This is a genomic window from Parabacteroides sp. AF21-43 (genome assembly GCF_003635435.1).
GTDB lineage: Bacteria > Bacteroidota > Bacteroidia > Bacteroidales > Tannerellaceae > Parabacteroides > Parabacteroides distasonis.
Genome location: NZ_QTMG01000002.1, coordinates 173,015 through 230,685 on the forward strand (window position 1 = coordinate 173,015; position 57,671 = coordinate 230,685).

The window sequence follows — 57,671 nt, forward strand, 5'->3', positions numbered from 1 at the left end:
AAATCCTCCTCCGTGAAGTCTTTCGGGCTGATATTCTTGAATACGACACCGGTATAGGCGAGTATCGCTTGCAAGGGCTGGTTGTCTTCCGCATGAAAATCTTGGTATCTGCGGTAACATTCCGCCGCCAGTTTCGGGCTGAGCTTGAGGATACGACTTAATTCGTCAATGGGAAATTGGGTCATATGCAGGGCGATCTCGTTCGCCTCTTGCTGGAAACGTGGAGTCGTGCCTTGCGGCGCTTTTATCTTGGATGTCCCGGTCATTGTCTTAGCCGGAGATAATAATATCAACATATCTATATTGGATTTGGATTGATCGCATAAAGGTAATCCATATTAAGATTCAAATAGGGTATAAGCATCCCAATAAATCTTAAAGTATCTCGACTCGAATGGGGGATTTAATGGAGGAATGAGTCTTGGTGATAGAAATGTAATGAGGATTATGAAGATGAGAGACGTGAAGATGCGACCTATATTCCTTTTGATAGTATTCATCCTACCTACGATGGCCCATGCGCAGTGGACGGAACAGGATTCTTTGCGCCTGCAAGAATTTTTATCCGGCAAGGAGGAGATACGTTTGAATCCTGAGTTTCAGAAGGCGATAGAAAGCGGGACTTTTCTACGACCCGATCAACCGGGAACCCATATGTTATCCTCACCAAGTGAGTTGCCGATTACGAAAGACTTCTCGGAATATGTACAGTTAGATACTTTACGTAGGTTGACCAATTATGATTCGATTACCCCAGTCCTATTCATGCTGCTGAATTTTAAGTCACCTTCCCGTTCATTGGCCATACAGAAGCAAGCGCACACGATTAGGCTCCCTAAGAATCAGGATTGGAAAGAGTTTAAGGTAGGTAAGGTTCCTATGGCTGCCAACGTAAAACTGACTAATATATACTCGGATGTCGTGAAGGATGGCCAGCGAAGGGGAGGGGTACTTGCTACCATAAGAGTCTATTTCGACGCAGAGGATTTACTAGAGACTATTTTCTGGAAAAGTGCCCGTGACAAGAAGAGAAACAGGAAACGGGAGAATACGTGGAAGTATTATAATGACTATCCGTAAATTGTTGGATTTATAGGATATAACCACTCGAAAAAAACACGTACGTGAATTTCAAAAAACATGTACGTGTTTCCGGAAAAACTCGTACGTGTTTTTTTTTGAGAACATTGACTGTTTTTACCTAGATACTGTGCGTTTACTATCAAAACCTTTTTCTCTCTCTTTTGTTCTTTCTGAAAAGATACGTCCTAATGACATCCGAAATGGACGGTTTGACGGGGAGTTCTCTATTCTGTTTTATAATATTAAGACAAAATGTCATATTTTCGTTTTGGTATTTCTTTTGTAAGGATATAAGTGTAAAATAAATTAGAAAAGAATATAAGAAAGGAGCTTAAATATATGAATTTAAACAATTTTACAATCAAGGCGCAGGAAGCTGTTCAACAAGCCGTACAGTTGGTTACCAAAAATAACCAACAGGTTATCGAACCTGTTCACTTGTTGAAAGCTGTCATTATGACGGGTGAGAGTGTTACTAATTTTATCTTTCAGAAATTAGGGGTAAACGCTCAAAACCTGAATATGGTACTGGATCGCCAAATCGAATCTTATCCTAAGGTTTCGGGAGGCGAACCCTATCTCTCTAGCGAGTCGAACGCTGTCTTACAGAAGGCGATCGATTATTCCTCTAAAATGGGGGATCAATATGTATCGTTGGAGCCGATCATCTTGGCGTTGTTCACGGAAAAGAGCACCGCTTCACAGATATTGAAAGACGCCGGCGTGACAGAGAAAGAGTTACGTCAAGCAATCGAGGAATTGCGTAAAGGGAATAAGGTGACAAGCCAATCCGCCGAGGATACGTACGATGCCTTAGGAAAATACGCCATCAATTTGAACGAGCGTGCCCGTAGCGGTAAACTGGACCCCGTGATCGGACGTGACGAGGAGATCCGCCGTGTCTTGCAGATCTTGAGCCGCCGTACGAAGAACAATCCGATCTTGATCGGTGAGCCGGGTGTAGGTAAGACTGCTATCGCTGAGGGGTTGGCCCATCGTATCGTTCGGGGTGACGTTCCCGAGAACTTGAAGTCTAAACAGATCTTCTCGTTGGATATGGGCGCATTGATCGCCGGAGCTAAATATAAAGGCGAGTTCGAGGAACGTTTGAAAGCGGTGGTGAACGAGGTTACGAAATCCGAGGGTGAGATCATCCTCTTTATCGATGAGATCCATACCTTGGTAGGAGCCGGTAAAGGCGAAGGCGCCATGGATGCAGCTAACATCTTGAAACCGGCCTTGGCTCGTGGTGAGCTACGTTCGATCGGTGCCACGACGTTGGATGAGTATCAGAAGTATTTTGAGAAGGATAAGGCGCTTGAGCGTCGGTTCCAGACCGTTATCGTAGATGAGCCGAGTGAGTTGGATACGATCTCCATCCTTCGTGGTTTGAAGGAGAAATACGAGAATCACCATAAGGTACGTATCAAGGATGATGCGATTATCTCTTCCGTGCAGTTGTCTACCCGTTATATCACGGATCGTTTCTTGCCGGATAAGGCGATCGATTTGATGGATGAAGCCGCCGCCCGTCTGCGTTTGCAGATCGATTCCGTACCGGAGTCGTTGGATGAGGTTTCCCGGCGTATCAAACAGTTAGAGATCGAGCGTGAGGCGATCAAGCGTGAGAACGACAAGTCGAAATTAGAGCTACTGAATAAGGAGATCGCCGACTTGAAGGAGGAGGAGACTAAGCAAAAGGCTCAGTGGCAGAGCGAGAAGGAGCAGATCAATAAGATCCAGCAAAATAAGATCGATATCGAGAACCTAAAGTTTGAGGCTGACAAGGCGGAGCGTGAGGGTGATTACGGCAAGGTCGCTGAGATCCGTTACGGTAAGATCAAGCAAAAGGAAGAGGAGATCAAGGAGGTACAGGCTAAGTTGAAGACGATGCAAGGTGCCGCAGCTATGATCAAGGAGGAAGTGGATAGCGACGATATCGCCGATGTGGTATCCCGTTGGACTGGAATTCCGGTCAGCAAGATGATGCAGAGCGAGAAAGATAAGTTATTACGTCTGGAGTCCGAGCTTCATACCCGTGTGATTGGTCAGGAAGAGGCGATCAACGCTATCGCCGATGCGGTTCGTCGTAGTCGTGTCGGCTTACAGGATCCGAAACGACCGATCGGTTCTTTCATCTTCCTCGGTACTACCGGTGTGGGTAAGACGGAGTTGGCCAAGGCGTTGGCCGAGTATTTGTTCGATGACGAGAATATGATGACCCGTATCGATATGAGTGAGTATCAAGAGAAATTCAGCGCGACTCGTTTGATCGGTGCGCCTCCGGGATATGTGGGTTACGATGAGGGTGGACAGTTGACGGAGGCGATTCGCCGGAAACCTTACTCGGTTGTCTTGTTCGATGAGATCGAAAAGGCGCATCCGGATGTATTCAACATCTTGTTGCAAGTCTTGGATGATGGAAGGCTGACGGATAACAAAGGCCGCGTTGTCAACTTCAAGAACACGATCATTATCATGACAAGTAACCTAGGTTCTTCCTTGATTCGTGAGAACTTCGAGAAGATGACACCCGCCACGCATGACAAGGTGGTAGACGAGACGAAGATCCAAGTACTGGAACTGTTGAAGAAGACGATCCGTCCGGAGTTCTTGAACCGTATCGACGATATCATCATGTTTACTCCGCTGAACGAGGAGGAGATTCGCAAGATCGTATCCTTGCAGTTGAACAGCGTGAAGAAGATGTTGGCTACGAACGGTGTCGCCTTGGACTTCACGAACGAGGCCGTGGACTTTATCGCCGACAAGGGCTTCGATCCTCAATTCGGTGCCCGTCCGGTAAAACGTGTCATTCAGAAGTATGTCTTGAACGAGTTGTCAAAGGCTTTGCTGGGTGGAACGGTAGACCGTAACCGCCCGATCGTGATCGATAGGAAAGACGATGGTCTGGAATTTAAGAACTAAAGTAGACTTGAACGCTTGACGTTAAGCGTGGTGTTTCTATAAAATAATGAAGGTGGAATGATCCTATGTGAATCATTCCGCCTTTTTATTTTTCACTAATAGGTAGATACGGCTTGGTGCGATTATTTCCGGGTGGGAACCGTGCACCAAAATGTAGATCCTTTTCCAACGCTTGACTCCACGCCGATCTCTCCACCTAAATGTTTAATGATTAATTCACAGATAGACAGCCCGAGCCCCGTACCTTGGGTGAAGGAATCTAATTTAGCGAATCGATCGAAAACACGGGAGATATTTTCTTCCGCTATCCCTTTTCCCGTATCGGTAACAAAGAAATAAATATCGTCTTTCCTTATTTCATATCCGATCGTTATCATTCCCTCGAAAGTGTATTTGCAAGCATTATTGATGAAATTAGCCAGTACTTGGGATAAACGGTTTCTCTCAGTATGGATAATGTAGCTTTCCGCAGGCAGTTCCGTGCGGAATTCTACTCCTTCCTTTATCTTGAATCGGTAACTCCGCCATAGGGTTTGTATAAGCTCGTTAATCTCTACTTCCGTATAAAGGAAATCCAATATACCGGCTTCTATTTTTGACATATCGAGTATGTCATTGATTAAATTAAGGAGTAGCTCATTGTTTGCGTGAATGATTTTAGCGAATTCTTTGATCTCCTCTTTATCCTCACTTTCGCTGATAAGGGTCGAGAAACCTACGATCGCATTCAATGGGGTCCGTATCTCATGGCTCATATTGGCGAGGAAAGCACTTGTCAACCGGTTTGATTCTTCCGCCTTCTCACGTAAACGGATCACTTCTTCGGCCATATTTCGTTCGGTGTCAAGAATGTCTTTCTTATGCCGATGTTCCCTCATCGAAAGGAGGATAAGTAGAAAGGCGATAAGGGCTATCGCCACTATCTCGAATGGGGATTCTATCATGAAACTCGGGACTACTACGAGGCTCATTTGCTTAAAGGTAGAAATAGGGTAAAGTTTGGGGTTGATTGTTGACGTGGAATGGCCGTATGCTTGATCGGTTTTAGACAGGAATGATTTGTAGGCACCTTTCATGGAATGTTTAAGATCGCTTGGCGTGATTGGACTGATTACATATGAGGTCTTGAATAAGTAAGCCTTGATAGGCCCGATTTTGCTCCGGAGAGCTCGGGTACTTGTGGTACTTTGTATTTTAGGTTCCATTGTAATCATAATTTAATACATTTACTGAGTTCTAAAAGAACTTGAGTATCAAATGACTATATGTAAATAAATGATGGGGTGTATTTTGATTTTAACACAAATAAGACTGGCTTTAGTGTTTTTTGTGATCCATAAAGATATTGGAAGTCTCTTTGGGGTACTCGGTTGGAAATATATTCTTTCAAAGAAAATATCATGCGGAACAGTAAATTGCCCGGAAGCTATAAAAAATAATAGGTCTATATGATAATCAAGTATTTTTATTACCTTTGCTTCCTATAAAACCTAAGCTCTTTTAGAACTATGTTCAAGTAAGGGCATTTGCTTTTGTTAAGTCACGTCCGTAAATAAGCTTAATTGTTTTTGGGATATAAAATCAAAATATTTCCGTACATTTGCCGCTATTCAAACCAATTAAACAAGATTAATTATGAGCACGAACAATGACGAGCTACTTTATGACGAGGATGATTCCGTAAAATTTATCCAGAATTATCTTCCCCAAGAACTGAAAGGAAAGTTCAGTAATGACGATATCAACTATATCGTAGACTTGATCTACGACTTCTATGAATCTAATGGCATGCTAGATGATGATGGTGACGATGAGATCGAGATCGATGAGGAAGAGGTTGTAAATTATGTAATTAAGAACGCCCAGAAAGACGGCGTAGGCAAATTCGAACCGGAGGAAATCACTTTTATAGTACAAGGAGAACTTGAATATTGCGATTCGATCAACATGTTTGATTGATATTTGTTATATATATAAAGTTGTTTAAGTGAAATTGTAGAAGATGATGAGGAACATTAAATTATTATCTGTTTTACTGCTATGTATGGCAGTGGTGTTTACGAGTTGCGGAACGTGGAATAACACGGCGAAAGGTACGGCGATCGGTGTAGGCGGTGGTGCCGCTGTCGGAGCTGGTGTTGGTGCCTTGGCCGGAAATACCGCATTGGGTGCCGTGATCGGTGCGGCCGTAGGTGGTACAGCCGGTGCGTTAATCGGTAAGAAAATGGATAAGCAGAAGAAGGAGCTGGAAGCTACCCTGCCTGAGGACACGAAGATCGAGAGCGTGAACAATGGTGAGGCCTTGAAGGTTACTTTTGACTCCGGTATCTTGTTTGCCACGAACTCGAGTACGTTGAGCGACGCTTCCAAGAGTGCCTTGCGTAACTTCGCTACCAGTTTGAAGGCCAATCCGGATACGGATATCCGAATCATCGGCTTTACGGATAACACCGGTAAGGTGGATTATAACCAGACCTTGTCCGAGAAACGTGCGAAGAGCGTTTACGATTACCTGATGATGCAGGGGGTAAGTACGGATCGTATGGTTTATGAAGGCAAAGGTATACATGATCCTGTGGCTAGCAATGACACTCCCGAGGGTCGTTCGTTGAACCGTCGTGTTGAGATCGTGATCTTGGCTAATCAGAAGATGATCCAAGAGGCTCAACAAGGAACGCTTCGATAAGTTTTTTAAGCTATCCCTGCCGGAAGCGGACAGGTTATAGTGTATGAATTGGGGGACTGTCTTTTCCGGATAGTCCCTTTTTTGTTTAAATCGCAGGATAGGAAGGATGAAGAAGTTGATATATATTTTATTTGTGTTGATTACGATCGCTTTTGCCGTGGCGGCCATAGCCGGATTCGCTACCGGACGTATGAATCCGGAAGGGAAGGAGTGGATCTCGTTTCCCGGATTGGTGTTATTACCGGTATTGGCGGTCAATCTATGTCTTTTCTTGATGTGGTGTGTCTTTAGGAGCCATTGGTGCTGGGTACCTTTGGCGGCGTTATTGTTGAACTGGGAGTTTTTGATATCGATGTTCCAGATACGGGTCTTCCCTAAAGAGATTCCGATAGGGAAAGAAGCGGTTAAGGTGATTACCTATAACGTGAATAATTTCAATACGGACGGAAAGAAACAGCTTCCTAATATAGCGGATTGGCTGAGAAAGGAGGACCCGGATATCGTTTGCCTCCAAGAATGCCCTGTTGAATCGGCCCTGCGGATGGATTCTGTCGCCAAGACCTTATCGTTCCTACCGTATTATTGCTCTACCCGTTCGGCTACGAAAGCGGCGGGCAACGCTATTTTCAGTAAATATCCGATCCTTCGTTTTGAGTCTATCCTATACCCGGAGTCTAGCAATAAATCCTTGTTTGCCGTCATGGATATCCAAGGGGATAGTGTTCGTGTATTTAATAACCATTTCCAAACGACTAGCGTGAATGCCGTAAAGCCTCGTCTTTACCAAGCCCATGCCGAGGGTAAACAATTGGAGGAAACCGAGGCCGCCTTCCATATGGCTTTTCAGATGAAGAAGAATTTCGTGAAACGGGCTACTCAGGCGGATTATATCCGTCAGATGTTGGATGCCGGGGAGGGGCCCGTGATTCTTTGCGGTGATTTTAATGATACACCGGCCTCTTATACGTACCGTACCGTGAAAGGTGATTTAACGGATGGGTTCCGTGACTGTGGCTCCGGTTTCGGGTACACCTTTCGTCAATTAAAGCGTATATTTCGAATTGATTACATAATTTATTCTCCTGATTTTAAGGGTGTAACTTATGATTCTCCTAATTTAGACTACAGTGACCATAAGCCCGTCGTATGGTTAGGATATGTTAATTAACACACCCAAAAGGATAGTTTTAGAACCTTTTTCAACTCATGCTGTTTTAATAGTGACTTATATATAAGCACAAATAATAGTATAAACTGTTTTAAACGTTAAAATGAGATGAAAAAGATTTTTCCTTTTTTTCTGTTAGTTCTTCTGCTGGCTTCTTGCCAAAAGGACCCGGACATGTCGAAATTGGACAATGATTTTCTGGTGTTCACGAATCATGATAAGGACGCGAAATTCGAATCGTTCACTACGTTCTACATTCCGGATAGTGTATTGGTTATCGGCACAAGCGAGAAACCTCAGTTCTGGACAGCCAATGAAGCAGACGATATTATCACTACGTTGGTGAATAATATGGAAAGCCGCGGTTTCAAACGCACGCTAGACAAAGATAACGCCGACTTAGGTCTGCAAGTTTCTTACGTACAAAGTACTCAATATTTCGCTGACTACAACGATGGTTACAACTACCCGTACTGGTGGTGGAACTATCCGGGATATTGGAGTCCGGGTTACTGGGGACCGGGTTGGGGAAATTGGTATTACCCGTATCCTGTAGTGTATAGCTATAGTGTAGGTTCCTTGTTGACTGAGTTAGTGGATTTGGATGCTCCTGCCGCTTCTAAGGCAGATGCTAAACTTCCGGTTCTTTGGACCGCTTACATGAGTGGCTTGTTGTCTGGTTCTGATAAATTCGACACTCAGCTAGCTGTTCGTGCTATCGAGCAAGCATTTGTACAATCTCCGTACGTAAAGAAATAATAATTCGAATGATTAAAAGTTTGAGGTTCTATGAAAAAGATAAATAAATTAATCGCTTTACTCATCGTTTGTATGGCGATGCCTGCTCTGGCTGGCGCCCAGGTTTTGAAAAATGCGTATTTTAATGTAGACTGGCAGATCAACTCTCCGTTCGGTCAAGACTTCTCAAAGAAGACTAGCGGTTGGGGTGCTCACGCTGAGGGTGGTTACTATGTGATTCCTAATTTCGCTATAGGTGCGTTCATCTCTTATCATACAAATAATGAGTATGTGGACCGCCAGACGATTCCGGTAAACTCAACATCCGTAATCACTTCCGATCAACAGCATTCTATCTTCCAGTTGCCTTTTGGCGCGGCTTTCCGTTATAACTTCGCTCCGGAAGGACAATTCCAGCCGTATGTTGGCGCTCAGTTAGGTGCTAGCTATAGTGAGATGTCTACCTACATGAACGTGTTGAAGGTTTACGATCGTAACTGGGGATTCTATGTAGCTCCCGAGATCGGTATGACCGTGTACTTCACACCTCAGAAACAGATCGGCGTACATATGGCCGCTTATTATAACTACGCTACCAACAAGGGGGATGTCCTCAGCTATCATATCGATGGTTTGAATAACTGGGGTATCCGCTTAGGTCTAGCGTTCTGATAGACAACGTTTGTTCTTTTAAGTGTTTTATGTAGTTTAGGGAAACGGAGGGCAGTGAATGTCTTCCGTTTCTTGCTTTTATAGGATCTGTAGTTTCACCCCGAATGAAAGGCTTAAATAATCTTTTGGCTTCAAGTAGCTGTTACCGATAGCGTTTATTATATACAAATCGCAGGTGCTCAACTCATAGAAGAAGCTGATGGATTTATGCCAGCTACTATTTGGATTCAGTTTGAGCGTGATCCGCTCCCCGATAAAGATATGGTTACGGATGCGGGTGGAGAACCAATAATATCCCGGGGGATACTTATTCGGTTGCTTGGCCCAGAAATCCCGGTCAAATAGGAAATTTACGTAGATACCGCAACAAAGAGGCTCGAAAGATACTTTTTCTCCCAGATCGATATTCCAAGGAAAATAGTTTTGTTTCAAGGTGAAAGTCACGTTCGCGTGATCATTCGCGTTGCGGGGGACGATACCCAGCAACATATCCGTTTCCCAATGATTCCGGTAATAATTCCAACCGGTACCCACGGAGAGCATCGCCATGGAACCTGCGAATTGTACTTTCGTATAGCGGGGGATGACCCGTTGCCATGCGTTCTCGTACCGTTGCACTCGTTTCGTGTATTTATCCTCTTGCGCATGGAGTGTAAGGGGAAAGACACAAGTTAAGAGGAGAAGCTTAAAAATTGACCACTTCATACATATAATCGTCAGGGGTTAAGGTAAAAAGAAGATAACTTCGTTTGGCGATATTGGCGCAACCGTAGTAGATAATACCATCCTCAAACAAATCGGCTGCCGATACGCAATGGTTATGCGCATGCAAGCAGAACATTAAAGATGGTAATGTCTTGATATAAAGTTGGAACACGTCTTTCACGTTATTGTCGAACTGTTCGTTCCCGGGAGGGGCGTGCATGACTACGATCGTGCGTTTATTACGGGTACTATCCGCTATCTCATTCTTTAGGAAATTAAAATCGGGTACCGGATGGGAATAATCATACTCGATAGCGTTCGTATTGAGGCATACGAATTTCACGTCGCTCACGACAAACGAGAAGTTCTCATTCCCAAAGATTTTACGAAATACTTGGTCGCCATTACCGATCACGTCGTGATTACCGATCAACCCTACGTAAGGCACTTTTAGTTTGGACAAGATATCATCGTTCCACTCGAATTCCTTCTTTAAGCCGAACTCCGTATAATCTCCTCCATGGATAATGAAATCGATGCTATCTAATTGATTAACGTACTTGACGAAATCTTCCGTCTCGTTATAACTTCGCTGGGTATCGCCCATAAAAATAAAACGGATCGTGTCCTTCCCTTCGCAGACTTTCTCGATACGCTCGATATTGGTCGGGTTGATCTCCCGGGAAGTATCGGAATCCAGACGGCCGTCATACGGATGATAATCGATTAAGTCGCAAGCCGTGAGGAGCGTAGCGGCAGAAAGGCATATGTATTTCTTTAAAAGCATAGCATCCTAACTTTTTTATATGCAAAGTTAGGATGCTATCAGTACCAAAAAAGGTCATTTCTGAGCTTATACTGGTCTAAAATGTATATTCTATAAAGCGAATACTTGCTTTATTTCCGTGAAGTCAGATAATACGATATCGGCAGTCTCATTTCCTTTATAAGCGCTCCAACCAATACTTTTTAGCCAGATTGTCTGGCATCCGATCCGGGTGGCGGGGACGATATCCTTATCATAGGAATCACCTACGACAACAATCTCGTCGGCGGGAAATCCCAGTTTATCCACTCCTAATCGGAAGATCGCCGGGTCCGGCTTACGGATACCTACGACCGCCGATTCCACGATAGCGCCGAATAAATGATCCAAACCGAAATCTTTCAACACGGATTCTATGTTCCCATAGAAGTTCGATACCAATACCAATGGGCAACGTTCCGCTAATTGCTCCAGAATGGGGCGGGCGCTATCGATTGCCTTCCGGGCGTATTCGTAACACCAATCCGCTAATTGTTCCGGTAACTCCGGGGTAATCGCCTCGGCGGATAAATGCCCGTTCTCTTTCAGCCATTGGATTTGTAAATCGCTTTTCAAGCGCAACATATCCAGAAACGTATGATGAGGCTTCACGATCGGATTCTTTCCAAGCGTTCTTTCTCCATGTACATAGGCATCACGGAAAACCGCTTTGGATACGGGAACCTTCAAGGCCTCATACGCCATCCAGATCACCTCTGCCCAGTGCATGCCGTTACTGTCTATCGTTCCGCCGTAATCAAAGAGGATTCCTTTTACTTTGTCTAAATTGAACATAATCGAATGGGGTAAAAAAACGTTATAACTGTTTGCTGAAATCTTCACAAATATGCTCATGCTTTTTGATCATATAGAGCAACATCGAGTTTAATACGGTCAGCTCGAATACGAAATACAGCCAAGGCATGTCGATGAAAAGGCTGACAAACAAAGCGATCACCCGGGTATTGAATGATAGCATATTCGTATATTTCATTAATGGCAGGCTCTTTGTTCGAAAAGCCTTACGGAACCATTCCGGCGCTTGTCCGTTGTATTTCTCACGGATGATGTTCATCATGTGTTGGAATTTAGGTGTCCATGCTTCTTGACCTATCGTATAATTAATGTAGAAGGTCTCGAACAATTTATAGATAAAGTCATGTTTCCAACTCATCTTCTTATAATTCTCCTTCAATTGGGGAGAGTGGGAGAGCTCGCTACCCGATTTACCTTTCAAGAACAACAAGTGAATATTGCGATAATAATCCGCCATGGCCGCTTGCTTGCTATGGAAGAATCCCGTCGTAGCCGCCAATAGCCAGATCCATATTCCCCATTCCGGCGTGAGGCGTAAGCAGATTGCCGCGTAGATAGCGATAAACCAGAAATCGCCGGCGGCACCGTCCAAGATACGTCCCAAGGCACTTTTCTGTCCGGTCATACGGGCCAATTGTCCGTCTGCGCTATCATACGAGTTTGCCCAGATTAACAGTAACATGCCGATCACGTTGATAGCGAGGCTCTGGAAATAGAAACAGATACCTGCCGCTATGCCGATAAAGATGCTGGCGATCGTGATACTATTGGGCGATACCCCCAATTTATTAAAGAACAAAGCCCATTGGTAGCCAATAGGACGATAGAAATGAATATCGATAAACTCCTCGGTGTCCAAAGATTTTAAGGTTGACTCCAGACTGGGAGTAGACTTAGTCTCACTCATGATTGATTTTGTTAAAACGATTTAGATGTGTTCTCGCATAAGATCCCAGATACGACGTGCGATGTTTGGAGCCGCTTCTTCCCGGCAAGGGGCGAAACTAGGCCAATCGTTGAAATCGATAATCCGCATGACACCATCCTCGGAGACGATGCAATCTCCCCCGTAAATATGTATGTTCAATACCTCCGCAGCCTTGTGGCAAAGCAGACGAAGCTGCGCTTCGTCGAAGGGGATCCCCTTCGCTGTACCATTGATAACTTCTAAACCAAATTTACTATGATGCATGTTCGATGGATAGAACCAATAAAAGAAATCGGTTCCAGCTACCCCGTAAAATTTCACCAAATCGCCTACCAGATGCTCATTGATTACCGCCGACGGGATACCACGGATAGCGTATTCCTTCAATATGCTTTTCGCCTCTTCCGGGTTTCTTACGTAGGTGACGTCTTCCCGGTGGATGGCGTGGAAATCTCCCCGTTTGATCCAGCAATTAAAGAAACCGGCTTTCTCAAGGGCTTCTGTCGGATCCTCATCTGTCCGTAAGATTAAACTTTCCGGATGGGAGATATGATTGGATAATAGGAGGCGGGTCATTTTCTCACGGGTACAATTCTCGATCCCGTAACCCGAGTTCACCACGAAATAATTTTTATCCTCTAGTTCTTGCAGCTTATGGATGGACTTCCAGTCTCTTACCATATTAAAGATACCCTTTTCCTTCGGGTCTTGTAGCAGCAGATCCGATTCGATATATTCGTTTACATCGCATCCCAATTTTCGTAAATGCTGGGCTGTCAAGGCGAAGATCGCCGCGTCGTTGCCGATATGATTGGGGGAGAATTGATTTCCTCTGCGGATACCTGCTAAAGTTAATTTACTCATTGTTAGACAGTATTCTTTATGACTTTAAAAATGATTCGGCTTTCAAAATGTCATCGGCGTGATCCACGTCGATGATCTTGCTGAAAGGATAGGCCTTTAGCCTCAACCCCTCGGCGATGAGCTGCCGTTGATAATTGCGCATTCTCGACATTCCCTGCGAGATGGCGTTGTTCAATACACCCAGAGCCGGACGCCTCAAGCAATAGATACCTCCCGATATGTAACGGCAATCACCGTCTGCCTGATCTAGGAAATTCCGGACGTAAAGTTCGTTGTCTGTTTCTACATATAAGGGTTTCTCGTCATCAATAAAATCAGTGACGGCCATCAATCCGTCCAGTTTATCCTCTTGGATGAACTGTTGGATATAGCCGCTGAACTCTTCTTCCTTGAAGATCGTGTCTACAGTAGTTAAACAAATCTTATCACCATCCAGATAATGACTCAGCTCGTAGAAGCTGTGCATAGAGCTGGGGGTGGATTTTACCAACAGGTAAAAGGGTATAGGTAGTCGCAGGGCCTTCAGGTAATCCTGTACCTCGGTCATCTCCTCGTTTACGATGATACTGATAGAGGTAGCGTTATTTTTCAAAAAAACGTCTATCAACCGGTCTATCAGAGCGACACCGTTGAGTCTAACCAGAGGCTTTGGCCACTTAACACCTTCTTGCGCCAAGCGGGAGCCTTCGCCGGCGGCAATGATCGCGTAATCCATAACTTTTATTAGTTCAAATAATAATTTCGCAAAGTTACGAGATTTCTGAGATAGTTTTAGGCTATATCGTTGATATAATTGGTCAAAATTTCTATAAATTAGGACTATTTGACTAGAACAACAAAGACGTTATAAAGAGCTTGAATGTTTTTTTGAAAATAATTATCGTTTTATAGTTGCTAATTCAAATAGAATGCTTTCCTTTGTGCCATGAACAAAAGATAGTTTGTATAGCTCTTTTATCTTTTAGCATTTATTCATCAGCGATGATAATACTTTCTTTTAGAGATTGACTTCACCAACCATCCTTGTTTTATTATTAATTTTTATTTTTTTATATCATTTTCGTATGAATATTTACATTGGAAACCTGAATTATCGGGTAAGAGAATCAGACTTACAACAGATTCTGGAAGAGTATGGTGTTGTAGACTCAGTTAAAATCATTGTTGACCGTGACACAAAACGTTCTAAGGGCTTCGCTTTCGCTGAGATGCCTAACGCTGCAGAGGCTCAAAAAGCTATCGAGGAGTTGAACCAAGCTGAGTACGAAGGTCGTCAGATGGTTGTTAAAGAAGCTATCCCTAGACGTTAAATTTTAGAAGAAAGAAATTTTTAAAATAAGACGAAAAAGCGGGGAAACGAGGTGAAAACTTCCGTTTCCCCGCTTTCTTTTTTCAGTGTATTTTGTTTATGTTCGCGAGAAATTTTAAGAGTGATGAAGAATATAGGTGTTAGGAGTCTCATTGTGGGTCTTTGCTTGATGGGATTGGGGAGTTGGTCTCCCTCGCTGAAGGCGCAGATCGCGGATCGTGTCTATAAGACGGATTATCATATCGACCCGGAGAAGGCCCGGGAGTTGTCCGTGGAGTTGGATAATATTAGCTTCTTCAAGGATAACGAGTATACGGGTAAATTTACCAAGGGGTATTCGTTGCCGGGGCTTTGGGTACAAGGCAAAGCGGTTTATTATCCCTTGCGGAATATCAAGTTGGAGGCGGGTGTCCATATGTTGATCTATCATGGGGCGAATAAATATCCGAGCATGGCTTATCAGGATATCGCTTATTGGAAGGGAGACCAATACCAAAAAGGGGTACATGTGTTGCCCTATTTCCGGGCGCAGATGGCCCTCTCGGATCATGTGAACATCGTGCTGGGAAATATTTACGGCGCTTCCAACCATAATTTGATAGAGCCTCTTTATAATCCGGAGTTGAATTTGACCTGCGATCCCGAGGCGGGCTTGCAGTTGTTGTATGACTCGAAGGCTTTCGACTTGGATGTGTGGGTGAACTGGCAGAGCTTTATTTTCCGGGAGGATGTGCATCAAGAGGCGTTTACCGTCGGGATCTCTTCGCGGGTAAAGTACAACGACCCGGCTTCCCGTTTCCATTTCTATACGCCGGTGCAAGGATTGGTGCAGCATAGGGGAGGCGAGATCGACACGATCTTCAACAATTCTGTGCAAACCTTGATGAATGGCGCGATCGGTGTCGGAGGTGTATGGAATACCGGACATCGTATTTTCAAGAACTTGAACGTGGAACTGGATGCTACCGGTTATTATCAGCAAGCGGGAGAGATATGGCCTTTTGACAGCGGATATGGCTTGTATGCCCGTGCTTCCGCCGATATCTATGATTTTCGGGTGAAAACGTCGTATTGGACCTGCAAGGATTTCATCTCTATGTTTGGTAGCCCGTTTTTCGGGGCGGCCTCGATGATTGATGAGGGGGTTACGTTCGACCGTCCGCAAATGATCTATCTGGGGGTGGAATATTCCCGGCAACTAACGAAGGGTTTCTCGATAGGAGTAGATGTGGACGTTTTTCATCATCTCTCCGGAGATATGAATGATGCGGATGGAGTAAAACAACCGATGGGAAACGCCACGAGTTTTACGGCAGGGGTTTACATGCGTATCAATCCGTCTTTCTTGATTAAAAAATTCTGATCATTACCTTCATAGAAAAACACAGTAGTATTCGATTGTGAATACTACTGTGTTTTTCTATGAATACTATTGTGTTCAGCCGTGAATACAATAGTGTTTTTATTCAATTACTAAATCAATCTTTTTCAGTGTCTTATCGTCCGAGGAACCTCCATATAGGATTTGGTATTTACCCGGGCGAACCTCCATGGTCTGCGTATTGTCATTGAAGGATTGGAAAGCTTTCGGTTCCAATTGGATGCTAACCGGTTGTTCGCTGCCAGCCTTCACGTTCACACGTTTGAATGCTTTCATCGCTTTTAGCGGTCCGGCAGGATCGTTCGGGTTCTTGATGTAGATCTGAGCGACCTCGTCACCATCCATCTTGCCTGTATTGGCGATATCGAAGGAGAGGGTAACCGATTCGTTGGAAGCGATCTTATCCTTTGACAACTTAGCGTTCTTATAATCGAATGTTGTATAGCTCAAGCCATAACCGAACGGATAAAGCGGAGTCTGCGTCATGTAACGATAGGTACGGCCCTTCATGCTGTAATCTTGGAAGTCCGGAAGCTGGTCTACGGATTTATAGAACGTGATCGGCAAGCGTCCGGCCGGGTTATAGTCTCCGAATAAAACGTCGGCCACGGCTGTCCCACCTTCTTGTCCGCCATACCAAGCGTTCAAGATAGCGTTTACATGATCGTTCTCCCAGTTCAATGCCAATGCGCTACCCGTACATACCACGTATACTACAGGCTTTCCGGTGGCTACCAAGGCTTTGACCATTTCCTTCTGTACGGCCGGGATCTCGATATTCGTGCGGTCGCCTTTCCGGAAACCTTCAGCGTCTACCGGCATTTCCTCACCTTCCAGACGTGGAGAGATACCACCTACGAATACGATGACATCAGCGTCTTTAACCTTGCTGGCCGTAGCTTGGAAATCTACGGGTGTGCGTACGCCTACCGTAAAGTTCAGGTCAGCGCTACCCGTGCGTTGCATATATTCGATCTTTATGGGATATTTCTCACCTTTCTTAGCGTTTAGCGTATAGAGTTTTTCCGCTCCATATTCGTTTTCCCATACCTCGGCGACTTTAGCCGTATCGATATACAGGCGGAATGCGTCGTTTCCGGATAGTTTGAACTCGACAGGACCATCTATCGGAGACTCGAATTCACCCGTAAAGCGAGCCGTGAAATTCGTCAAGTTCACGTTCGGGGCGAATTGGGTGTTACCTCCGGTGGTATAATGAAGCTCTTTCGCTAATCCCTTGTAGGCGGGGGTACCCTCGAACTCGGTATTGTTGAAGAATTCGGAGGCGAAACCCTGTCCCGCCGTGGAAGATACGTGGCTACCTAGGTCTGTCACGACAAAATCGGCGGTATGGTTGCAACCCAGCTCGTAGATAACCTCTGCTTTCGGGACTTTATTGCGGATACCTTCCACGATCGTAACGGTCTTGGTCGGGAAGCCGTTGTAGTTGGCCCATAGCATGGTAGAGTCCGCCGCGTTCGGTCCGACTACGGCGATCTTCTTGATATTCTTGTCCAGTGGAAGCATATTATTCTTGTTCTTCAACAAAACGATACTTTTACGTGCCATATCCAGTGCCTTGGCGATATGCTCCGGGCTCTCGACTACGCTGTAAGGTATCTTAGAATAAGGAACCCGCTCGTCCGGATCGAACATACCTAGCTCGAAGCGGCCTTTCAGTAGGCGGCGTAAGGATACGTCCAGATCTTTCTCCGAGATCTTACCGTCGGCCAAGGCTTTGTTTAGCGCACGGTAGCTACCGCCACATTCTAGGTCGGTACCGTTCAATACGGCGTCGGCGGATGCGCTCTCAGCGTCCGGGTGCGTCTCATGACGAGGCGTATTCTTGTCTTTCCTCCAGAAATCATCGATAGCACCGCAATCGGACAGGATGATATTGTCGTATCCCCAACTGTTACGCAAGATATCGATCAATAATTTGTCGCTACTACAGCAAGGTTTACCCTCGAAACGGTTGTAGGCGCACATTACCTCTTGTACATCGCCTTCCTTAACTAATGCCTCGAAAGCTGGAAGATACGTCTCGTACAAGTCACGAGGGGTAGCTTCTGCGTTGAATTCGTGGCGGTTCCATTCCGGGCCGCTGTGTACGGCGTAATGCTTGGCGCAAGCGTGTGTCTTATAATAATTAGGATCATCGCCTTGCAATCCGCGGGTTACGGCTACGCCCATCTTCTCGGTCAAGTAAGGGTCCTCGCCATAGGTTTCCATACCCCGTCCCCAGCGAGGGTCACGGAAGATATTGATATTCGGGGTCCAGAAAGTAAGACCTTTGTAACGGTCGTACTCCTTGTCTTTCTGGTATTGGTGGTATTTGGCACGGGCCTCGTCGCTGACCATCGTGAAGGTCTCGTGAACGGCGTTATCGTCGAAAGTAGCCGCCATGGCGATCGCTTGCGGGAATACGGTCGCACGTCCGGCACGAGCCACGCCGTGAAGAGCCTCGTTCCACCAGTCGTAAGTCGGGATTCCCAAACGCTCGATGGCGGGGGTTACGTTCATCATTTGGCCGATTTTCTCCTCCGGTGTCAGCCGGGATAGTAAGTCGTCGATACGTTCTTCCAAGGGAAGTTCCGGATTCCGGAAAGGGTAATCTTGTTGTTTTTCACTACAAGAGGCGGTGAGTAGGAGGGTGATCATCGCTACTGTCAGTTGTTTCATTTTCATGTTATTAAATTTTAGATATTGTTTATCTTACATTATTACTTATTGTAAACTATTTTAAGATAGATCGTTATCTTTGATATTGATGATGCAAAACTACGATTTTAGAAGCATTTTTTCAAACAGGAATACTTAAAATAGGTTACTTTCGTGGTTATTCATTTAAAAGCCCTACTTTTGCCGTAACAGATTAAAACACGAAAGAATGATGAAGAAGTATCTATTTTTGTTACTAATAGGGGCCGCTAGTTTGACGGCCTGCGGAGACGATGACGATCCCGTTGTTCCGGAATTGAATAAGCTAACGAAAGTTTCTTGTTATAAAGATGGAGCTTCAAGCCCGCTTTTTACCGCTGATATCAATTATACGAGCGATGGCAAGATCTCAAATATAAATTTGGGAGTGGATAAGTTATTGTTCATTTATTCGGATGGTAAATTCTCTGTCACGGGCATTCATTCCGGTGAGGTTATAGAGGAATATACATTAAGCGGAAATGTAATTACAAGTAAGAAGATCTCTCAAGAGAATCCATACGCCAGCAACGAGATCTATGTAAGCGATGAATATTCCTATCGTTATTCAGGCTCGAATTGGGTGTTGACTTCTTGGAATGCCCGTTGGCCGAAAGAGTTTGGGACGGGATACGAGGAGAGAAGTTATCCGGAGTACGAGAAATATACATGGGAGAACGGCAACGTGGTTCTATATGCCCAGTCATTGGATAGCCGGGAGATGAGGTACGAGTATAGCGTGGCGGAGGCTCCTAAGAACTTCCCTCTGCGAGTGATCGGTTCTTTCTCGCCGGTTGGCTTTGAGTCTGTAACTCCTCTGAACTTGTTATATGGTATCCAGAACCGGAATCTTCCGATCCGTGCCTACACCTATACGATCCCTAACCAGAGCGAGGTGAAAGCTGAGTACAAATACACCTATACCACCGTGGGAGATTATATAACGGGTATGACTATCGATGAGAATGACGGAGGAACCGCAAGCTCTTATAAGTATACTTTCGAGTATAATTTCGCCGTGAAGTAAGGAGACATGCCTTGTTTGGTTTAATTAACATACGCATATGCAGCATTTCCGCCCTAAAACGCATTTCTAATTTTATAGAATTAAAAGGTTGATTAGTTTAATTGATAAACTTAGAAAGGAAGTATTATGAACGGATTCTTTAATTTTAGGAAATTAGTTGTAGGTGTAATGGCGGCTACTTGTTTTATGGGGTTTCAATCTTGCTTGGACGATGATGATGATTATCCTTACAGTAAAGTGTTGCCGAATGCGTTGGTGACGGTTAAGCCGGTCGATGATGGTTCATATTTTCTTCAATTGGATGATAGCACGACCTTGTTGCCTGTCAATATGACCTCTTCTCCCTTCGGGCAGAAGGAGGTGAGAGCGTTGGTGAATTTTGACGAGACGAACGAGTCTAGCGGAATTTACAGCAAGGCCGTAAATATTAATTGGATCGACAGTATCCTTACAAAACCAATCGCTCCGGATTTGGGGGTGACTAGCAACGATTCGATCTATGGCTCCGACCCTGTGGAGATCGTGAACGATTGGGTTACCATCGCCGAGGACGGATATCTGACACTCCGTTTCAGGACGATCTGGGGAGACCGCAATAAGGCTCATTTTGTAAACCTACTGACAGGCAAGGACCCGGAGAATCCTTATGAGGTAGAGTTCCGCCATAATGCTTATGGCGATGTATATGGTGCATATGCGGATGGACTGGTCGCTTTTAAATTGGATAGCCTTCCGGATACGAATGGTAAGACGGTTAAGTTGAAATTAAAATGGAAGTCATTCGATGGCGATAAGTCTGTGGAATTCAATTATTGTTCACGCAAGTCTACTCCGGCAAAAGCATCCATAGCTGCCGAGAGAAGCGCCTTAAATTTGAAATAGGTCGGTTTGATCGTTTAAATAGATGGGGATTTGGCAGGGAGTGAATCTCCCTTGCTTTTTGAAAGTTCTTTCCTAGTGATAGGGAAGGACTTTTTTTATGGATAGAAACAAAAAAGGACTCTAAGAAGAGTCCTTTTTATTCGTGGGCAGTGATGGATTCGAACCACCGAAGGCGAAAGCCAGCTGAGTTACAGTCAGCCCCATTTGGCCACTCTGGTAACTGCCCATTCCAATATATTTTCTTGAGCCTCTTGTCGGATTCGAACCAACGACCCCGAGATTACAAATCACGTGCTCTGGCCAACTGAGCTAAAGAGGCATCTGTTATTCGTTTGCGGGTGCAAAGGTAGTAATAATATCTTACGATGCAATAGCTGGAGGCATTTTTTTTCAAAAGGGAACGAAAAAAGCCGTCCGGGACAACTCCCGGGCGGCTCTTCTCTACACGTAACTTACATCAAATTAAATCAATATCTCTTACCAACGGTTTCCCAGTCGATAATCCCCCACAATGCGTTCAAATGATCCGCACGGCGGTTCTGGTAATCCAGATAGTAAGAATGCTCCCATACATCGAATCCCATGATCGGAGTCAATCCCTTAACGACCGGGTTACTACCGTTGGGTTCTTTGGTAATTGAAAGTTTGCCGTCTTTATCTTTAGCCAACCATACCCATCCTGAGCCGAACAAGCCTGTACCGGCAGCCACGAACTCTTTCTGGAAGTTCTCGAACGATCCCCACGTAGACTTGATAGCCTCGGCTAGCTTACCCGTAGGCTCGCCACCTCCGTTCGGGGAGAATTGGGTAAAATATAGATTGTGATTCAATACTTGGCCGGCATTGTTGAAAATGGCTCCGTCAGACTCACGAACGATCTGCTCCAGCGGAGCGTTCTCGAATTTCGTGCCCTCAATCAGCTTATTAAGGGTATTTACATAGTTCAATAAATGTTTTCCGTAATGGAAATCAATTGTTTGTTTGCTGATAACTGGTTCTAAACCGTCGTTTGCGTACGGTAACTGGATTAACTCGAATTTCATAACTTCTTCTTTTTTATCTGTTATTTGACTATTTGTGATCATTAATAATAAACTTAAACATAATGTAAGCATTGTCTTCTAGTTTTTTATGTTGATTTACTATATAAACAGAGCCGAGGGGATGAAAGTTCTGGGTTCGGTGATGATTTTTTAGTGAAAATATGTTTGCGGCTAAAGTTTTATAGGGAAAACTATGCGTTATATATCGCGAAAGTTTCTATTTTTGTGCGCTCTTAAGCTTTTATTAATTAGTAAAACATATTTGTAGATGGTAAAGAAAGTTGGGAATTTAATTCCAAACACCTTTTTTATTACAAAAGGAAGTGGCGAATCAGACTTGGAGAAACACGCTGGTTCTTACCACATGGCTCTTTATGACGCCGGTATCTCTGATTTCAATATCATGACGTATTCGTCAGTGATACCCGCTACGGCACATCTGGCAACCATGGATGAACTAGACCTTCCTCCATTTGGTTCGGAAATGAAAACGATCATGGCTGTATCCCATGGATATCAGGATGAGTTCGTGTCTGCTGGTGTGGTTTACGCATGGATGTATAAGGATGAGAACTTTGATGAGAAGGTTGGTGGCCTTGTGTGTGAGGTCAGCGGACGTTACCGTATCGAGGAGCTTGAGTCTCGTCTGATCCGTGTTATCAACGATCTTCATCAGAAGACGTATGGGAAGTACTATCTTGGAGAGCTTAACTTTATCACCGAGGGAATTACGATCGAGAAACGCTATGGAACGGCGTTGGCCGCCCTTTGCTTCGTGGATTTCCTTCAACCGGAGATCGAGGAATAAGTCGTGTTGAGTATTTTTTGTGATATTTATAGAGCCGGTTCCTTTCAAGAGCCGGCTTTTTTGTTAACTTTGAGCAACAAAAAACATATAAATATTGTTTTCGTGATATGAAAAAGATAATTAATCCGTGGGAAGGGCTGGACGGTTATATGTGTTTCGGTTGCGCTCCGAACAATCCGCTGGGGCTGCATATGGAGTTTTTTGAGGATGGTGACGATATCGTGGCGTTCTGGAAGCCTCAAGGTACTTACCAAGGATGGCTGCGTACGTTGCACGGAGGTATACAGACTACGCTGATGGATGAGTTGGCCGGCTGGGTGGTCTTGCGGAAGTTGCAGACCTCCGGGGTGACTTCACGCCTCGACGCCAAGTTTATGAAGAGTATCTCTACGGACGAGCCCCAGCTGACGATACGGGGACGGATGACAGACCGGAAACGGAACGCCATCTTCATAGAGACCGAGATCTATAACTCGGCGAATGAGTTGTGTACCCGTGCCGAGATGGTTTATTTCATCACCCCGCAAGAACGTGCGATGGAGGAGTTTGGTTTTTGCGGGTGTAAGACTGAGGATGAACATTAGTATAAATAAAAAGAAAAGTTAGGTTATTATGAAGTATGTTGGGGCTCACGTGAGTGCGGTCGGTGGGGTTGAGAATGCCCCCGTTAATGCCCATGAGATCGGTGCGAAGGCTTTTGCCCTTTTCACCCGGAATCAGAGGCAATGGAAGTCGCAGCCGTTGAAGGCGGACAGTATCCATTTATTTAAGGAGCGGTGTGAAGCGTACGGTTACGATCCGGGATGTATCTTGCCGCACGATAGCTATTTGATCAATCTGGGGAACCCGGACGCCGAGGGATTGCAGAAATCCCGTGACGCTTTTCTGGACGAGATGACACGTTGCGAGCAACTGGGACTGAAAATGCTGAATTTCCATCCCGGAAGCCATTTGGGGAAGATGGAGGTGGATACCTGCCTGTCTCGCATCGCCGAGTCGATCAATATCACGTTGGCTCAGACGAGTGGCGTATGTGCCGTGATAGAGAATACGGCGGGGCAAGGCTCGAACTTGGGATATACCTTCGAGCAGATCGCCTATATTATAAATGAGGTAGAGGATAAGAGCCGGGTGGGAGTATGCCTCGATACGGCGCACACGCTTGCCGCCGGTTACGATATAAAGACACCGGAGGGATTTGCCGAGACATTCCGTCATTTCGACGAGGTGGTCGGCTTTTCTTATTTAAGGGGTATGCACTTGAACGATTCTAAAAAGGAGCTGGGATCACGTGTGGACCGGCATGAGAGTATCGGTAAAGGCTTGATGGGCCTTGATACCTTCCGCATGATCATGGTGGACCCCCGTTTCGACAATATGCCCTTAATCCTAGAGACCCCGGACGAGGCGCTTTGGCCGGAGGAGATACAGCTTCTATATAAACAATTAAAATCTTGATTATATGTTCATTTTAATGCCTGTCATTTTTGTCTTAGGAATCCTCGCTATTGCCTTGGAGGATAAGATCAAAATAAATAAAGCGGCCATAGCGTTGTTCATGGCTATCTCTATGTGGATGATATTGATGTTCGATGCCTACAATATTTTCGTCGAACGCTCCAGTACGATCTTTCAAGAGTTCTTGACCCAGAACCCGGAGATGGCCAGCTTGCCCCCGCATGAGCAATTTATTAATTTTATATCGAACCGTGCGATTGTTTATCATTTAGGAAACGTCTCCGAGACGCTTTTCTTCGTGATGTGTTCCATGTTGATCGTGGATATCGTGGATAAGCATGGTGGTTTTAGGGCCGTGACCGGGTATATCCGTACGCCGAATAAACGTAAGCTGTTGTGGTATATAAGTTTCGCTACTTTTTTCTTCTCCGCCTTATTGGATAACTTAGCGGCCGCTATCGTGATCATGGCGGTGTTGCGTAAGCTGGTACCGGATCGTACGGATCGTTTGAAATATGCCTGTATGGTGATTATAGCGGCGAACGCCGGCGGCTCATGGTCGCCGATTGGTGATGTGACGACCATCTTGCTTTGGGTCGGAAAGAATATCTCGGCGATGCACCAGATCTCTCACGTATTTATCCCTGCTTTGGTTAATATGTTGGTGCCGTTGACGATCGCCCATTTCTGGTTGTTCAAGAAAGGATCTACCTTGCGTGTGTTGAGCGAGGAGGAGCAAGGTGACGAGTACATACCAGAGATACCGAACCGCTCACGTCGGATGATCTTTGTGATCGGCGTGCTTTCCTTGGCGTTGGTGCCTGTCTTCCAGATGGTGACGAACTTGCCGCCGTTCTTGGGCGTCTTGCTGGGATTGGTGATCCTTTGGTTCTATACGGATTTGATGTATAGCAAGCTGCATATGCATGAGTCCCAGAAACTCCGTATTTCCCAATTGTTGCCGAATATCGATTTGGCTACGATCTTCTTTTTCTTGGGTATCTTGATGGCCGTGGGAGCGTTGGAGACCTCCGGGCAGTTGGGCATCATGTCCGCTTTCTTGGATAAGCATGTGCATGAGCCGTATCTGATCAGCTTCGTGATCGGCGCCTTGTCCTCCTGCGTGGATAACGTAGCCTTGGTAGCTGCTACGATGGGTATGTACCCGATCGTGGAGCAGGCGGCCGACTTATCGCCTTATGCCCAGTTCTTCGTATCGGACGGTGGTTTCTGGACCTTCTTGGCTTATTGCGCCGTGACGGGTGGTAGCATCTTGATCATCGGATCGGCCACGGGCGTTACGGTAATGGGATTGGAGAAGATCGATTTTATGTATTATACGAAACGGTTCTCTATCTTGGCGTTGATCGGCTATTGTTGCGGCGCCGGTGTATATATGCTTTTATTTGCTTAAAACTTTATTTATATGAAGAAGAGTTGGATTTTATTAACCGCTTGCGCCGCCCTGTTATCCGGGGTGGAGGCTATCGCCTGTACCGGTTTGCTGGTGGGCAAGAAGGCTTCGACAGACGGTTCGGTAATGATTAGTTATGCGGCGGACTCGCATTCCCTGTATGGGGAGATGTATCGTTGGCCCGCCGCTACATGGCCGAAGGGCGCCATGTTGGAAGTGAAGGAATGGGATACGGGGAAACCGCTGGGCAAGATCGCCCAAGTGGAGAAGACCTATTCCGTAGTGGGTAACATGAACGAGCATCAGGTGGCTATCACGGAGAGTACGTTCGGCGGACGCCATGAATTGGTGGATACGACGGGTATCATGGATTACGGTAGCTTGATCTACATCGCTTTGCAACGTTCCAAGTCGGCTCGTGAAGCGATCAAGGTCATGACGGACTTAGTAAAGGAATATGGCTATTACAGCAGTGGCGAGACGTTCTCTATCGCCGATAAGAACGAGGCTTGGGTGATGGAGATGATCGGTAAGGGACCGGGTAACAAAGGTGCCGTTTGGGTAGCGATCCGCATCCCGGACGATTGTATCTCGGCGCATGCCAACCAGTCCCGTATCCAGCAGATACCGTTTGACGATAAGGAGAATTGCATGTACTCGCCGGATGTGGTTTCTTTCGCCCGTGAGAAAGGATATTTCAAGGGAAAGGACGCTGATTTCAGTTTCGCCAAGGCTTATTGCCCGTATGATTTCAGCGCCTTGCGTGGATGCGAGGCTCGTGTATGGTCTTTCTTCCGTAAATATGATACCACGATGGATCAGTATATGGATTTTATCAAGGGTGATCCTTCCAAGGAGCCGATGCCTCTGTATGTGAAGCCGAATCGTAAGCTTTCCGTTCAAGACGTACAGAATGGCATGCGCGACCATTACGAGGGAACGGATCTGGATATGACGAAAGATGCCGGTGCCGGCTCGTATAAGGTTCCTTACCGCTGGCGGCCGATGACGTTCGAGGTAGACGGGCAGGAATATACGAATGAACGTGCCATAGCGACGCAACAAACGGGCTTCGTGATTGTTCCACAAATGCGTAACTGGTTGCCGGACGCTATCGGTGGTATCTTGTGGTTTGCCGTGGACGACGCTGATATGGCAGTCTTCACTCCTGTATATGCGTCGGTAACGGATGTTCCGGAGTGCTATCGGGTGGGAAACGGCGATTTGCTGAACTTCTCTTGGACTTCCGCTTTCTGGATTCATAACTGGGTGGCTAATATGGCTTACCACAAATATAGCTTCATGATTCAGGATATCCGTAAGGTACAGCAAGAGTTGGAGAATGGTTATCAAGAGACCGTACCGGCTATCGATAAGGCGGCTCAGGAGTTGTATGCCAAGGACCCGGCGGAGGCTGTCAAGTTCTTGACGTGGTATAGCACGACTAATTCAGACTCCGCTACCGCCCGCTGGAAGCAATTGGGTGAGTATTTGCTTGTAAAATACATCGATGGAAACGTGAAGAAAGAGGTGAACGGACAGTTCAAGCGTAATCCGTACGGCCAGCCTGCGTCTCCCGATTTTCCCGGATATGACGAGGACTATTACCGTAGCATCGTGAAGAGTGCCGGCGATCGACTGAAAGTAAAATAAATACCAATAATAATCTAATGTTGAACTAAACGAAAGAAAGCGTATGAAAAAGTTTGTAATGATGCTGATGTTAGCAGTCTTTAGTCTGGGAGCTTATGCGCAGACGCAGCAAGGACAATCTGCCGTGGGATTTAACATCGGTTATGGATTCGATTCGAAGAATGCCACGTTAGGAGTTGATTACCGCTATTGTATCACGGATGCGGTACGTTTGAGCCCCTCTCTTACTTATTTCGTAAAGAATGATAATCACAGCACTTGGGCGATCGACTTGAATGCTCATTATGTAGTGAAGTTAAGTGAGATGTTCGGTTTTTATCCATTAGCGGGGCTTAGTCTGTCCTTTTGGAATTGGGATGCGGGCCATGGCCTTTCTCATAACGAGACTCGTCTGGGAGCCAATATCGGTTTAGGCGGTGAGGTTTATGCTACCGACAATCTTTCGATAGGATTGGAGGTGAAGTATAATATCATCAAGGATTTCGATCAGGCCATGCTGGGTGTTCGCGTAGGATATAGTTTCTGATCCCAATATAGTCACAGCCCCACGACAGTACTGCCGTGGGGTTACACCAGTACTGCTTCCGGCTCTCGCCGATACTGGTGTAGCCCATTGACGGTACAGGCGTTTCCTTTATTCCTTCACCGGCTCCTACACACACGCACGCATACGCGTATTATTAATGTACGCATACATGTGTGTGGGTGTGTGTAAAGGGGTAGGTGAAGGAATGAAGGAAATAATCATTTCCTTTTTCTCGATTGCTTACCATCTCAAATAATCCTCGAACGTGACTTTCTCGAAATTGGGGATTACCTCATATACTTTATCTCTTAAAGATTCCGCCGGATTCGTCGTACTTAACCCGATGACACGCATCCCTGCGTCCTTCCCGGACTGTATGCCGTTGAAAGAATCCTCGAATACGATACAATCCTCGGGAGATACGTTCAAGTCTTTCGCCGCCAATAGATAACACATCGGATCGGGCTTACCTTGCGTGATGCGGTCGGCGGTCACTAGGGTATCGAATAGATTGTCCAGATGTAGAAGCCTGAAAGCCCGTTTCACCTTCGCGTTATCCGAGCTGGTAACCAAGCCTATCTGTACGCCGTGCTCCTTCAGCATACGGATGAACTCGATGGAGCCGGGCATGGGAGGCAAGGGCATCGTCTTCTCATACTCTGTAGATTCTTTGGTCACCATTTGGCGGAACTCCTCCGTATATCCGGAAAAATACTTCTCCAGAATATACGGTAGGGTCGTACCCTTTATAATATCAGCGAAATTATCGATACCTAAGCCATAACGTTTAGCGGCATCGTTCCAGAATAAATCGTAAATAGGTTCCGTATCTACTACTACGCCGTCAAAATCGAACAAGGCGGTCTTTGGTTGTTTCATATAAATAATCATTTAATATTTATATCGCGAAGATACGTCTATTTTTTATGAAATCAATTATCTTTGTGGACGCACACATAGCTTGATTATATATATATTAAAAATAAATAAGACATGAAGACACTAGTAATTTGTACCGCCATGAGCGCTATGATCCTTTGCGCCTGCGGTGGAAAAAACACGCAAAGCACGGAAGAGACAGCTAAGGTAGTACCGATGGCCGTAATTACACCGGCGATCAATCAATTGACCGACCAAGAGAAAGCCGAGGGTTGGGCGCTCCTTTTTGATGGTAAGACAACGAAAGGCTGGCGTGGAGCGCACAAAGACGCTTTCCCGGATCACGGATGGATGGTGAAAGATGGCGAATTGATCGTGCAGAAATCCGACGGTAGCGAGTCTACGAACGGAGGCGATATCGTTACGGAGGGTGAATATTCCGCTTTTGAGTTCAGCGTGGATTTTAAGATCACCGAAGGGGCCAACAGCGGTATTAAATACTTCGTGACCGAGCAAGAGAAGCAAAAAGGCTCCGCTTACGGCTTGGAGTTCCAGCTATTGGATGACGCTAAGCACCCGGATGCCAAGCTTTACACGACTTTCCCCGGTAGTCGTACCCTTGGAAGCTTGTATGATCTGAAGAAAAGCGAGAACATCCATTTCAACGGCGTAGGAGAGTGGAATACGGCCGTGGTGAAGGTATTCCCGAACAACCACGTAGAGCACTGGCTGAATGGTGTGAAGGTATTGGAGTACGAGCGTGGCAGCAAGGAGTTCCGTGATTTGGTGAAGGGCAGTAAATACGCTGATCCATCTTATAATGCGGGTGGTGCTTTCGGCGAGGCTCCGAAAGGACACATCCTTTTGCAGGATCATGGGGATGAGGTAGCGTTCCGCAATATCAAGGTGAAGGAGTTGAAATGATCGCCTCGTGACTAATTTTTCGTAACAAAAGGGTGCCGATTTAAAAAAAGTTGTTACTTTGCGGCGGATTTAGACTACTAACTTTAAAAGATAACAGACAAATACCATGATTTGGAACGAAACTATTGAATGTATGGACCGTGAGGAAATGCGGAAACTACAGAGCCTACGGTTGAAAAGAGTTGTTGAACATGCTTACCATAACTCCCCGTTTTATCGCAAGAAAATGCAGGAGATGGGCATTGCTCCCGACGATATACAGACAATAGATGATATAACGAAATTACCGTTCACGGTAAAACAAGACTTGCGTGATAACTATCCTTTCGGCTTGATGGCCGTGCCGATGTCCGAGATCGTCCGTCTGCATGCCTCTTCCGGTACGACAGGTAAGCCTATCGTCGTGGGATATACCCGTAAGGACTTGGGTATTTGGGCCGAGGTGGTGGCTCGTTGCCTGACCGCCTATGGTTTGACAAAGAACGATTCCGTGCAAGTATCCTATGGTTACGGAATGTTTACCGGAGGCTTGGGTGCCCATGCCGGAGTGGAGAATATCGGTGGTACGGTGATCCCGATGAGTAGCGGTAATACCCAGAAACAAATCCAGTTGATGCACGACTTCGGTGCGAAGGGTTTGGCTTGTACGCCCTCGTACGCCTTGTATCTGGCGGAGACCATCCACCAGTCCGGTATTCCCTTGGAGGAATTCCAGCTACGTGTCGGAGCGTTCGGTGCCGAGCCTTGGACGGAGAATATGCGTAAGGAATTAGAGACAAAACTAAATATCAAAGCTTACGATATCTATGGCTTGACGGAAATCTGCGGGCCGGGCGTTGGTGGCGAGTGTGAGTGCCAGAACGGTACCCACCTGTGGGAAGACCATTTCTTCCCGGAGATCGTGGACCCGAATACCTTACAACCGGTGGAACCGGGACAAGTAGGAGAGTTGGTCTTCACCACGCTTACGAAGGAGGGTATGCCGATGCTTCGTTACCGTACACGTGATTTGACCTCGCTGACTTACGAGAAGTGCGCCTGTGGACGTACGGCGGTTCGTATGGGACGTATTTTAGGTAGAAGTGACGATATGTTGATTATTCGTGGCGTAAATGTTTTCCCGTCTCAGGTAGAATCCGTAATTTTGGAGCTGCCGGAGTTTGAGGCGCATTACCTGATCGTGGTGGATCGTATGAACAATACCGATACCTTCCAGATACAGGTGGAGGTTCGCCAAGAATACTACTCGGACGAGATGAACAAGATGATCGCCTTGAAAAAGAAGATCGCCGCCCGCATGCAGAGCGTGATCGGTTTGCAACCGGACATCAAGATCGTGGAGCCGCGTAGTATCGAACGTAGTATGGGTAAGGCAAAACACGTGATCGATAAACGTAAGTTAGTATAACCTCTAAAAGATTAAGTACTATGTTAATAAAACAATTATCAATCTTTCTGGAAAACAAGAAAGGCCGTTTTACGGAAGTCGCCAAGATATTAGGGGAGGCAGGGGTCAATATGTCCGCTTTCACGGTAGCCGAGAATTCCGATTTCGGTATCCTTCGCCTAATCGTATCCGATACGGAGAAAGCGATATCCGTGCTTCGTGAAAAGTTATACGCTGTAAGCGTGGCCGACGTGGTATGCTTGCATTGTCCCAACCAGCCGGGAGCCTTGGCAAAGGCGATGGATATCATTACCTCGGCCGGGATCTTCATTGAATATATGTACGCTTTTTCTCAAGGCGACGCTGCTAACGTGATCATCCGTCCGGACGATGTCAATAAGTGCGCGGAGGTTTTGAAAGCGAATAAATTGGAATTGATCGCTGCTAGCGATTTATATAAGTTGTAAATATTAACGTTTTGGGTTTCATTTATTCGCCTAAAAGCACTAATTTTGCACGCTAAAAGTATGTGAATGAAAAAGGTTGTATTTTTACTGATGATGATGACAGTACTATTATCCTCTTGTGGAGAGTATAATAAGATACTGAAGAGCACGGATTACGAATTGAAATATTCGTACGCGAAGAAATACTTCAACGCGAAGCAATACTCGAAATCCGCTACTCTGCTGGATGAACTGGTTACAATCTTTAAAGGAACAGCTTATGCCGAGGAGTCCTTGTACTTGTTGGCGCAAAGCTATTACGGTCAGAAAGATTATCAGACGGCTTCGCAATACTTCGAGACCTATTATACGACCTATCCGAAAGGGGAGTTTACGGAATTATCCCGTTTCTATTCCGGTTATGGTTTGTATCTGGACTCTCCGGATCCCCGGTTAGACCAGTCGCAGACGTATAAGGCGATCGAGCAGTTGCAACTTTATTTGGAGTATTATCCGCAAAGTGAACGGGCCGAGGAAGCGCAGAACATCATGTTCGAGCTTCAGGAGAAGTTGGCTTACAAGGAATTGATGGCCACCCGCTTGTATTTCAATCTAGGTACCTATATGGGGAATAACTTCCAGTCTTGCGTGATCACGGCGCAGAACGCCTTGAAGAATTACCCGTATTCCAAGTATCGTGAGGAATTCATGTTCCTTATCATCCGTGCGAAGTACGAGTTGGCGCTAGTATCCGTAGAGGAGAAGTTGCAGGGCCGTTACCGGGATGTGGTTGACGAGTATTACAACTACATGAACGAGTATCCGGAAGGTAACTACGTAAAGCAGGTAACGAAGTTCTACGACTATGCCAGCAAGCGAATTACAGATGCATATTAAGCGAATTTAATCAATAAAACGAAAATGGATTACAGAAAATCAAACGCTCCTACCAATACGGTAACCCGTGACATGATGAAGTTAAGTGAAGAAACGGGTAACGTATATGAGACAGTCGCTATCATTTCAAAACGGGCGAATCAGATTAGTGTTGAGATGAAACAAGATCTGGAAAAGAAACTTCAAGAGTTCGCTTCTTACAATGACAACTTGGAGGAAGTCTTTGAAAACCGTGAGCAGATCGAGATTTCACGCTACTATGAGAAACTTCCGAAATCAACGTTGATCGCCGCTCAAGAGTACGAGGATGGCAAGGTTTATTACAAGAATCCTGCTAAAGAGAAGAATAACTTCTAAGAAGAAATATTTTTGAACATCGGAAAGGCTGACCCTCAAATGAGTCGGCCTTTCCATTTAAAACGAACTAATTACCATGTTACAAAGAATACAAACTGTTTACCTGCTAATTATCGTGGCGCTTACGGTCGCTACCTTATTCTTGCCGTTGGCCGTGTTGCAACAAGGAGACGCTCTCTTTTCGTTCGATGCTAGCGGGTTGAGCACGATGATCGGTGAGCCGGAATTACTATACCCGGCATGGGGCTTATTTGCCTTGACTGCTATCATCGCTATCATTGCCTTAGTGACGATCTTCTTATATAAGAAAAGAATCCTGCAAATCCGTCTTTGCGTGTTCAACGCATTGCTGATATTGGGCTTTTATGGTTTCTTCGCCTTCTTGATCTATTCCTTGAAGGGGGATATGGAAGGTGCCAGCGTAAGTGTTAAGATCGCTCTTTCCTTCCCGTTGGTCAATCTGATCTTGGATTATCTGGCGATCCGTAATATCGGGGCCGATGAGGCGCTGGTACGTTCTTTGGATCGTTTGCGTTAAGGCTTTCCGGATAAATCATTGGGTATAAGATATTAGGTAAGGGACTCTTTTTGTCAAGGGCCCCTTATTTTATGTCCGGAAAAGTATAATACATAAGACAATATTATTTTGTATATGAAACAATATTGTTTTTCGGTGAAATATATCTACTTTCGTAGAATACAAATATCCGTTGCCTATCATGAAGAAGACTCAGTTTATTCCCATCGCTTTATTGTCGGTATCGGCGGTAGCGAACGCCCAGAGTGCCAGTCGTCCCCCGAATATCATCCTGTTCTTGGTGGATGATATGGGATGGGAGGATACGTCCTTACCTTTTTGGATCCAAAAGACGCATTATAATGAGGTATATGAGACCCCGAACATGGAGCGATTGGCGAAAGGGGGCATGATGTTTACCCAAGCCTACGCTAGCAGTATCAGCTCGCCTACCCGTTGCAGCTTGATCACGGGGACGAACGCCGCCCGTCACCGGGTTACGAACTGGACACTTTTTAAGGATAAGACGACCGACCGGGAGAGTGATGTGCTTACCCTGCCGGATTGGAATTATAACGGCGTGGCTCAAGTGGGCGGGACGAATAATACGTTTGTGGGTACTTCATTCGTGCAGATATTGAAGAATAACGGATATCACACGATCCATTGCGGCAAGGCGCACTTCGGGGCGATCGATACCCCGGGGGAGGACCCGCATCATTGGGGATTCGAGGTCAATATAGCCGGGCATGCCGCCGGAGGTCTCGCCAGTTACCTCGGCGAGAATAATTACGGGCATACCAAGGATGGTAAACCTTACGCTCCGAACGCTATCCCCGGATTGGAAAAGTATTGGGGAAGCGACACCTTCGCTACGGAGGCCTTGACGCAGGAGGCGATCAAGGCGTTGGACAAGGCTAAGAAATATAACCAGCCGTTTTACCTATATATGTCACATTATGCGATCCATATCCCGATTGATAAGGACAAGCGTTTCTACCAGAAATATATCGATAAGGGGTTAACGGCTAAAGAGGCGGCTTACGCTGCCTTGATAGAGGGTATGGATAAGAGTCTGGGCGATTTGATGGACTGGTTGGAGAAGAATGGCGAGGCGGATAACACGATCGTGATCTTCATGAGCGATAACGGTGGTCTTTCCAGCGAGCCCGGATGGCGTGACGGCGAGATCCATACGCAAAACTATCCCTTGAACAGTGGTAAAGGCTCCGCCTATGAGGGAGGAGTCCGTGAGCCGATGATCGTGCGTTGGCCGGGGGTGGTGAAGCCGGGAAGCAAATGTGATAAATGCTTGATTATCGAGGATTTCTATCCTACTATCTTGGAGATGGCAGGCATAAAGGGGTATAAGACCGTACAGCCGATAGATGGCGTCAGTTTCATGCCTTTATTAAAAGGTACGGGAGATCCTTCCGTGGGACGTAGCTTATTCTGGAACTGCCCGAATATATGGGGTAATGACGGGCCGGGAATCGGTCCGACTTGCTCGGTTCGTAATGGAGACTGGAAACTGATCTATTATTACGAGACGGGGAAGAAGGAATTGTTTAATATCACGGAGGATATAGGGGAACATAATGACGTGGCAAGGCAGCATCCCGATATCGTAAAGCGTCTGTCCGGGGAATTGGGTACGTATTTACGGAAAGTGGACGGGCAACGTCCGTCGTTTAAGGCGACAGGTAAACCGGTTCCTTGGCCGGATGAGATATAATAATTAAAAAAAGAAAGAGCATATGGAGTTTTACAAAGCGGAAGAGAATCGCTATGCGGATATGATATATCGGCGGTGCGGACGGAGCGGTATCTTATTGCCGGCCGTTTCTTTGGGATTGTGGCACAACTTTGGTAGTGTGGACGTGTTCGGTAATTTTATCCAGATCGCTCACGCCGCATTCGATCATGGCGTGACTCATTTCGACTTGGCGAATAACTATGGCCCGGCCTACGGATCGGCGGAGGAGAATTTCGGCCGGATATTGAAGAAGGGCTTGGGCGCTTATCGGGATGAGATGATTATCTCTACGAAGGCGGGCTACGATATGTGGCCGGGACCGTATGGGAACTGGGGAAGCCGTAAATATTTAATGGCTAGCTTGGATCAGAGCTTGAAACGGATGGGACTGGAATACGTGGATATCTTTTACTCCCATCGTCCGGACCCGGAGACTCCGATCGAGGAGACGATGGGGGCCTTGGCTGATATCGTCCGGCAAGGAAAGGCTTTGTATGTAGGTATCTCCAACTATGACGCAGACCAGACCCGTAAGGCCTTGGCCGTACTGAAAGAACATAAGGTGCCTTGCTTGATTCACCAAGCCCGCTATTCGATGTTCGATCGTTGGACGGAACCGGATTTATTGCCTGTATTGAAGGAAGAGGGTGTGGGTATGATAGCGTTCTCGCCGTTGGCGCAAGGCTTGCTTACGGATAAGTATTTGCGTGGAATTCCGGAGAATTCCCGTGCGGCGAAATCGACCGGTCATTTGCAGACCTCTCAAGTTACCCCGGAGGCCGTGGAAAAGGCCCGTAAGCTAAACGAGGTAGCCGCCCGCCGTGGACAGACCTTGGCGGAGATGGCGCTCGCTTGGTTATTAAAGGACGAACGGGTAACTAGCGTATTAATTGGCGCTAGCTCTGTCGCCCAATTGATGGATAACCTGAAGGCGTTAGATAATATCTCTTTCTCCGGGGAAGAATTGCAGGAGATAGAGAACATCTTAATATAACGTGAATCGTATCCGATTGTAGAGACGGGGCACGCCCCGTCTCCGCAGCCTGTACAAATTTTTGAATAAATGAAACCGTTCTTATATCAAGTAGCGTCTCTTTTTTACGAGAAATGGGGAGCGGAGGTCAGTCGTCTGGCCTTTGTTTTCCCAAACCGGCGTACGGGACTTTTCTTCCAGAAATATCTCTCGGAGGTAGCCGATATTCCCCTTTTCTCTCCGACAATCCTTACGATCAACGATCTCTTTATCCAGTTGAGCGGAAAACAATCCGCCGACCGGATCAGTATGCTTTTTACCCTGTACGACATCTACATCCGCCAAAGCGGTTCCACCGAGACTTTCGATGAATTCCTGTATTGGGGCGAGATGTTGCTCAACGACTTCGACGATATCGATAAGTACATGGCAAATGCCCGCATGCTATTCAGTAACGTGACGGACCTACGGGAGATAGAGAATGATTTCGATTTCTTAAGTGATGAGCAGATCGCCGCTATCCGTAGTTTCTGGTCCAGTTTTTATCCCCGGGGCGATACTCCGAACCAGCAACAGTTCTTGGCGGTCTGGCAAGTGCTATACGATCTCTATGAGGAATTCCGTGCGACCTTGACCGCCGAGGGAAAAGGCTACGAGGGCATGATCTTCCGGGAGGTCGTGGAAAGCATGGAACGGGGTGAGTCTCCGGATTTACCTTACGAGCAAATTGTCTTCGTCGGTTTGAACGCCTTGTCCGTATCGGAAGAACGTTTCTTAGCCCAGTTGCAGAAGCGGAAGATAGCGGATTTCTATTGGGATTATGTATCCGATAAGGTAACCGATCCGGATAATAAGGCCTCTTATTTCGTCTCCCGTAACCGGAAGAGCTTCCCTTCCTCGATGAAATTACCCCCCGAGGAGAAGGTAAAGACTGAGATCGAGGTGATCGGCATCCCTTCCGGTATCGGGCAGGCCAAGCACGTCTACACCCTGTTGAGCGATTGGTGCAAGGAAGCGGAGATGAGTTCGGAAGAAGCCCTGCGTACGGCGGTGATCTTGCCCGATGAACATCTGCTGATCCCGGTGCTGAACGCCATTCCGGAGCAAATCCGGCGTATCAACGTCACGATGGGTTATCCCTTGGCGGGAACCCCGGTCGCCTCGTTGATCGAGTATATCTTGGCGTTGCAGAAGAACGTACGCTACATAGACCGGAATCCGTTGTTCTATTTCCGTGACGTGCTGCCGGTATTGAACCATCGCTACATCCTCTCCACCTCACCGGAGATTATTTCCTCCTTGGTGAAAGAGATCACGGAGAACAACAAGATCTATATCTCGCATACGGAGTTAGAGAAAACGCCTTTGCTAGAAATCCTGTTCACGCCGGTGACCGGGGTGGAGGCCTTCTCGGATTATCTGATCAAGGTGTTGGAAGAGCTGAACAAGGTTATGTCCGCCCTTTCCGATGAGGAAGAGGAGGACGCACCCCAGCGGACGAACGATTTGGAGCAAGAGTTCATCTTCCATTATTTCACCACGGTAAACCGCATGAAAGAGGTAATGAGAGACGCTTGTGTAGAGATGAAAATAGATACCTTCTTCCGCCTATTGAAGCGGGTGACTGATACGATCACGATCCCCTTCCACGGCGAGCCGCTTTCCGGCCTCCAGATTATGGGTGTGCTCGAGACCCGTGCCTTAGATTTCGACCGTCTGATTATCTTATCCATGAACGAGGGTATTTTCCCGCAGCGGAAAGCGGCGAACTCCTTTATCCCTTATAACCTACGCAGGGGTTTCGGGTTGCCTACCTACGAGCATCAAGATAGCGTATGGGCCTACCATTTCTATCGTTTGATAGAGCGTGCCAGCCACGTGAGCCTTTTATACGATACCCGCAGCAACGGATTGCAGACGGGAGAGGTAAGTCGCTTTGTCCACCAGCTGCATTATCATTATGAGGTTCCGATGCGAGATAAATTGGTGGTCTATAACGTATCTTCCTCCAAGACCCCGCCATTGGCCGTGCCGAAAAGGGAGGATATCATGCGCCGTTTAGACGCTTACCGGAAAGGGGGGAGCAAGGCGATCTCGGCGAGCGCTATCAATACGTATCTGGATTGCCCGTTGAAATTCTATTTTTCCGTCGTGGAAGGCATTCGAGAGGAAGAGGAGGTGAGCGAGACGATCGAGAGCGATGTATTCGGAAGTATCTTACATAAAGTGATGGAGGAGCTTTACAAGCCGTTCCAAGGGAAGATGGTTACCGTGGATTTGCTGAAAGCGATCCGTAAGGATACGGCCTTGCTTACCGGAGTTATCGCCCGGGCTTTCGCCAGCGAGTTTTTCAAGACAGAGGTGGTTCGCTCCCTTACCGGACAAAACTACCTGATCGGCGAGATGATCCGCAAATACGTGGAGAAAATCTTGGAGCGTGACGGCAAGCTGACCCCTTTCGTTTACATCGAGTCCGAGCGTAAGATAAACGGTCTGATCAGCCTTTCCGACCATTCCGAGATCCGGTTGAAAGGCTTTATCGACCGTGTGGACGAGGTTCGCGACGCTATCCGTATCATCGATTACAAGAGCGGTAGCGGAACTACGACTTTCAGTAGTATCGAGAGCCTATTCAACAAGGAGGAGAAAGATCGTGCGAAAGCCGTGATGCAGGTATTCATGTATTGCTGGATGTACGCCCATCTCACCGAGAACAAAGGAAAGACGATACAACCGGGCATTTATTGCGTCCGTTCCCTTTTCGCCGATCCGTTCGACCCATCGGTCTACCACCGTATCGAACGGGGGAAGTCGGAGAAGGTAGAGGATTTCTCCGGTTATGCCCAAGCGTTCGAGGAGGGGCTGCGGGGCTGCTTGGACGAGATCTTCAATCCGGAAATTCCCTTTACGCAAACCCCTACGGGGAAGGCTTGTTCTTATTGTCCATTTAAGGGTATTTGCGGTAAGTAGCATTTGTCCCGGTACTTCAGGGAGAGTACCGGAGTACTCCTTGCGAAGTACTGTGGTATTTCTTCGGAGAGTACTGGAGTACTCCTTACAAAGTACTGCAGTACCTCTTAGGCAGTACTACAGTACTTCTTGGGAAGTACTGAGGCGAGGCTTACTGATGAGGAAGCAATTCCACTATCTTTTCCAAAAAGATCTGATCAGTCTCATCGAAACTATCCGGTTGATCACTGTCTATATCAAGGACAGCGATTACCTTATCCTCCCATATCACGGGAACTACGATCTCAGAGCGTGACGCCGAGCTACAAGCGATATGTCCCGGGAAAGCGTCTACATCCGGTACGATGATCGTACGGGTCTCCTTCCAAGCCGTGCCGCATACCCCTTTTCCGTATTTGATTCGTGTACAGGCGATAGGGCCTTGAAAAGGCGCTAATACCAACTGATTGTCTATGACCCGGTAGAAACCCACCCAAAAGAAACCGAAAGTTTGCTTGAGTGCTGCGGCGACGTTCGCCATGTTAGCGATTAGGTCGGTCTCGTTACCTACCAATGAGGCGATTTGCGGGAGCAACGTCTCATACATTTCCTGTTTATCACCATTTTTAATCCGTAGTTCCTCTGCCATATTTAAACTATTATAAGGTCGCGAATATAAAGAATAAATCGAAATATCCGTATCTTCGCGGCATGACAAAACAAAATTCTCCATTGGTATTAGGGACCGAGCCTATCGGTAAATTACTTACGCAATATGCGATTCCTGCGATTATCGCAATGACAGCTTCTTCTTTATATAATATGGCCGATAGCATTTTTATTGGCCATGGAGTGGGGGCGTTAGCGATTTCCGGCCTAGCCTTGACCTTTCCGTTGATGAACTTGGCGGCCGCCTTCGGTTCGTTGGTGGGAGTCGGTGCCTCTACGTTGGTTGCCGTGAAGCTGGGGCAGAAAGATTATGAGGGGGCGAATAAGGTGTTGGGGAATGTGTTGATCTTAAATGTGGTTCTGGGTGTCGCTTTCACGATCGCTTTCCTGTTCTTGCTTGATCCCGTGCTGTACTTTTTCGGCGCTAGTGAGAACACGATCTCATATGCCCGTGATTATATGCGGATTATTCTGTATGGCAATGTGGTTACGCATATGTATCTGGGATTAAATGCGGTCTTGCGCTCCTCGGGTTTTCCGAGGATGGCGATGTATGCTACGTTAGCGTCGGTTGTTATAAATTGCGCCTTGAATCCGTTGTTTATCTTTGGGTTTGGATGGGGTATAAAAGGGTCGGCTTGGGCGACGGTGATCTCGCAGGTGATCTCGCTTACCGGGCAGTTGATTCATTTCTCGGGACCGAAACAACTCCTTCATTTCAAGAGAGGTATTTATAGGCTGCGCTCGGAGATCGTGAAAGGTATCTTGTCGATCGGTTTATCTCCGTTCTTGATGAACCTTTGTTCCTGCTTGATCGTGATCCTTATCAACCGGGGATTGAAAGAGCATGGGGGAGATATGGCGATTGGCGCTTATGGTATCGTGAACCGTATCGCTTTTCTTTTCGTAATGATTATCATGGGATTTAATCAGGGTATGCAACCGATAGCCGGTTATAATTATGGTGCCCGGCTCTATTCCCGGGTGACGGACGTGACCCGGCTGACGATGTGCTGGGCGGTAGGAGTGGCTACGCTGGGGTTCTTGCTTTGCCAGTTGGTGCCGTCGTGGATCGTCCGTATGTTTACGAGTGACGGGGAGTTGATCAGTGCCGCCTCTTATGGCCTGCACATCGTCTTCGCCGTATTCCCGATCGTGGGCTTCCAAATGGTGGCGACTAACTTCTTCCTTTCCATCGGCATGTCTAAGAAAGCGATCTTTCTCTCCTTGACCCGGCAGATGCTTTTCTTGATACCCTGTTTAATCATCCTCCCCCCGTTATTCGGAACTCTCGGTGTCTGGATCAGTATGCCTATCGCCGACACGGTGGCGGCGATCGTGACGGCGATCGTGCTTGTGAAACAATTTAAACAATTCAAATATGGAACATAACGTGATATTACCTGCGGAATGGTATCCGCAAAGTGCCGTGCAGCTTACGTGGCCGCATGAGAATACGGATTGGGCCCCGATATTGGACGAGGTGATTCCTTGCTTCGTGGCTATCGCCAAGGAAGTGATCAAGCGAGAGAAGTTATTGATTGTCTGTCCGGACGAGACCGCCGTACGTGAACAATTGGGTGAGGTTGATTACGACCGTGTCATTTTCCGTGAGATGGATACGAACGATACGTGGGCACGGGATCACGGGGGAATTTCCGTCTTCGATGAGGGAACGCCCATGCTTTATGATTTCGTGTTCAATGGCTGGGGAATGAAGTTCGCCGCCAATCATGATAATTTGATTACCCGTAATCTTTGTCATATGAAGACCTTCTCCGATGAGGTGGTGCCCGCTAATATGCAACCTTTCGTGCTGGAAGGCGGTAGTATCGAATCGGATGGGAAAGGTACGTTGATGACTACCGTTGAGTGTCTGGCATCCGTAAACCGTAATGAGTATTTGCAACAGGAGGAATTGGAACGTTATTTGAAAGACGTATTTGGCTTGGATCGTATCCTTTGGATTACCAGCGGTTATTTAGCCGGAGACGATACGGATAGCCACGTGGATACGCTCGCCCGTTTCTGTAGCGAGGATACGATCGCTTATGTCCGTTGCGAGGATGAGGAAGACGAGCATTATGAGGAATTGAAGGCGATGGAGGAGGAGATCAAGGAGTTTACTAGGGCGAATGGGGAGCCTTATCGTCTGATTCCACTTCCGATGGCCGATAAGGTGGAATGGGAAGGGGAGCGCTTGCCCGCTACCTACGCTAATTTCCTGATCATGAATGGGGCCGTATTGGTTCCGTTCTATGACTCACCGAAAGATGAGATCGCTAAAGCTGCTTTGCGGGAAGCGTTCCCGGACCGTGAGATCGTGGGTATCAATTGCCTTCCGCTTATCAAGCAACACGGTTCCCTGCATTGCGTAACGATGCAGTATCCGGAAAGCTTTATCGAATAACAACTACAACCAATTAAATATGAAAGTAGGATTAATACAACAAAAGAATACCGCTGATAGAGCGGCGAATATAGAGAAGCTAAAGGTAAATATCCGTAAAGCTGCCCGGGAGGGAGCGGAATTGGTCGTCTTGCAAGAACTGCATAACGGCCTGTATTTCTGCCAGACGGAAGATACGAGTATGTTTGACTTGGCGGAGACGATCCCCGGCCCATCGACGGAAACCTTCGGTGCCTTGGCGAAAGAATTGGGTATCGTCTTGGTGCTTTCCCTTTTCGAGAAGCGTGCCCCGGGCCTGTACCATAACACGGCCGTCGTCTTGGAGAAAGACGGTACGATCGCCGGAAAATACCGCAAGATGCACATCCCGGATGACCCCGCTTATTACGAGAAGTTCTATTTTACCCCCGGTGATTTAGGCTTTGAGCCTATTAATACCTCTGTGGGGCGTCTTGGTGTGTTGGTTTGCTGGGATCAATGGTATCCGGAAGCAGCCCGTTTGATGGCTATGCGTGGCGCCGAGATGTTGATCTATCCGACCGCTATCGGCTGGGAAAGTAGCGATACGCAGGAAGAGAAGGACCGTCAGCTGGGTGCGTGGGTGACCATACAGCGGGGACATGCCGTGGCGAACGGACTCCCGGTCATTTCCGTAAATCGTACCGGGCATGAGCCGGACCCTTCGGGACAAACGGGCGGTATCCGGTTTTGGGGAAACAGTTTTGTGGCCGGTCCCCAAGGTGAGCTATTAACCGTATTCCCGAATGACGAGGAGGAGGTACGTGTGATAGAGATCGACAAGACTCGCAGTGAGAACGTGCGTCGTTGGTGGCCTTTCTTCCGGGATCGCCGTATCGATGCGTTTGGTGGTTTGACAGAACGATTTTTAGTATAATGACCGAATACACGCAAGAAGAGGCCGTCTTCCGCATGAACGAAATGGGGAAAGCGGGACGGCCTTTCCTTTTTATCATTGATTATAAACGAGAGCGGATCTACGTGGAGAGGCCGGAAGAGATCGCTCCCTCCGAGTTATTGTACGATTTGAACGGCTTTACGAATACAAATCATGAATGTAACTTGCGGGATTCCTCTCATCTTATATCCGGAGAACCTGTTGAATGGCAACCCTCGTATGTTTCTTTCGAGGAGTATGCCCATTCATTCGAGACCGTTTCCCGGCATATCCATGCGGGTAATTCTTATTTGGTAAACTTGACATGCGCTACTCCGATATATACGAACCTCTCCTTGAAAGATATCTTTTACCATTCCAAGGCGATGTATAAGCTTTGGATGCGGGATCGTTTCGTGGTATTCTCGCCGGAGATATTCGTGCGGACGCGGGATGGTCTCATCTATTCGTATCCCATGAAAGGTACGATCGACGCTACGCTGCCCGATGCCCGGAGACGTATCCTTGATGATCCCAAGGAAGCGGCGGAGCATGCCACGATCGTGGATTTGATCCGGAATGACTTGAGTATCGTAGCCTCCGAGGTTTGTGTTCCCCGGTATCGTTATATCGATGAATTGCGTACGCATAACGGAAGTTTGTTGCAGGTCAGTTCTGAGATAAGAGGCCGGTTGCCGGAGGGATGGAACGGCCATGTCGGGGAGATTTTGTTTAGCCTCTTGCCTGCCGGCTCCATCACGGGCGCTCCCAAGAAAAAGACCTTGGAGATCATCGCCGAGGCGGAGACCTATGAGCGGGGCTTCTATACGGGGGTGATGGGGTATTTTGACGGCCAAGATTTAGACAGCGCCGTGATGATCCGTTTTATGGAACAAGTCTCTCCCCGTTCGTTTATTTTCAAGAGCGGTGGGGGAATCACCTCTAAAAGTGAGGTGAGATCGGAGTATAACGAGATGAAACAAAAAGTATATGTGCCCATCTATTGAGACCTTATCTGGGAGTCCGTTTGTGGAGACGATCCGTATCGAGAAGGGACGGATACATAACCTTCCTTACCATAATGCCCGGATGAACCGTACCCGCAGGGAGCTATTCGGAGCGAGGGAAGAAATTGATCTCGCGGGTTACATTCATCCGGGGCCTCATCAAGAACGTACCAAATGCCGGGTGGAATATACCCGCGAGGTCTTAAAGGTAGAATACGTTCCTTACCGTATGCGTCCGGTTCATTCCTTGCGATTGGTTACATGCGATGAGATCGATTATTCCTATAAGAGTACGGATCGTCAATGCCTAAATGATTTATTCGCCCAACGAGCGGGACATGACGATATCTTGATAATCCGTGACGGTTTGCTGACCGATACTTCCATTTGTAATGTCGCCCTTTGGAATGGCACCTCTTGGATCACTCCCGCACGCCCTTTGTTATGTGGTACGATGCGTGCTTACTTATTGGATAAAGGCTTGGTACAGGCCGAGGATATCCCGGTAGAGGATCTGCCTAAGTATACCCGGATCCGTCTGTTTAACGCCTTGATCGAGTTCGGTGAAATCGATGAGATCACACGAATATACGTATGACCCTACGCGAGTATCGGCGTGGCCCTGTGCCTCTATAGGTAAGGGGTTACGCCGATATCCGTGTGGCCTCTTACCTATATAGGCATGAATCAAGGTGTTTCCTAGAACAATATATCCACCTCCATATTGCTGATCCATTCTACCGGCCGGCCGGCCACCTTATTGCAAGTGACGGCGAATTTCAAGGGGAGGATAATTCCCAATGGGATGCGTAACCATCCCGGCATATTGAAATTATGGACACCGATCAGGGAACCTAGCTGGATACCGACCGAGGGAGCTACCAAGAAACGGGTCTCGTCATTACGGCGGTCTATACCCATCTCGAAATAACTATACAGGCCGAGGAAACGTTTCGGGGAAACGAATATATCCATGTTATAATTGGCGCCCGCCTTCACGTTCCAGTTCTTGATCGTGTAGGAGGAGGAAGGGGCGTGCATATAATAACCGGAGATCGTAGGGGATACCCAATGAGCGATGTCGCTCGGCTCCATGATCATGCCTTTCCCTTTCCCGAACTTATGCCAATTGATCATGCTGACGTTCAAGCGACCGCCATACGTCATGACACCGTCCCGGTTGCTATGGATCGGCGTACCGATCAGGAACATGAAGGAGTTGGCTACCCTCGACCGGATAAAGTTGCGGGTAAAAGGCTTTTGTACGATCAGCTGTAGCTCATCCTTGCGGTCGGCGACAGAAGCTTCCAAGGGGACGTCATCCAGATCCGTCCCGAAGGGGATCGGGAAATCCTTGATTACCGGGAAACGATCGTAGACGAACTGGGGCAGGTCGTCTCGTTCGGAAGGGATCTCGTTCAAGATATTCTCGCCTGATCCTTCCAAAGCATTCTGGTAAGCTTTCCAGACTTCTACGATAGACTCGCAGGTGGCGGTCACGACTTGGTAGAATACTTTCGTCTCCCGCTCGTAGCTATCGCCTTTCTCCAAGGAATAAGGGTGCTTCTCCGTGACCCGGATATGCCGGTAATCATCGGCCTCGTTGTACTCCATCATGTTTTGGTTCAAACGTTTATCGCCGTAAGCGCTCCAAGTCTCACCCTTTAGGTTGGCAGTCTGTACGGGGATGGTATTGTAGAAATCGTGCAGGCTCTTATTGTTGGATACGGCGGAGGCGGAGAAGCCCCTACGTACCATTTGGTGTCCGGAGGCGAAGGAGTCTTGTAGGAAATGCTCGGCAAAAGCCTCGTACATCGTGGCGTAGAACATAAGGTTGCTCGCCATTTGCGTATCTCCTTTACACATCTCCTTGCCTGCTTCTTGCGCTAGATAGATGGCGAAGATGTGGATGCAGAAATACTTGCTCATGGAGGGCAACTGATTTAATTTATCGAAGACCTTGTTTACTTCCGAGGGGCGTTGAAGGCGGCGGATCAGCTCGGGGTCGATCATCTTCAGATGCTCGTTCAATCCCTTGCCATAGGCGTAGAAGTGGGAGAGGTCCTTGATCGCCAGGATACCGTAAGCCAGATTGATGTCGAGCAGCTCCTTGCTGTTGGCTCCGGTGAGGAACTCGTTCATGGCTTGTGTCTCCAAAGCCAGCGTACGGTTCGTCTTGGAGAAATGGGTCTGCAGGCCTGTCTCCAAGAGCATGGGATTTTCCACATGGTCGCCGGCCAATCCGCAAAGCGTACCGTAGGTTACGATATTCGGCAACTGCGTCAGCTCATTCATGGCGTAGGCGTTCGAGCCGGGCATATGCGACATGTTGAGGATCTGCAGCAAGGCGCTATCGGCGACGGCCTCGTTGGGGAAGATCCCGTTTTCCACCAGATAACGCGGGAGAAGGCTCATGGCACGGTCGCCGATCTTACGATGCTCGGCGAAATCCCATGCGAAGGCCGAACTTGTTATTGCGCTGATACCCATAAGTAGGCATCCGCGGTGAAGAAGTTGTTTAATAGTGTTTCTCTTGTTCATATCTATACTTGTTTATAATTATCTGAATAACTCAAGCGCGAACTTCAACCCGACGCTTTGATACTTGAACTTCTCGAAGCCTAGGAAAAGCGCTATATGAAAAAGGTCGCTACCGATACCATACCCGAGCTCGCTGTAATTCGGCAATACGGGAGTCCATAGCTGGCTGAGGTAGAAACGTTCGGACACGAGGTATTTATGCGCCTTGGGATTGGGCTTGAGGAATCGCAATAGAATGAATGGGCTCTCGTACATGAGGTGCCCTTGAATATATTTGTCGGAGGCATTGCACCAATCCCCACCCAGATTATGAAAGATCCCGCCAAACCGGTCGCCCCAAGGCTCGGGGAAATAACGTTTGGCGAAATAGCTAAAATCGGCGAAGTACATGTTATGCTGGTTAAAAAAGAGTCCACCGCTTAGATTGTAACTCAGTCGTTCGGATAAGCCCAGCCGTACGGTCTGGTTCATGCCGGCCTCCATCCGCCAATAATTTCCCGTACAGCCGAGCAGGTCCGGTATGCTTCGTGCCAGCTCGATCCGGAAGGTCGGGTAATGGGAATGTAGGTACTCTTTCCGGTAACCGTCCATCCAGTAATATTGCCGGGGCGTGTAGGTAAGGCCGATAACCGGGGTGAACTCATTATGATCCTTTAGATCCAATCCGGTATCCTTATTCTTTTTCACGGGCGTACGATAGTGGTATGCGAGTCCGGCCGAGAGCCGGAAGCCGTTCATCAGTTCTATCTGGTTCATCAGCTTGGCATAGTAGTGCTGGAAATACTTCAAGTTGAGATCTTCGAAACGGATTGGGGTATCTTTTAGGATCTCGTTGATCTGGTGGATCACTTCGGAGGAATAGCTTTGGTTGTCATTGGCTATCGTGAGGTTGAGGATGCCTTGACGCTCGGGGTGATACTCCCAGTCGGTTGTTAGCCGTAGGCGTAGCTCTTTCTCCTTGAATAGGAAACCGATCTCGGGGTGGAAGCGTAGCTGACGGTCATGCTCGAATGTCTTACTGATACGTGCTTCTTGCTTATAGGTGATCCCGTTGCTTCCGAAAGATAGCTGGAACGGGTTGAGAAGGCCGGAATACTTCACACGAGTACTCTTGTAATCCCTGTTGACCGTGCTGGTGAGCCGCTCGCCGAGTTGGAGGTAGCGAGTGAGAGCGCTGCTGTCCGCTTCCGTCCTCACCACGTTCGTTCCGGTGGTGTACAAGGCTTTCTCGTCGGTAGTGAGCGGCTTGTCCCTCCGGCTGTTCCAATAAGTGCTGTCTTGGGTAAAGGAGAGTGTGTCGGAGGTGATCGTATAGTATTGGGTTTGATCGAGCGAGTATAATTTCCTGCTCTCATGGTCTTCCTCTACCCAAGAGATTGATTTATAGCGGAAAGCGGCGTGGATGTCGCTCTCTATCCGGTTGCCTAGGGCATGGTAGCAGACTTGCAGGTCAGCCTCTTCCGGGAGGATGAAATGCTTCTCGTCACGGTTGAAACGTATGCTTAGGTTGAACTCGGAGAAAGAGGAGTGCCCTTGTATCTCGATACGGTCGATGGTCCAGAGTTCGTCGGTTACGTACAGGTTTCCGGATAGTAGTTTCTGGCTCCATTGGCGAGGGGTGAAACGGATGTTATACACAGGGATGCCGGAGATCGTGTCCGTGCCTTCCTGCCGAAACGTGTAATATTTGAAAGCATCGGGCGAGAGTGGCATGATCATTCCCTTATTGTAGATCGTGGGGGAGTAGACGTTCAAGTTGACGAACGAGGCTATCTCCTTGTAATGCCTTCCGGCGGCGAGATGGCTGCTGTTGATGGCTACAATCTCGTTGCGATAATGGTTGGGAGCGTCGTAGCGGGTGAGGCCACTCATCTCGAAGAAGGCATCGCGGGGATGACGCTCTATCGGGAAGACCAGATAGGCGTATCGTAGCAGCTTGTTCTTCCGGGGAACGTGCGTACGGCCTTTCACGTAGGTCTCCGCTTCATAGCTCTCGAGGACGTGCTCGTAGATGGGGGCTTGATGGATTACCTGCCGCATGATGGAGTCGGCTCGTGTGACGGGTGTCTTCTCTTGTGCCCGCAGGTCTGAATGGACTAGCGGGCACAGAAGAAGTATGGATAGTAGAATAAGGTGTCCCGTCTCGATCCTCATCCTGTCAATGTATGGCGAAGGTTGGGCATACTAATGCGCAAAGATGGCAGCCGACACATTTTTGCTCGTCTATCACCGGTTTGCGCATAGAGGTGAAACGGATAGCTTGATGTCCACCGTCGTTACAGGAAACGAAACAGCGTCCGCAGCCGAGGCATAGGCTGTTATCTACTGTCGGGCGGTGTATCTGCGTACGTTCCAGTTTCTCGGGGGGTACGATGTTCGGTAAAGCGATACCTATGAGGTCGGATAGGGTTTTATATCCGTTCTCTTGCATGAACAGTCGTAACCCTTCGCATAGATCGTCGATGATCCGGAAGCCGTATTGCATCACGGCGGTACATATCTGTAGGTTCGTGCAGCCTAGTAGCAGGAAATCGAGGGCATCCCGCCAAGTCTCTATACCGCCTATCCCGCTGATAGGCATCTTGCCGGCAGAAGGATCGCTCGCCAGCTCATGTATGAACCGGAGAGCGATAGGGCGCACGGCTTTCCCCGAATAGCCGGACACGCTGCTCAGTCCGCAGACAACGGGCCGGGCCGTAAGCGCTTTCTCATCGATACGGGTGATACATTTGATGGTGTTGATGGCGGCTATCCCGGTGGCTCCTCCTTCGTGGGCGGCGAGCGCCACGGGTGTCATCTGCCCGATATTCGGTGTCATCTTCGCTAGTATCGGCAGATGGGTACCCCGGCGTGTGGCGGCGGTGAACCGGCGTACCAGTTCCGGGCTTTGTCCTACGTCGCTGCCCATCCCTTCTTGCGTCATTTGTGGGCAAGAGAAGTTGCACTCAATGATATCGGCCCCAGCCTGCATGGAATATTGGGCAAGTCGTGTCCACTCATCGTCTGTCCGTCCCATAATGGAGGAGATGATTAATTTGTCAGGATAGCGTTGCTTGAGGCGATAGAGAGTATCGAAATTCTCTTCGACAGAGGCTTCCGACAATTGTTCCATGTTCTTGAATCCGATGAAAGGCACACCATCCACCTCCATTTGGTCGAAGCGGGGGGATACCTCATGGCTCGGATAGAATGATATCGTCTTGAAGCAGATACCGGCCCAACCGGCTTCGAGGGCCCGGACGCACATCTCGTAATTATGGGCTACGGGCGAGGAGGCCAGTATAAAGGGGTTGGCGCAGCGGACACCACAAAAGTCGATCGCCAAGTCCGGAGACGAAGTGAGGGGAGAACTATCCGTCGGGTTTGGCATATCTTGTAATTGCCGTACGATCTGGGTGATGGATATCGCCCGGTCGGTTCGTCCGCGGAGGCAGGCCTTCTCGCAAGGATGCCCGTCGCAATCCTTGCAGGCTTCCATCCGGTAGGCCCGGAGGATAGCTCCCGCTAGGTTGTCCATTTTACAGGCCCGCAGCAAGCGGCCCGGATCTAGTCCGGGCTTGCATGCCTTCGTGCAGACAGGGTCATCGCACAGATAACAGCGATTCGATTCTTCCGTTAGGAGGCGTTTTCTCTGGAGGAGGTTTGTCTTCATGGCTTCTAACTGTATTATCTCACTACTTTCTGTACTTTCCGGTAACGTTCGGTCACGACCTCCACGGTGTACAGGTGTCCGGGCAGGCTGAAGATTGCTTTTCCGGATACCGCTTGCTGGTGACCGGTTAACGTGCCGTTCATGCTGTAGACGTTGACGGTGGCTCCCGGCAGGCAATCTACCGTAAGCATGCCGTCGAGGAAGCGGATAGACAGGGGCTCGTCGGTTGTTACCTCCTCATTGCCAGTGGCGCTCACGTCACCTCGTACATAGGTGATGTTGTTGATGTCCCACGCCAATACGAAGGGTTTGTCGCTGTTTACCATGAAGGGAAAGGTGTCGGTGCCGAAGCTGATCTTCCGTTCGAGTAGCTTGGGGTAGTACTGGTCACGGAGCGTGTTCGACTTCTCGGCAGTGAGCAGATAGAGGGTGGATGAGAAGGACTCGGCTGTCTCTTCCGGCCTGACGTGCTTGTCCGTGCGTCGTATCTTCGAATAGGATGCGCTGATACCCTGCGAGGTTGTCGCTGTGGTCTGGTCTGTCCATTCCCAAGAACTTTGGTTCTCTAGTTGGAAGAAGGGGAATTTCAAATCCATAAGGCTGATGGCACCTTTGGTCTGACTGTCGGAGATTGTGCCGCTGGTTTCCAGCGTCATGTCGATCCGTTCGGAGTTGAGGCTGAAGTTGACGGACTTGCTGACATTTGGCTCGCTGGCGGTCATGGTGAGGATCTCACGGGCCTCCCAGTCTCCAAGTTTGCTTGGATTGTCTATGCGGAAAGGCTCTAGGTCGAGAGGCACTTCTACTTGTTTGATACTCTGCCGTGTCATGTAAGTATAGCTGAATATGGGCATTCGTACACTCTGTCTCCGGGTGGGGGAGAGGTATTCTAGGTCGCAACGGGTCAGAATGGGTACAGAGTAGAGGGCGATGGCCCGGTAGTCTGCTGTGTCGTTTGCTTCGAAGGTAACGGTGATGGACTCGGACTGGCTTGTTACTTCCTCGTGTTGTTTCTGGAAGGAGTATCCGCCGCCGAATGCTGCCGTGAGTTTATCCGTATGCGGTCCGAAGGAGCATTTGAGGTCGCTTTTATAGAGTCGGCTCACGGAGTTGCTGGTGCCCGATCCCATGGTGAAGGCAAGGCTTGAGGCTACGCCGAGGTCGCCGAACCACTCGTTATTATCCACTACCGTTGGAGGTGGTCCTTCGATGATGCCGACGAGGCGCACGAGATTGCGTAGCTCGCTGTTGCCGAACAGGGCCTTCTCGTCGTTGAAGGAACTGCGTCTCTCTACGATCTCGTTGGAGCGGATGGAGGCGATGTAGGCGTGCTTGTACCAATGGTATGGAGTCTGGTTACCTCGCAGCAGGTAGATATATTGCTTGTAGTAGAGCCCTCCGCCGGGAGCTGTCTCGGTGGTAGGATCTGCCGCGGTGGCTACGACCGTGTAGCCGTAGGGCAGGTCGGTGTAGATGGGTGCGTCGGTGGCGAAGCTGTTGCTGCCGGGGTAGAATTTCTTTAGGAAGTGTTCGCCCGTTCCCTTGCCATCATAGGTACAGTAGCTGAAGATCAGGGGATTTGAGGAAGCTTTGTAGCCGCTGGTATTGTCGGCTGCGTAGCCTTCTATATCGGCTTGGATGAGCTTGAGCGAGAAGGTCTTCGAGCGTCCTATGTCGTGATGCGCGTATTCTTCCCAGTTGGAGGGCCATATGTTATCCTTGCCATACTCGCCGCTGTAGCTGAATGCCTCGAAGGTACCGCTCTTGAGTCGGCCTACGATGAGTTTCTCCACGTTCTTTTTCTCGGTGTCGTCGTAGCCGTACCACGAGGTGGCGTCCCAGTGGTCGTCGGGATCGTATTCCATTGATATGCCTGTTGAGCCTTTTAGCTCGATATTATCGTGTCCGGCGTTGCGCACGGTGCCGCACCAGTCCCAGCCGCTGTTCAGCTCGGGGTCGCCGTATTGGTAGACTTGCAGTTTCTTGTTGGTGCGGCGGTGTAGGATGACGCAGATCTTGTCACGGTAGATGGTGGCGGCGAAGTTGGCGTAAGTTTTCCCGTCATCGAGCATACGAGTTTTCTTGTATTCTCCCTTTTTCATATCCACCTCGCCGATCCATATCTGGCCATTGGTATTATTCTTCCAGAGCACGTAGAAGCGATTGCGGTATACGATGATCTCGGCATCTTGGTATACGCCGAAATCATTGAGAAAGATCATTTTCTTACCGGTGTCGCCAACGGTGGATTGTTCCATTGTCCGGGTCTCGCCGTTCACCTCGAAAGCGATGAGGCGTATGGATGAGGGGCCGTTATTATCTATGTAGACCCCGTAGAGCTTCCCTTGGTAGTATTGTGCGTCGGTGAAGCAGTAATAGGCACCTCCGTCTTTATCTATATTGTGGAATTCTTTCACCTTATACAGTTCGGGATGTTGGCTGATCTGTGCCTTGACGGTGGTGGTAGAGGCACAGATAAGCAAAAATATGGCGATCAGCCGTATCGCTTGTGCTTTGAGTGTCGTTCTCATGTATATATCTGTTTAAGAGGTTTAGAAACTGATATTGAATTGTAACTGTACGGACTGCCTCTTGCCGAAGCTTCCGTTTACTCCGAGCGAGATGTTGTCAGCGAGGAAATAGTTCACCCCGGCCAAAGCGTACAGCTTGTGACGGGCGTGGAAGGTCTCGTCGATACGAGCGGTATAGTCCTCGCCGGCATATGTCTTGGTGAACTCGTACCGGTCTTTCATCGTGTAGTCTTTGTAGAGGATGCCGGCGTAGGGCACGAAATTGCCCAGCGCGTATCCGGCTACTACGGGCACGGCCCACTCTAGGTAACGGCGGTTGAGGCTGAGGTCTCGCAAGGGGATGGTCTTGCCTTGGTAATACACCTCGGTGGTCATGTTATCGCTGTTGGCATAGCGCACGCCGGGTTGGGTAGACATGAAAAAGCGGTCGGTGAAGGCATGGCCGTAACCTAGCCCTCCGCTGTAGATGGGTATCATGTTCTTGCTGAAGATGGTACTGCTTAGGTCGTCATCATCTCGGAAAGTCTCCTCGTGGGTGAAGTTGGTGGTACCGATGCCTGCCCACAGGCTGAGATTGTCCCATACACGATAGGAGAGGCGCAGGGAAATACTGTTCATGATGAGTCGGTGACTTACCGAGTGATTGTCCTCGTCGATTTGTTCGGATGTCCAATTCTCCGGGTTTCCCATCTGCCCATCTTCATCCACGCCAAATGACGTGGTGGAGAGCCAAGGGGTACTGGTATCGTGACTTCCGTTGATCTGTAAGTTGAAACGTTTTTTCCCCGTAGGATATTTGTCTAAGGGGATCAATATATCCGCCTTGGCTTGATAGACAGTAAAAACGGATAAGAGTAGGAGTGTAAAATGTCTCATATCGCTATTTATTTAGTTGAATCATTTACGTTGTTATAATATAGGTTGGCGAAGTACTCGATGGGAGTGTTGCCCGTCACCTCCTTGAATTGGCGGTAGAAAGAGGTACGGGAGGTAAACCCAGCCGTCTTGTATAACTCCTGCGGCTCTTGTGTGAGGCACTTGGAAAATTCCCGTATGAGGTACTCTACCCGATAGATAGCCAGCCAGCGACTGAAGTTCATACCCGTCTGATTGTTCAAGGTAGAGGATAGCCGGGTACGGTTCGTGCAAGCGAGGTTGGCCAACTGGCACAAATTGAACTGTGGATCGAGATAAGGCTTCTTATCCTCCATGATTTGTAAGATGCGGGCATATAGCCTGCGTTCGATTAGGGATGGCTTTTGCTTTTCTTCCATATTGGTACTGTCTTAAGTAACCCGCATAAGAGGGACTTGCGAGGTCAAATATAGACAGTCCCATTTGGTAAATCAAGGGATGAGAAAAGATGCGAACGTATTGAAACTTGATCCGAACGATCTGGTACACCAAAGGCCGTAAAGCCCCTGCATCAAAGGCTAGACACGTACTTTAACAGATTATTTGCCGGTCTCTTTTCGTACGTTTCTGTATTGGTTGGGCGTAAGTCCGGTGACTTGCCGGAACTGCCGGAAGAAGGAGGTTCGGGAGGTGAAGCCTGATTCGGAGGCTAGTGCGGTGATGTCGCTGTCGGGACGTAGGGCGACGAGCGAAAGGAGGTGGTGTACCCTGTATTCAGCCAGCCAACGACTGAAGTTCATTCCCGTCTGCCTATTGAGGGTGGTGGATAGTTGTGTTCGGTTAGTACCCACTAGACGGGAGAGGGTCACAAGGTCGAGATTAGGATTTAAGAAAGGCTTTTGCTCTTTCATAACTGATAGGATTCGTTGATATAGGAGATTATCAGCTTTTGTTGTGACCTCGGTGTTTGCCTCTGAATGATCTGGTAACTTTATTTGTGGCCGGGAGATTAGCGGAAGCGGATCGTGTATTAGCAACCAAGCCGCATGATGGCTTATCAATAAATCGAATAACTGGCGTAGGCGACGGCGATGATTTCTCCACCAAAGGTATCCTCCGGTTAGGATAGCCATGAGCAAAATAATGACTCCGGTAAGGATATACTGGATGAGCCGTGCCTGTTCCGCTTCCGCCTTCTGACTTTTTAAGCGGGTGGATAATAGTTCGTTTTGCAGGCTTTCGCTGATCATCTTTCTGCGTATGTTCATTTGCTCTTGGGCATAATGGGATTGTAGGGAGTCTGCCCGGTTTGCCTGTTGGATGGCTTCCGATTGATTTCCGGTCGCATAATGGCATTCGGACAACATACGTGCCACACGCACCTTATATTCCTCGATATTGTCTTTGTTCCTCAAGAGAGGCGTGGCGACATTATTGAATGAGACTCTGTCTAATTCCTCCAATACGGATAGTGCCTCTTTGTTTTTTCCATGTTTCCGGAGAGAGACGGCGTATTCCATGAAGAGTTGATATTGCAGATAGCTGATCGTGTGTATTTGGTGTTTCGCCTGAAAGTGGCGGATATCGGTAATGCATCGTTGGGTCCATTCCTCCGCTTCGGCGGTCTTTCCCGTACGGCTTAATGCTATAGCTTTTACTAAGTGAGGAGAGCTTATCACTTTATATTTCAAGTTCACCAATGCTGAATCCGCATAGATGAGTGCTTGGGGATATAATCCACATTCAAGACAAGCGCTAGCCGCCGTGATATACCAGTTTTGAGGATTTATATATGCATATTTTCGTGCCTCGTTTATCCATCGCTCGCATTCTGCGGGTTGGCGTATCTGTGCGTGAAGAAATGCCATACGCAGGTGATTCATGAGAAGGTGCTTGTCTTTTATGCGGATGGCATAAGGTTTCATGCGGTCGAGTAGCATTCTCGCATGGGCCGTGTCCTGTAATCTGCAATAGCGGGTGTATATGATTTGGCGGGTTGCCAGCAAAAGCGAGTCATTCCCTATTTCTTGGGCATGGGTTTCTATCTCTTCGCATAGCTGGTCGTTCAAGGGACCGCTCAACAAAGAATAATCATTCAGTTGCGCTATTTGCTGATCCAATTGCTGCTTGGGTGGAAGAAGAGAGTGGGAGTCGCAGGCGTAAAGGACTGACAGTAGGAATATGTAAAGTATGCTTGTTTTCATGATGTCATAGTTTTATTTGTAATTCCAGACCGAAAAAAGGCTGGGTATTTTGTTGAAGGTAAGATCTCGTGCTGGCCGAATAGCGAGTGGGGCGTAAATCGGCGAGGTTGTTGGCAAAGAATGCCAGCGTGATGTGCTCTCCGAAAGCTTTGTTTACCCGGATATTCAGCATACCATATGGTTTATAAGAGTTTGGCAGGAATCGTTCCGGCGCGGTGGTGGAGAGTAAAGGCGCGAAGGCTGGATCCTCTTTCTGTGTCTCGGTGAACGGATGTATGATTCCGTCTGTTCCACACCAATATAGGGGCCATACATTCTCGCCAGTGCTACCGTTGTAGAGCGTACGATATTTATAGAGCCATATCATTTGCCACGTAAGGGTAGTGACCAGTCCGATTCTGGGGATGCGCGTGATGAAACGGAAGTTCGTGGAGATGATCTCCGAACGACTTTCATTTCCCGGTCCGCCTTGCTTGTCGTAAAAACCTACGTAGGGGTATTCTGTTTTATCTGTGTACTGGATCGGCCAGATCCCGTTAAGGGCCGTATTCTTTTCTCGTACATATAACCAGATCCCGTCTACGATTAGGGAGGTACGCAAGGGTGAGAAAGTCCCGAGGTCCGCTACCATCTCGATCCCATGTTTCTTCCTATGGAGTGTATTGACTGGTACAGATACCGGCGTGTAACTATATTTCTCTTGATAAGGGACAGCCTTACCGTTCACCCATACCTGTCCATCTTTGTATTCAGGACGAAGTTGGGCGGTTGATAGATAATCATATTCCCGATAGCTGAATGGAATATATTGCGCCGAGGAGGAAAAGCCATCCGTTTGTTTCTCGAAAAAAGCGGTCATGTCAAGTCGGATGGCCGGAGTCTTCCCTATAAGGCCAACCTCTATCTTTCGATTTACGGTAGGTTTTAATTTCATATTTTGTTCCATTCCGGGGGCATGTGTCGTGAGAATACCAAGGGTGTTTCCACTTTCATTGCTATCATTATAATAGAAAGAGACCTTATCATTATAAATAGCTTCCGGGTAGAGTTTATCCAATGTCGGCATGAAACTGATCCATCCGAGCCCACCTTTTAAACTCAATGTATAGCCGGAGGGAGAGGAGAAGAGAGACCATAAGAGATTCAGGCGAGGTTCTGTCTGATAGATTAAGGCATAATCCCGGCTTTTCAATCCTTGATTTCTTAATCCGGCTTCTACATGGAGGTTGGAAGTCCGGTATGTGGCCTCAATGAAGCCACCGAACGTATGCAAGGACGGGATTTCCCGGAATGAGCGGGGACGGATAGATGTAGAAGGAGGCCTCTGCCGATCGAAATCCCTGCCTCGCCCTTCGTTACCCTCACTACGGTATGAGAATCCGGCTACTAAGCTGATCTCCCTCCCTTGTCGTAGAGGGAATAAGGTAGACGCCAGCATCTCGGTTTCTACATAAAAAGGTTGGCTTTCATTGACTAATGTGTACATGTAGTTTGAGGATAAAACACGGGCTTCCCATTCGCCGCTCTCTTTCTGGTCTGTATAAAGCTGGCTAGAGGCATTGTTGACCTGACTCTTTGTTTGTTTGCTTTTTTGAAGGGAACCGTCTATTCTCAGAGACAGCTTCTTGAGCCAACGTCGGTCGGGTTGCCATTCCCCTTGTATGGAAAATCGCTGATCCAATCGTTGTCTTTGTGTATGATTCTGCTCGTTGACGAATTGCTTTTCCTTTCCTATGCGAGAGGTGTAAGTAAGGCTTAATTCTAGTTTTTTCCCTGCGGGCAACCAATGGTAAAGGTTTGCCAAGCGTATGCCGCCGGTATGGAAATCGCCTTGGCTGGTATAGTCCGCTAACAGGTTGAGCGTATGGCCTTGTGGGGAGATACAGAAGCCTTTTCCAAGCATATATTGTTTCAGTTTCGGATTGTAACGTATGCTGGTGGAGAGAGGCATTCTACCTTGATGAGTCTTGAGTAATAATACGCTATTTGTTAAGTTTCCGTACCGGGCAGAAGGTATTCCCCGGATGATTTCCGCCTCTTTCACTTGGTTGAGAGATAGAAAACGGGCATCATATCCTTCGTAAGGCTCGTTGATGCCGGTGTTGAAATGAAGAGGAGAGCCGTCTACCCATATTTGGGCACCCATAGCTGCGTTCTTATGAAATTGGTTTACCCCGTTCTTTAAAGAAACCTCCCGCACTGAGAAATATTGTGCGTCTGTCACCCCA

51 protein-coding genes and 2 tRNA genes (2 of these 53 running past the window's edge) are annotated in these 57,671 nt (G+C 47.7%); 31 read left to right on the forward strand and 22 right to left on the reverse strand.

Going from position 1 to position 57,671, the window contains the following annotated elements; genetic code table 11:
- Positions 1–296, reverse strand: the 5' portion of a protein-coding gene (yaaA, locus tag DWX84_RS02595; RefSeq protein WP_121961035.1) for a peroxide stress protein YaaA. Its footprint begins 469 nt before the window's first position; 296 of the gene's 765 nt are visible here — the first part of the coding sequence; it begins with the start codon at positions 294–296; its stop codon lies off the left edge, out of view.
- Positions 297–447: 151 nt separating this feature from the next.
- On the opposite strand from yaaA, the gene DWX84_RS02600 reads away from it, so the two are divergent.
- Positions 448–1,080 (forward strand): DUF4858 domain-containing protein, encoded by a 633-nt coding sequence (locus DWX84_RS02600; RefSeq protein WP_008778334.1) that lies wholly within the window; start codon positions 448–450, stop codon positions 1,078–1,080.
- A 342-nt stretch (positions 1,081–1,422) separates the two neighbouring features.
- Entirely contained in the window at positions 1,423–4,011 is a 2,589-nt protein-coding gene (gene clpB, locus DWX84_RS02610; protein WP_048927349.1) for an ATP-dependent chaperone ClpB, read from the forward strand.
- A 122-nt stretch (positions 4,012–4,133) separates the two neighbouring features.
- On the opposite strand, the gene DWX84_RS02615 is transcribed toward clpB, so the two are convergent.
- The gene (locus DWX84_RS02615; protein ID WP_229040537.1) at positions 4,134–5,216 is read right to left on the reverse strand and encodes a HAMP domain-containing sensor histidine kinase; all 1,083 of its coding nucleotides are present in this window, start codon (positions 5,214–5,216) and stop codon (positions 4,134–4,136) included.
- Positions 5,217–5,646: 430 nt separating this feature from the next.
- On the opposite strand from DWX84_RS02615, the gene DWX84_RS02620 reads away from it, so the two are divergent.
- The 5 genes from DWX84_RS02620 to DWX84_RS02640 all read left to right on the forward strand — a co-directional run bounded on the left by DWX84_RS02620 (position 5,647) and on the right by DWX84_RS02640 (position 9,275).
- Complete coding sequence (locus DWX84_RS02620; RefSeq protein ID WP_005856696.1) at positions 5,647–5,970, forward strand: hypothetical protein; 324 nt, start codon at positions 5,647–5,649, stop codon at positions 5,968–5,970.
- A gap of 46 nt (positions 5,971–6,016) precedes the next feature.
- Positions 6,017–6,697 carry an OmpA family protein gene (locus DWX84_RS02625; RefSeq protein WP_005856698.1) on the forward strand — a complete coding sequence of 227 codons (681 nt, stop codon included), beginning with the start codon at positions 6,017–6,019 and terminating at the stop codon, positions 6,695–6,697.
- A gap of 106 nt (positions 6,698–6,803) precedes the next feature.
- Positions 6,804–7,865 carry an endonuclease/exonuclease/phosphatase family protein gene (locus DWX84_RS02630; RefSeq protein ID WP_005856700.1) on the forward strand — a complete coding sequence of 354 codons (1,062 nt, stop codon included), beginning with the start codon at positions 6,804–6,806 and terminating at the stop codon, positions 7,863–7,865.
- Between the two features lie 108 nt (positions 7,866–7,973).
- On the forward strand, positions 7,974–8,624 hold the full coding sequence (locus DWX84_RS02635) for a DUF4136 domain-containing protein (RefSeq protein ID WP_005862113.1): 651 nt from the start codon (positions 7,974–7,976) through the stop codon (positions 8,622–8,624).
- Positions 8,625–8,654: 30 nt separating this feature from the next.
- Positions 8,655–9,275 (forward strand): outer membrane beta-barrel protein, encoded by a 621-nt coding sequence (locus tag DWX84_RS02640; RefSeq protein WP_005862115.1) that lies wholly within the window; start codon positions 8,655–8,657, stop codon positions 9,273–9,275.
- A gap of 78 nt (positions 9,276–9,353) precedes the next feature.
- Here DWX84_RS02640 and DWX84_RS02645 read toward each other — a convergent pair whose 3' ends face one another.
- The 6 genes from DWX84_RS02645 to DWX84_RS02670 all read right to left on the reverse strand — a co-directional run bounded on the left by DWX84_RS02645 (position 9,354) and on the right by DWX84_RS02670 (position 14,108).
- Positions 9,354–9,980, reverse strand: a complete 627-nt coding sequence (locus tag DWX84_RS02645) for a hypothetical protein (RefSeq protein ID WP_005862117.1) — start codon at positions 9,978–9,980, stop codon at positions 9,354–9,356.
- The gene (locus DWX84_RS02650; protein ID WP_008780548.1) at positions 9,961–10,767 is read right to left on the reverse strand and encodes a metallophosphoesterase; all 807 of its coding nucleotides are present in this window, start codon (positions 10,765–10,767) and stop codon (positions 9,961–9,963) included. The genes DWX84_RS02645 and DWX84_RS02650 overlap by 20 nt, the downstream gene beginning before the upstream one ends.
- Positions 10,768–10,857: 90 nt before the next feature.
- Entirely contained in the window at positions 10,858–11,580 is a 723-nt protein-coding gene (locus DWX84_RS02655) for an HAD family hydrolase (RefSeq protein WP_048927347.1), read from the reverse strand.
- Between the two features lie 22 nt (positions 11,581–11,602).
- A complete protein-coding gene (locus DWX84_RS02660) occupies positions 11,603–12,508 on the reverse strand; it encodes a CDP-alcohol phosphatidyltransferase family protein (protein WP_048927346.1) in 906 nt (301 codons plus the stop codon).
- Between the two features lie 21 nt (positions 12,509–12,529).
- Positions 12,530–13,393, reverse strand: coding sequence for a hypothetical protein (locus DWX84_RS02665; protein WP_022192123.1), 864 nt, complete (start codon positions 13,391–13,393; stop codon positions 12,530–12,532).
- Between the two features lie 16 nt (positions 13,394–13,409).
- The gene (locus DWX84_RS02670) at positions 13,410–14,108 is read right to left on the reverse strand and encodes an NDP-sugar synthase (protein ID WP_022192124.1); all 699 of its coding nucleotides are present in this window, start codon (positions 14,106–14,108) and stop codon (positions 13,410–13,412) included.
- 349 nt (positions 14,109–14,457) lie between these two features.
- On the opposite strand from DWX84_RS02670, the gene DWX84_RS02675 reads away from it, so the two are divergent.
- On the forward strand, positions 14,458–14,703 hold the full coding sequence (locus DWX84_RS02675; protein ID WP_005856718.1) for an RNA-binding protein: 246 nt from the start codon (positions 14,458–14,460) through the stop codon (positions 14,701–14,703).
- Between the two features lie 123 nt (positions 14,704–14,826).
- Positions 14,827–16,065: a hypothetical protein gene (locus DWX84_RS02680; RefSeq protein WP_048927345.1), complete on the forward strand. Its 1,239-nt coding sequence runs from the start codon at positions 14,827–14,829 to the stop codon at positions 16,063–16,065.
- 99 nt (positions 16,066–16,164) lie between these two features.
- On the opposite strand, the gene xyl3A is transcribed toward DWX84_RS02680, so the two are convergent.
- A complete protein-coding gene (xyl3A, locus tag DWX84_RS02685; protein WP_048927344.1) occupies positions 16,165–18,771 on the reverse strand; it encodes a xylan 1,4-beta-xylosidase in 2,607 nt (868 codons plus the stop codon).
- A gap of 205 nt (positions 18,772–18,976) precedes the next feature.
- Between xyl3A and DWX84_RS02690 the strand changes: the two genes are divergently transcribed.
- Both DWX84_RS02690 and DWX84_RS02695 read left to right on the forward strand, forming a co-directional pair.
- Entirely contained in the window at positions 18,977–19,810 is an 834-nt protein-coding gene (locus tag DWX84_RS02690; RefSeq protein ID WP_005856724.1) for a DUF5032 domain-containing protein, read from the forward strand.
- Between the two features lie 126 nt (positions 19,811–19,936).
- Positions 19,937–20,692 carry a NigD-like protein gene (locus DWX84_RS02695; protein WP_005856726.1) on the forward strand — a complete coding sequence of 252 codons (756 nt, stop codon included), beginning with the start codon at positions 19,937–19,939 and terminating at the stop codon, positions 20,690–20,692.
- Between the two features lie 143 nt (positions 20,693–20,835).
- On the opposite strand, the gene DWX84_RS02700 is transcribed toward DWX84_RS02695, so the two are convergent.
- From DWX84_RS02700 to DWX84_RS02710, 3 genes are all read right to left on the reverse strand, one after another.
- Positions 20,836–20,918 (reverse strand) — tRNA-Tyr (locus tag DWX84_RS02700).
- A gap of 19 nt (positions 20,919–20,937) precedes the next feature.
- A tRNA-Thr gene (locus DWX84_RS02705) sits at positions 20,938–21,011 on the reverse strand.
- A gap of 148 nt (positions 21,012–21,159) precedes the next feature.
- Positions 21,160–21,807: a superoxide dismutase gene (locus DWX84_RS02710; protein ID WP_005862137.1), complete on the reverse strand. Its 648-nt coding sequence runs from the start codon at positions 21,805–21,807 to the stop codon at positions 21,160–21,162.
- 196 nt (positions 21,808–22,003) lie between these two features.
- Between DWX84_RS02710 and DWX84_RS02715 the strand changes: the two genes are divergently transcribed.
- The 6 genes from DWX84_RS02715 to DWX84_RS02740 all read left to right on the forward strand — a co-directional run bounded on the left by DWX84_RS02715 (position 22,004) and on the right by DWX84_RS02740 (position 27,594).
- Positions 22,004–22,543, forward strand: coding sequence for a pyruvoyl-dependent arginine decarboxylase (locus tag DWX84_RS02715; RefSeq protein WP_005856730.1), 540 nt, complete (start codon positions 22,004–22,006; stop codon positions 22,541–22,543).
- A 107-nt stretch (positions 22,544–22,650) separates the two neighbouring features.
- Complete coding sequence (locus DWX84_RS02720; protein ID WP_005856732.1) at positions 22,651–23,127, forward strand: PaaI family thioesterase; 477 nt, start codon at positions 22,651–22,653, stop codon at positions 23,125–23,127.
- A gap of 28 nt (positions 23,128–23,155) precedes the next feature.
- Positions 23,156–24,001, forward strand: a complete 846-nt coding sequence (gene nfo / locus DWX84_RS02725; protein ID WP_011966354.1) for a deoxyribonuclease IV — start codon at positions 23,156–23,158, stop codon at positions 23,999–24,001.
- A 4-nt stretch (positions 24,002–24,005) separates the two neighbouring features.
- Positions 24,006–25,415: a sodium:proton antiporter NhaD gene (gene nhaD / locus DWX84_RS02730; RefSeq protein ID WP_048927343.1), complete on the forward strand. Its 1,410-nt coding sequence runs from the start codon at positions 24,006–24,008 to the stop codon at positions 25,413–25,415.
- Between the two features lie 12 nt (positions 25,416–25,427).
- Complete coding sequence (locus DWX84_RS02735; RefSeq protein ID WP_008772095.1) at positions 25,428–27,068, forward strand: dipeptidase; 1,641 nt, start codon at positions 25,428–25,430, stop codon at positions 27,066–27,068.
- A gap of 43 nt (positions 27,069–27,111) precedes the next feature.
- The gene (locus DWX84_RS02740) at positions 27,112–27,594 is read left to right on the forward strand and encodes a porin family protein (protein WP_008772096.1); all 483 of its coding nucleotides are present in this window, start codon (positions 27,112–27,114) and stop codon (positions 27,592–27,594) included.
- A 240-nt stretch (positions 27,595–27,834) separates the two neighbouring features.
- Here the strand turns inward: DWX84_RS02740 and DWX84_RS02745 are convergent, their stop codons facing one another.
- Positions 27,835–28,473 (reverse strand): HAD family phosphatase, encoded by a 639-nt coding sequence (locus tag DWX84_RS02745; RefSeq protein ID WP_005862146.1) that lies wholly within the window; start codon positions 28,471–28,473, stop codon positions 27,835–27,837.
- 114 nt (positions 28,474–28,587) lie between these two features.
- Here DWX84_RS02745 and DWX84_RS02750 point away from each other — a divergent pair, with 114 nt between their 5' ends.
- The 9 genes from DWX84_RS02750 (at position 28,588) to DWX84_RS02790 (ending at position 38,700) form a co-directional block, all read left to right on the forward strand.
- On the forward strand, positions 28,588–29,397 hold the full coding sequence (locus tag DWX84_RS02750) for a DUF1080 domain-containing protein (RefSeq protein WP_005856744.1): 810 nt from the start codon (positions 28,588–28,590) through the stop codon (positions 29,395–29,397).
- Positions 29,398–29,503: 106 nt separating this feature from the next.
- Entirely contained in the window at positions 29,504–30,805 is a 1,302-nt protein-coding gene (locus DWX84_RS02755; protein ID WP_005856746.1) for a phenylacetate--CoA ligase family protein, read from the forward strand.
- 20 nt (positions 30,806–30,825) lie between these two features.
- Positions 30,826–31,251, forward strand: coding sequence for a hypothetical protein (locus tag DWX84_RS02760; protein ID WP_005856748.1), 426 nt, complete (start codon positions 30,826–30,828; stop codon positions 31,249–31,251).
- Between the two features lie 66 nt (positions 31,252–31,317).
- Positions 31,318–32,127 carry an outer membrane protein assembly factor BamD gene (locus tag DWX84_RS02765; RefSeq protein WP_005856750.1) on the forward strand — a complete coding sequence of 270 codons (810 nt, stop codon included), beginning with the start codon at positions 31,318–31,320 and terminating at the stop codon, positions 32,125–32,127.
- Positions 32,128–32,151: 24 nt separating this feature from the next.
- Positions 32,152–32,484, forward strand: a complete 333-nt coding sequence (locus tag DWX84_RS02770; RefSeq protein ID WP_005856752.1) for a DNA-directed RNA polymerase subunit omega — start codon at positions 32,152–32,154, stop codon at positions 32,482–32,484.
- A 76-nt stretch (positions 32,485–32,560) separates the two neighbouring features.
- On the forward strand, positions 32,561–33,022 hold the full coding sequence (locus DWX84_RS02775; RefSeq protein WP_005862150.1) for a DUF4293 domain-containing protein: 462 nt from the start codon (positions 32,561–32,563) through the stop codon (positions 33,020–33,022).
- Positions 33,023–33,203: 181 nt separating this feature from the next.
- Positions 33,204–34,736, forward strand: a complete 1,533-nt coding sequence (locus DWX84_RS02780; RefSeq protein WP_122377409.1) for a sulfatase — start codon at positions 33,204–33,206, stop codon at positions 34,734–34,736.
- A gap of 22 nt (positions 34,737–34,758) precedes the next feature.
- Positions 34,759–35,751: an L-glyceraldehyde 3-phosphate reductase gene (mgrA, locus tag DWX84_RS02785; RefSeq protein ID WP_011966350.1), complete on the forward strand. Its 993-nt coding sequence runs from the start codon at positions 34,759–34,761 to the stop codon at positions 35,749–35,751.
- Positions 35,752–35,820: 69 nt separating this feature from the next.
- A complete protein-coding gene (locus tag DWX84_RS02790; protein WP_048927339.1) occupies positions 35,821–38,700 on the forward strand; it encodes a PD-(D/E)XK nuclease family protein in 2,880 nt (959 codons plus the stop codon).
- Between the two features lie 151 nt (positions 38,701–38,851).
- On the opposite strand, the gene DWX84_RS02795 is transcribed toward DWX84_RS02790, so the two are convergent.
- Complete coding sequence (locus DWX84_RS02795; protein ID WP_008780557.1) at positions 38,852–39,328, reverse strand: GAF domain-containing protein; 477 nt, start codon at positions 39,326–39,328, stop codon at positions 38,852–38,854.
- Between the two features lie 62 nt (positions 39,329–39,390).
- Between DWX84_RS02795 and DWX84_RS02800 the strand changes: the two genes are divergently transcribed.
- Genes DWX84_RS02800 through DWX84_RS02820 form a run of 5 tightly spaced genes read left to right on the forward strand, consistent with a single transcriptional unit; the run spans position 39,391 to position 44,258 of the window.
- A complete protein-coding gene (locus tag DWX84_RS02800) occupies positions 39,391–40,740 on the forward strand; it encodes an MATE family efflux transporter (protein WP_122377410.1) in 1,350 nt (449 codons plus the stop codon).
- Entirely contained in the window at positions 40,730–41,758 is a 1,029-nt protein-coding gene (locus DWX84_RS02805; protein WP_057318774.1) for an agmatine deiminase family protein, read from the forward strand. Before DWX84_RS02800 ends, DWX84_RS02805 begins: the two co-directional genes overlap by 11 nt.
- A gap of 19 nt (positions 41,759–41,777) precedes the next feature.
- Positions 41,778–42,653: a carbon-nitrogen hydrolase gene (locus DWX84_RS02810; RefSeq protein WP_122377411.1), complete on the forward strand. Its 876-nt coding sequence runs from the start codon at positions 41,778–41,780 to the stop codon at positions 42,651–42,653.
- Positions 42,653–43,660 carry an aminodeoxychorismate synthase component I gene (locus tag DWX84_RS02815; protein ID WP_057326278.1) on the forward strand — a complete coding sequence of 336 codons (1,008 nt, stop codon included), beginning with the start codon at positions 42,653–42,655 and terminating at the stop codon, positions 43,658–43,660. Before DWX84_RS02810 ends, DWX84_RS02815 begins: the two co-directional genes overlap by 1 nt.
- Entirely contained in the window at positions 43,644–44,258 is a 615-nt protein-coding gene (locus DWX84_RS02820; protein ID WP_005862170.1) for an aminotransferase class IV family protein, read from the forward strand. Before DWX84_RS02815 ends, DWX84_RS02820 begins: the two co-directional genes overlap by 17 nt.
- A 101-nt stretch (positions 44,259–44,359) precedes the next feature.
- Here the strand turns inward: DWX84_RS02820 and DWX84_RS02825 are convergent, their stop codons facing one another.
- The 8 genes from DWX84_RS02825 to DWX84_RS02860 form a co-directional block, all read right to left on the reverse strand.
- On the reverse strand, positions 44,360–46,201 hold the full coding sequence (locus tag DWX84_RS02825) for a hypothetical protein (RefSeq protein WP_122377412.1): 1,842 nt from the start codon (positions 46,199–46,201) through the stop codon (positions 44,360–44,362).
- Positions 46,202–46,219: 18 nt separating this feature from the next.
- A complete protein-coding gene (locus DWX84_RS02830; RefSeq protein WP_122377413.1) occupies positions 46,220–48,355 on the reverse strand; it encodes a DUF5686 family protein in 2,136 nt (711 codons plus the stop codon).
- Between the two features lie 4 nt (positions 48,356–48,359).
- Entirely contained in the window at positions 48,360–49,853 is a 1,494-nt protein-coding gene (gene preA, locus DWX84_RS02835) for an NAD-dependent dihydropyrimidine dehydrogenase subunit PreA (RefSeq protein ID WP_122377414.1), read from the reverse strand.
- A gap of 14 nt (positions 49,854–49,867) precedes the next feature.
- On the reverse strand, positions 49,868–52,384 hold the full coding sequence (locus DWX84_RS02840) for a hypothetical protein (protein WP_122377415.1): 2,517 nt from the start codon (positions 52,382–52,384) through the stop codon (positions 49,868–49,870).
- 21 nt (positions 52,385–52,405) lie between these two features.
- The gene (locus DWX84_RS02845) at positions 52,406–53,260 is read right to left on the reverse strand and encodes a hypothetical protein (RefSeq protein ID WP_122377416.1); all 855 of its coding nucleotides are present in this window, start codon (positions 53,258–53,260) and stop codon (positions 52,406–52,408) included.
- An 8-nt stretch (positions 53,261–53,268) separates the two neighbouring features.
- On the reverse strand, positions 53,269–53,658 hold the full coding sequence (locus tag DWX84_RS02850; RefSeq protein WP_005862182.1) for a helix-turn-helix domain-containing protein: 390 nt from the start codon (positions 53,656–53,658) through the stop codon (positions 53,269–53,271).
- 180 nt (positions 53,659–53,838) lie between these two features.
- Positions 53,839–55,443, reverse strand: coding sequence for a helix-turn-helix domain-containing protein (locus DWX84_RS02855; RefSeq protein WP_005862185.1), 1,605 nt, complete (start codon positions 55,441–55,443; stop codon positions 53,839–53,841).
- Between the two features lie 4 nt (positions 55,444–55,447).
- Positions 55,448–57,671 carry the 3' portion of a TonB-dependent receptor gene (locus DWX84_RS02860; RefSeq protein ID WP_122377417.1) on the reverse strand. The gene runs 266 nt beyond the window's last position, so 2,224 of the gene's 2,490 nt are visible here — the last part of the coding sequence; the start codon falls outside the window, past its right edge — the gene reads right to left on this strand; it ends in the stop codon at positions 55,448–55,450.

Coding starts and splice junctions, on each gene's coding strand:
- DWX84_RS02635 (WP_005862113.1), top strand. CDS start 7,974: ATGAAAAAGATTTTTCCTTTTTTTCTGTTAGTTCTTCTGCTGGCTTCT.
- DWX84_RS02695 (WP_005856726.1), top strand. CDS start 19,937: ATGAACGGATTCTTTAATTTTAGGAAATTAGTTGTAGGTGTAATGGCG.
- DWX84_RS02775 (WP_005862150.1), top strand. CDS start 32,561: ATGTTACAAAGAATACAAACTGTTTACCTGCTAATTATCGTGGCGCTT.
- DWX84_RS02800 (WP_122377410.1), top strand. CDS start 39,391: ATGACAAAACAAAATTCTCCATTGGTATTAGGGACCGAGCCTATCGGT.
- DWX84_RS02840 (WP_122377415.1), bottom strand. CDS start 52,384: ATGAGAACGACACTCAAAGCACAAGCGATACGGCTGATCGCCATATTT.
- DWX84_RS02855 (WP_005862185.1), bottom strand. CDS start 55,443: ATGAAAACAAGCATACTTTACATATTCCTACTGTCAGTCCTTTACGCC.
- DWX84_RS02690 (WP_005856724.1), top strand. CDS start 18,977: ATGAAGAAGTATCTATTTTTGTTACTAATAGGGGCCGCTAGTTTGACG.
- DWX84_RS02765 (WP_005856750.1), top strand. CDS start 31,318: ATGAAAAAGGTTGTATTTTTACTGATGATGATGACAGTACTATTATCC.
- DWX84_RS02770 (WP_005856752.1), top strand. CDS start 32,152: ATGGATTACAGAAAATCAAACGCTCCTACCAATACGGTAACCCGTGAC.
- DWX84_RS02805 (WP_057318774.1), top strand. CDS start 40,730: ATGGAACATAACGTGATATTACCTGCGGAATGGTATCCGCAAAGTGCC.
- preA (WP_122377414.1), bottom strand. CDS start 49,853: ATGAAGACAAACCTCCTCCAGAGAAAACGCCTCCTAACGGAAGAATCG.
- DWX84_RS02760 (WP_005856748.1), top strand. CDS start 30,826: ATGTTAATAAAACAATTATCAATCTTTCTGGAAAACAAGAAAGGCCGT.
- DWX84_RS02650 (WP_008780548.1), bottom strand. CDS start 10,767: ATGCTTTTAAAGAAATACATATGCCTTTCTGCCGCTACGCTCCTCACG.
- DWX84_RS02665 (WP_022192123.1), bottom strand. CDS start 13,393: ATGAGTAAATTAACTTTAGCAGGTATCCGCAGAGGAAATCAATTCTCC.
- DWX84_RS02845 (WP_122377416.1), bottom strand. CDS start 53,260: ATGAGACATTTTACACTCCTACTCTTATCCGTTTTTACTGTCTATCAA.
- DWX84_RS02850 (WP_005862182.1), bottom strand. CDS start 53,658: ATGGAAGAAAAGCAAAAGCCATCCCTAATCGAACGCAGGCTATATGCC.
- DWX84_RS02660 (WP_048927346.1), bottom strand. CDS start 12,508: ATGAGTGAGACTAAGTCTACTCCCAGTCTGGAGTCAACCTTAAAATCT.
- DWX84_RS02710 (WP_005862137.1), bottom strand. CDS start 21,807: ATGCTTACATTATGTTTAAGTTTATTATTAATGATCACAAATAGTCAA.
- DWX84_RS02655 (WP_048927347.1), bottom strand. CDS start 11,580: ATGTTCAATTTAGACAAAGTAAAAGGAATCCTCTTTGATTACGGCGGA.
- DWX84_RS02735 (WP_008772095.1), top strand. CDS start 25,428: ATGAAGAAGAGTTGGATTTTATTAACCGCTTGCGCCGCCCTGTTATCC.
- DWX84_RS02645 (WP_005862117.1), bottom strand. CDS start 9,980: ATGAAGTGGTCAATTTTTAAGCTTCTCCTCTTAACTTGTGTCTTTCCC.
- DWX84_RS02630 (WP_005856700.1), top strand. CDS start 6,804: ATGAAGAAGTTGATATATATTTTATTTGTGTTGATTACGATCGCTTTT.
- DWX84_RS02675 (WP_005856718.1), top strand. CDS start 14,458: ATGAATATTTACATTGGAAACCTGAATTATCGGGTAAGAGAATCAGAC.
- xyl3A (WP_048927344.1), bottom strand. CDS start 18,771: ATGAAAATGAAACAACTGACAGTAGCGATGATCACCCTCCTACTCACC.
- DWX84_RS02620 (WP_005856696.1), top strand. CDS start 5,647: ATGAGCACGAACAATGACGAGCTACTTTATGACGAGGATGATTCCGTA.
- DWX84_RS02680 (WP_048927345.1), top strand. CDS start 14,827: ATGAAGAATATAGGTGTTAGGAGTCTCATTGTGGGTCTTTGCTTGATG.
- DWX84_RS02640 (WP_005862115.1), top strand. CDS start 8,655: ATGAAAAAGATAAATAAATTAATCGCTTTACTCATCGTTTGTATGGCG.
- DWX84_RS02715 (WP_005856730.1), top strand. CDS start 22,004: ATGGTAAAGAAAGTTGGGAATTTAATTCCAAACACCTTTTTTATTACA.
- DWX84_RS02745 (WP_005862146.1), bottom strand. CDS start 28,473: ATGAAACAACCAAAGACCGCCTTGTTCGATTTTGACGGCGTAGTAGTA.
- DWX84_RS02740 (WP_008772096.1), top strand. CDS start 27,112: ATGAAAAAGTTTGTAATGATGCTGATGTTAGCAGTCTTTAGTCTGGGA.
- DWX84_RS02600 (WP_008778334.1), top strand. CDS start 448: ATGAAGATGAGAGACGTGAAGATGCGACCTATATTCCTTTTGATAGTA.
- DWX84_RS02750 (WP_005856744.1), top strand. CDS start 28,588: ATGAAGACACTAGTAATTTGTACCGCCATGAGCGCTATGATCCTTTGC.
- DWX84_RS02795 (WP_008780557.1), bottom strand. CDS start 39,328: ATGGCAGAGGAACTACGGATTAAAAATGGTGATAAACAGGAAATGTAT.
- DWX84_RS02815 (WP_057326278.1), top strand. CDS start 42,653: ATGACCGAATACACGCAAGAAGAGGCCGTCTTCCGCATGAACGAAATG.
- DWX84_RS02825 (WP_122377412.1), bottom strand. CDS start 46,201: ATGAACAAGAGAAACACTATTAAACAACTTCTTCACCGCGGATGCCTA.
- DWX84_RS02670 (WP_022192124.1), bottom strand. CDS start 14,108: ATGGATTACGCGATCATTGCCGCCGGCGAAGGCTCCCGCTTGGCGCAA.
- mgrA (WP_011966350.1), top strand. CDS start 34,759: ATGGAGTTTTACAAAGCGGAAGAGAATCGCTATGCGGATATGATATAT.
- DWX84_RS02790 (WP_048927339.1), top strand. CDS start 35,821: ATGAAACCGTTCTTATATCAAGTAGCGTCTCTTTTTTACGAGAAATGG.
- DWX84_RS02625 (WP_005856698.1), top strand. CDS start 6,017: ATGAGGAACATTAAATTATTATCTGTTTTACTGCTATGTATGGCAGTG.
- DWX84_RS02810 (WP_122377411.1), top strand. CDS start 41,778: ATGAAAGTAGGATTAATACAACAAAAGAATACCGCTGATAGAGCGGCG.
- nfo (WP_011966354.1), top strand. CDS start 23,156: ATGAAGTATGTTGGGGCTCACGTGAGTGCGGTCGGTGGGGTTGAGAAT.
- nhaD (WP_048927343.1), top strand. CDS start 24,006: ATGTTCATTTTAATGCCTGTCATTTTTGTCTTAGGAATCCTCGCTATT.
- DWX84_RS02720 (WP_005856732.1), top strand. CDS start 22,651: ATGAAAAAGATAATTAATCCGTGGGAAGGGCTGGACGGTTATATGTGT.
- clpB (WP_048927349.1), top strand. CDS start 1,423: ATGAATTTAAACAATTTTACAATCAAGGCGCAGGAAGCTGTTCAACAA.
- DWX84_RS02755 (WP_005856746.1), top strand. CDS start 29,504: ATGATTTGGAACGAAACTATTGAATGTATGGACCGTGAGGAAATGCGG.
- DWX84_RS02615 (WP_229040537.1), bottom strand. CDS start 5,216: ATGGAACCTAAAATACAAAGTACCACAAGTACCCGAGCTCTCCGGAGC.
- DWX84_RS02780 (WP_122377409.1), top strand. CDS start 33,204: ATGAAGAAGACTCAGTTTATTCCCATCGCTTTATTGTCGGTATCGGCG.
- DWX84_RS02830 (WP_122377413.1), bottom strand. CDS start 48,355: ATGAGGATCGAGACGGGACACCTTATTCTACTATCCATACTTCTTCTG.
- DWX84_RS02820 (WP_005862170.1), top strand. CDS start 43,644: ATGTGCCCATCTATTGAGACCTTATCTGGGAGTCCGTTTGTGGAGACG.